This window comes from Geodermatophilus telluris (genome assembly GCF_900102745.1).
Taxonomy (GTDB): Bacteria; Actinomycetota; Actinomycetes; order Mycobacteriales; family Geodermatophilaceae; genus Geodermatophilus; species Geodermatophilus telluris.
This window is the reverse complement of record NZ_FMZF01000001.1, coordinates 1,024,559-1,082,229: the sequence shown is the minus strand read 5'-3', so window position 1 is coordinate 1,082,229 and position 57,671 is coordinate 1,024,559. Positions and strand designations below refer to the sequence as shown.

Here is a 57,671-nt window from a genome sequence, read left to right as displayed (position 1 = left end):
GACCAACATCGAGGCCATCGGCGGCACCATCGAGGTCGAGTCCGAGCCCGGCCGCGGCACCGTCTGCCGGCTGCGCATCCCGCTGACCCTGGCCATCGTCCCGGCGCTGACCGTCGAGTGCGCCGGCGACCGCTACGCCATCCCGCAGATCAGCCTGCAGGAGCTGGTCAGCCTGGACGCCGAGAAGGCCGCCAACGCCGTCGAGGAGGTCGGCGGGGCGCCGGTCTACCGGCTGCGCGGCGAGCTGCTGCCGCTGGTCCGGCTCACCGACGTCCTCGGGCTGACCTCCGACCGGCACGACGGCCACGTGGTCATCGCGGTGCTGCGCTCCGAGGGCCGGCGCTTCGGCCTGGTCGTCGACCGGGTCATCAACACCGAGGAGATCGTGGTCAAGGCCGTCGGCGGCCAGCTCAAGGCGATCGGCCTCTACTCCGGCGCCACCGTCCTCGGCGACGGCACCGTGGCCCTCATCCTCGACGTGCAGGCCCTCGCCCGCCGCGCGCTGCGGACCGAGACCGCCGAGCGGCAGGAGTCCCGCGAGGCGGCGGCCGCCCGCAGCATCGCCGCGGAGGGCGAGCGGCAGCGGATGCTGCTGGCCGCCATCGGCGAGGGCCGGCGCGTGGCCATCCCGCTGGACACCGTCACCCGCCTGGAGCAGGTGCGCACCGAGTCCGTGGAGCGGGTGGGCAACCGGGAGGTCGTGCAGTACCGCGGCGCGATCCTGCCGATCGTCCGGCTCGACCGGCACCTGGGCGCCTACGGCACCAGCGACCGCGAGGTCCTCGAGGTGATCGTCTACAGCGACCACGGCCGCAGCGTGGCGATCGTCGTGGAGGAGATCCTCGACATCGTCGACGGCGGCGCCGCCGTCCGCAGCGACATCGACGACCTCGGCCTGCTCGGCTCCGCCGTCCTCGGCGACAAGGTCACCGAGCTGCTCGACGTCCGCGCGGCGATCCTCGCGGCCGACCCGGCGTTCTACGCCACCGACCACACCCCCGCGTCCTCGCTGCTGGAGGTCTGACGTGACGACCGCGACCGACACCCCCGCCCGCGCCACCAGCGGCCAGCTGGCCACCTTCCGGCTCGACGGCGACCTCTACGGCGTCGAGGTCGAGCACGTGCAGGAGGTGCTGCGCAGCCAGGGGCTGACCCGGGTGCCGCTGGCGCCGCCGGCCGTGGCCGGCCTGATCAACCTGCGCGGCCAGGTGGTCACCGCCATCGAGCTGCGCGAGCGGCTGGGCCGACCGCCGCGGCCGGCCGGCACCGACGCCGTCGTCATCGTCGTCCGCCTGCACGGGGAGGCGGTGAGCCTGCTCGTGGACTCCATCGCCGACGTCGTCGACGTCGACGCCGACGACTTCGAGACGCCGCCGGACACCCTCGACGGGCAGGCCCGCGAGCTCATCCGCGGCGCCTACAAGCTCGACGGGAAGCTGCTGCTCGCCCTCGACGTGCAGAAGGCCGTCGGCGCGTAGCGGGACGACTCCTGCGAGCCGACCTCCGGTGACCCAGCGTCACTGGAGCACCACCTGACGGCGCCCGACACGCGGCCGTCACCCTCCGCCCCTCCGGCGATCGGGTGACGGCCGCGTGGCGTTGCGCCGGGACCGCCCCCAGCATGGACGGACCGCCCTCTTCCCGGGCGGTGCCGTCGGAGGGGGAGACGTGCCGTACTCGCTGGTCAGCGCCGCGACGCTGGGGTTCGACCTGGTCCGCCTGCCCGCCGGACGCGCCGTCGCCGACGTGCTGCTCACCGGCCTCGTCGCCGGTCCCCGGGAGGCCGGCGCACTCGCCCGCGCCGCCCGCACGCACGGCGCCGACCGCGAGCAGCGCACCGTGCTCGCCGTCCGCGCGCGGCGGGCCCGGGAGCTCGCCGCCGCCGTCCCGCAGCTGCGGTCGGTGACCCCCGGGACGGGCGAGGACCGCACCGCCGTGCTCGTCGCCCAGCTGGAGCGGGGCACCATCGGCAGCACCGCCGCGCTGGAGCGGCTGCTGCGCGAGGACGTCCTCGGTCCCGAGCACCCCGGCCTGGTGCGGGTCCCCACCGACACCCGCGAGCAGGCCGCCGACGTCCTCGCCGACGCCGCGGTGGGCGCCTGGGCCGCCGACGTGCTGCCGCCGCTGGTCCGCCGCGAGCTGGTGCTGCCCTTCACCGGTGTGGTCCGCGACGCGGCCACCCGCGGCGCGGACGCCGACCTCGGCCCGGCCACGCCCGAGCTGCGCTCCGTGCTCGCCGTCGTCGGCGCGTTCGACGCGCGGGGCCGCGAGCGCTGGCGGGCCGCCGTCGAGGACGTCCGCGCCGGGCAGCGCCCCTGGGCCGCCGCGATGCACGAGGCCTCCTGGGCCGCCCACGTCGCCGGCCGCACCCGGACGCTGGCCACCGCCCAGCTGCTCGCCGTCCGCGCGTTCGTCGACGGCGGCTTCTCCGCGCACGACGGCGCCGCGGGCTGCTGGAACGCCCTCGCCGGCGTCGTCCAGGCGATGACCATGGGCGACCTGCTCGGCGAGGACACCACCGGCGTCCTGCGCGCCCCCTGGACCCGGCTCACCGCTCCCCGCCGCTGACGCCGGGCCCGCGCCCTCCCGCGCGGGCCGGGCGGGTCGACATGTGCCCGCCGGGGCCGCGGTCACCCGAGGTTCCGTAACGGTTCCCCCGCCGGGGTCAAGGCCGCCCGCCTCCCGGCCGACAACCTCCCTGTCAGGCAGCGCCGCGCCCGGGGCACACCCGGAGCGCGGCCGACCGGATTGCGCTCAACAGGACGTCACCCGGTGCCGAGACCCGAGGTGCGACCCCGCCCCGGGGTGCAGCGCGCGGCAGCAGCAGGAGGACGTGTGGACCCGATCCGGGTGTTGGTGGTCGACGACTCCGTCGTCGTCCGCAAGATCGTGACCGACGTGCTGTCCGGTGACCCCGGCATCGAGGTCGTCGGCACGGCGGTCAACGGCAAGCTGGCCCTCGGCAAGCTCGAGGCGCTCAAGCCCGACCTGGTCACCATGGACATCGAGATGCCGGAGATGAACGGCATCGAGGCGGTCCGCGCCATCCGCGCCGGCCGCAACCGCGTCCCGATCGTCATGTTCAGCACGCTCACCGAGCGCGGTGCCTCGGCGACGCTGGACGCGCTGTCGGCCGGCGCGAACGACTACGTCACCAAGCCGGCCAACGTCGGCAGCGTCGCGCAGTCGATGGAGAGCGTGCGCGAGCAGCTCATCCCCAAGATCAAGGCCCTCACCGGCCGCCCGGTCACCGGCCTCCCCCGGCCGGTCGCCGCCCCGGTCGCCGCCCGGCCGCCGGCGCCGCGCAGCACGCCGCACAAGGCGCCCGCCGTCCTGGTGATCGGCTCCTCGACCGGCGGTCCCGAGGCGCTGGCCAAGGTGCTGCCCACCCTGCCGGCGAGCCTGCCGGTGCCGGTGCTGCTGACCCAGCACATGCCGCCGGTGTTCACCCGCCAGTTCGCCCAGCGCCTGGACCGGCTGTGCGCCCTGCGCGTGGTCGAGGCCGCCGACGGGACGCCGCTGCTGCCCGGCACCGTGCACCTCGCGCCCGGCGACTTCCACCTCACCGTCCGCGGCACCGGCCGCGGCGCGACCACGATGCTGTCGCAGGGCCCGCCGGAGAACTTCTGCCGGCCCGCCGTCGACCCGCTGTTCCGCTCGGCCGTGGCCGCCTACGACGGCGCCGTGCTGGCCGTGGTGCTCACCGGCATGGGCGCCGACGGCCGCGCCGGGGCCTCCGCGGTCCGCGACGCCGGCGGCACCGTCGTCGTCCAGGACCAGGCCACCTCGGTCGTCTGGGGCATGCCCGGCGCCGTCGCCTCGGCCGGCCTCGCCGACGAGGTGCTGCCCCTGGACCGCGTCGCCGAGGCGATCACCCGCCACCTCGCCCGCGCCACCCCGGTCACCCCGCCGCAGCCCGCCCCCCCGACCCTCGCGACGGGAGCCCGACGATGACGCTCACCGCCACCCGCTTCGACTGGGTGCGCCAGCTGGTGCACCGGGAGAGCGCGATCGTGCTCGCCCCCGGCAAGGAGTACCTGGTCGAGGCCCGGCTGCTGCCGGTGGCCCGCAAGATGGGCCTGACCGACGTCGACCAGCTCGTCGACCAGGTGCGCAGCCGGCCCCGCCCGGACGACACCCGGCAGATCGTCGAGGCGCTCACCACCAACGAGACGTCCTGGTTCCGCGACGGCGACCCGTTCACCGCGCTGACGTCGACCGTGCTGCCGGCGCTGCAGACCGGCCGCGGACCGGCCGAGCGGCTGCAGATCTGGTCGGCGGCCTGCTCCAGCGGGCAGGAGCCCTACACGATCGCGATGCTGCTCGAGGACGCGATGCCCAACGCCGCCTCGCGGGTCGCGATCACCGCCACCGACCTCTCCCGCGAGATGGTCGAGCGCACCCGGGCCGGCCGGTTCACCCAGCTCGAGGTCAACCGCGGGCTGCCGGCGCCGATGCTGGTCCGCCACTTCCAGCGGGCCGGGAGCGAGTGGGAGGTCTCCCCCACGCTGCGCCGGATGGTCAGCGCCCGGGAGTGCAACCTGGCCGCCCCGCTGCCGCGGATGGGCCCGTTCGACGTCGTCTACCTGCGCAACGTGCTCATCTACTTCGACCTGCCCACCAAGCAGGCGATCCTCCGCCGGGTGCGCGAGCTCATGCGCCCCGACGGCTGGCTGTTCCTCGGTGCTGCCGAGACCACTCTCGGCGTCGACGACTCCTGGAGCCGGGTCGTCGTCGGCCGCACCTCCGTCTACCGCCCGCTGAAGGGGGCATGACCGTGCGTGCACTGGTGATCGATGACTCACGCGCCATGAGGCGCATCGTGAGCGGGACCCTCGAGGGGTTCGGCTACGAGACGCGGCAGGCCGGCCACGGCCAGGAGGCGCTCGACGTCCTCCACGGCGGCTGGGTGCCGGAGCTGTGCACCATCGACTGGAACATGCCGGTGATGGACGGCCTGCAGTTCGTCAACGCCGTCCGGGCCAACCCGGCGTGGCGCCCGGTGACGCTGATGATGGTCACCTCCGAGAGCGAGCACGGCCAGATCGTGCGCGCCCTGGCCGCCGGCGCCCACGAGTACGTGATCAAGCCGTTCACCGCCGACGCCATCCGCGACAAGCTGGCGCTGCTCGGCCTGCTCCCGCAGGAGGTCTCGCTGTGACCGACGTCAGCGACGCCGGCCTGCGCCGGCGGGCCACCGACGCGCCGCCGGCCATCGCCGACCTGCTCCACGAGGCCACGGTGTGCGAGATCGCCGAGCAGGCCTGGCTGGCCCTCGTCGGCGAGGACGAGGTGCTCGTCCCGCTGCCGGCCCCGCTGCCGGCCGACGCGCTGAGCTCCTGGGTCGAGATCGTCGGCCCCTGGACCGGCGCGGTCGTGCTCACCTGCGGCCGCGACACCGCCCTCGACCTCACCCGGGCGCTGCTCGGCGGGCACGCGCCCGCGGTGGTCGAGCAGGAGGACGTCCACGACGCCCTCGGCGAGCTCGCCAACGTCGTCGGCGGCAACGTCAAGGCCGTCCTCCCCGGCCCGTCGGTCCTCGGCCTGCCCGAGGTCGGCACCACCCCGCCGTCCGGCCGCGAGGCCGACTCCGTCCGCGTCGCCCTCCTGTGGCGCGGCTCCCCCCTCACCGTCCGCGTGCAGTCCGTGCTCGCCGAGCGAGAGAACGAGGTGCCCCTGTGAAGATCCTGGTCGCCGACGACAGCCGCGTGATGCGGCAGATCGTCATCCGCACCCTGCGGCAGGCCGGCTACGACGACCACGACATCGTCGAGGCCGAGGACGGCCGCGACGCCTACGAGAAGGTGCGCTCGGAGGGTCCCGACCTGGTCCTGTCCGACTGGAACATGCCGAACATGACCGGCCTGGAGTGCCTGCAGGCGCTGCGCGGCTCGGGCTCGACCGTCCCGTTCGGGTTCGTCACCTCGGAGGGCTCGGCCGAGATGCGGGAGAAGGCCGCCGACGCCGGCGCGCTGTTCCTCATCGCCAAGCCGTTCACCGCCGACACCTTCACCGAGCACCTCGACGGGGTGCTGGCGTGACCGCGCCGCTGACCGTCGTCCTGCCCGACACCAAGGCCGTCAAGGACATGCTGTCCGGCCTGGTCGGCAAGCCGGTCGGGGTCACCCCCGGCGCTCCCGTGACGCCGACGGAGAAGGACCCCGTCTCGGTCGCCGTCTACGTCAGCCCGACGATGGCGGTCAACGCGCTGTGCGTCATGGACCTGCCGCTGGCGGCCTGGACCGCCGGCGCGCTGGCCCTGCTGCCGCCCGGCGGCGTGCAGGACGCCGTCGAGGAGGACGGCGAGCTGACGGCGATGCTCGTCGAGGCGCTGCACGAGGTCGTCAACGTGCTGTCGGCGCTGTTCAACGTGCCCGGTGCCCCGCACTCGAAGCTGCACGCGTCCTACGCGCCCGGCGACGACCTGCCCGGGGACGTCGCGGGCATGCTCGCCGCCTTCAACCGGCTCGACCTCGCCGTCGAGGTCCCCGGCTACGGCAAGGGCCGCCTCTCCCTCGTCGTGCCCTGAGAAAGGGCCTCCCTGCCCCCCACGCCTCGCTCCGCTCGGCGCGGGCCCCTGCAGGCAGGCCGTTCCAGCACGTCACCATCGCCCCGGGGCGGCGCCGGGACAGCTGTCCCCGCCGCCCCGGGCGCACCACCCAGCAGCCGCTCCGGCCACCGGCCGGGGCGGCTGCGGTGCGTCCGGGCCGCCCCGGTCAGGCGGGCGCCGCCGCGTGCTCGTCGAGCGCCGAGGGCAGGCAGGCCCACACGTGCTTGCACCCGTCGTCGACGTACCAGCCGTGCGCGACCGACAGCCGGGCCACCAGGTAGAGGCCGAGGCCCCCCTGGGACGGGTCCCGGTCGACGGCCGGCGCCGGCATGGTGTCGGGGTCGCGGTCGCTGACGTCGAGCAGCCAGCCGCCCGTCCCCGCGACCACGGTGGCCACGACCGGGCACAGCCCGTGCCGCAGCGCGTTGGAGGCCAGCTCGTCGAAGGCCAGGACCAGGCGGTCGGTCGCCGGGTCCTCGTGCTGGGGGAAGCCGATCGAGCCGAGGTGGTCCCGCAGGCCGGCGCGTGCGGCGGGCAGCTCGGCGATCCCGCCGAGGTCCCAGCGCCACAGCTCACCGCGGCCGTCCGGCAGCGGCCGCAGCGGCCACGTCAGTCGCCCCATGTCCTCTCTCCGTCACCGTCCTGTTTCTCGGACCCCGAGGGGGTGCCCACCCGACCCGGCGCCCAACCGTGCGCTGCCCCGCGATGCGGACGGACCCGGACCGGATGACCCGCCGGCGTGCCGTCGGCCCGCCGCGACGCGGGGCCCCGCCGGCCGTGCGGCAGCATGGGGTCCCATGACCCCGGACGGCGCCGCCCAGCCGCCCCACGAGCTGCTCGCGCAGGCCGTCGAGGGCATGGACCGGCCGCTGTTCGTGCTCGACGGGGACTGGCGGTTCCGCTACATCAACCCCGCCGGTGCGGCCGCGCTCGAGCGCACGGTCCCGGAGCTCGCCGGCCGGGTCGTCTGGGACGCGTTCCCGGAGGCCGTCGGCGGCCCCTTCGACCTGCTGTACCGCCGGGTCCGCGACACCGGGCTGTCCGGGTCGACCGAGGCCTGGTTCGCCCCGCTGGGCAGGTGGTTCCGCGCCGACGCCTTCCTCACGCCCGCCGGCCTGGTCGTCACCTACGACGACGTCACGCTCCGGCACCGGGTGGAGGAGGAGCGCGCGGCGGCCGTCGTCGCCCGGGAGGAGGCGGCCGCGCGCGCCGCCGAGGCCGCCGCCCGGGCCGAGACGGCGGCCCGGCACCTGGTGCTGCTCGGTGACATCAGCCAGGCGATGACCGCGACCACCGACGTCGACGAGGCCGTCGCCCGGCTGGCCGGGCTCGTCGTGCCGCTGCTGGCCGACTGGTGCCTGGTCAGCGTGGTCGACCCCGACGGCAGCCGCCGCGACGTCGGCCGGGCGCACCGCGACCCGGCCATGGTCGAGGTCATGCACCGCTACGCCGACCTGCGGGTGCGCACCAACCGGCCCAGCGCGCCGGTGCCGACGGCGCTGGCCAGCGGCCGCCCGGTGGTCATCCCGCACCTCACCGACGCCGACGTGCTCGCCATGACCGCCGACGAGGCCAGCCGGGCCGCCCTCGCGCCGCTGCGGCCCTCCGCGGTGGCCACCTTCCCGCTGCTCGCCCGCGGGGAGCTCTTCGGCGCGTTCACGCTCGTCAACGGCCCCGGCCGCGGCCCGCACACCGACGACGAGCTGCGCACCGCCGAGATCGCCTCCCGCCGGGCGGCGCTGGCGCTGGACAACGCCCGCCTGGCCAGCGCCGCCGCGCAGGTGGCCGAGCGGATGCAGCACAGCCTGCTCTCCCCGCCCGTGCAGCCCGACCACCTCGAGCTCGCCGTCCGCTACCGGCCGGCCACCCGCGGGGTCTCCATCGGCGGCGACTGGTACGACGCGTTCCTCCAGCCCGACGGCGACACCGTGCTGGTCATCGGCGACGTGATGGGCCACGACATCGAGGCCGCCGCGGCGATGGGCCAGGTCAAGACGCTCGTGCGCGGCATCGCCTTCGACCGTCTCGAGGAGCCCGCCGGGGTGCTGCGCCGGGTCGACCACGCCCTCGTCGGCCTGGCCGTGCCCGCGATGGCCACCGCGCTGGTGTGCCGGGTGGAGCAGGACGAGGCCGACCGGGCGTCCGGGCTGCGCCGGCTGCGGTGGGCCTCGGCCGGCCACCCCGACCCGGTGCTCCTGCTGCCCGACGGCACGGTGCGCGACCTCACCGCACCGGTCGGGCCGCCGCTGGGCATCGGCTGGCACGGTCCGCGCGCCGACGGGCAGGCCGCCGTCCCGGAGGGCGCCACGCTGCTGCTGTTCACCGACGGTCTCTTCGAGCGCCGCGGCGTCCCGCTCGACGAGGGACGGGCGCAGGTGCGCGGGCTGCTGGCGGGGGCCGCGGACCGGCCGCTGCAGCAGCTGTGCGACGAGCTGCTCGAGCAGATGACCGGCGGGGGCGTCGAGGACGACGTCGCGGTGCTCGCCGTCCGGGCGCACCCCCTGCGCGGCGAGCGGCCCCGGGAGGCCGGGCCCGAGGTGGTCCCGCCGGTACCTGGCACCGGTGGCCCCCTCCCGGGTCCCGCCCCGAGCCTGCGAGGGGTGGGGAGGAGGGGGTCCTCTCCCTAGCCCCGGGCGGCCGCCGCCCGCACCGCGTCGGCGACGGCGGCGACGCCCTGGTCGGCCCACAGCACGGAGTAGTGGTTGGTGTCGGGCACCTCGCGGGCGGTGATCCCCGACGGCTCCAGGCCCAGGCCGGCCAGCCGGACCTCGTCGTAGAGCCCCGGGACCTGGTCGAGCAGGCCGCGGCGGGCCCACAGCAGCGTCGCGGGCACCGGCAGGTCGGTGGTGGCCTCCAGCACCCGCTCGTTGAGCAGCACGTCGCCGCCGTCGACGCGGACCGCCTCGGGCACGCACGCGCTGCGCAGCGGCGGCCCCCCGGGAGCGAGGTCGCGCGCCAGGTAGGCGGCCACGGCGGGGTCGTCGACCCACGGCCCCACCGCGGGGTGCCGGGCCCAGAACGCCCGGACGGCGGCCACGTCGGGGAACGTCGTCGACAGCCGGTCCAGCGACGGGCCCAGGACGGCGGAGAGCATCGCGTCGACGTCCGCGCCGGGGGGCTGGGGCAGCGCCAGGCCGCCGTCGACGAGCACCAGCCCGTGCACGGCGTCGCGGGCGGCCCCGGCCGCGGCCATCGCGGCCACGAAGGCGCCCATGGAGTGGCCCACCAGCACGGCGGCGTCCGCGCCGGCGTCGCCGTCGGCACCGAAGCGGTCGAGCACGGCGGCGACGTCGGCCACGTGCCGTTCGAGGCCGTAGGGGCCGGGCAGGCCCGCCGAGCCGGCGCGCCCGCGCAGGTCCGGGGCGACCACCTCGAACTCGCCGGCCAGGGCATCCGCGACGCGGGCCCAGGCCATCGCGTTGGCGGTGATCCCGTGGACGAGCACGGCGATGGGGGAGCCGGGGGCGTCGGCCGCCCAGTGCAGGGCCGACAGCTCGCCGCCGTCGACCGGGACGGCGATCTGCCGGGGCTCGCGCAGCTCGGTCACGGACCCACCCTGCCCGCTCACGCGCCGAGCCGCTCGATCGCGAACGCCACGAGGAAGCCGACGGCGGTGATCAGGCCGGTCCACGTGCGGGTGCGCTCGAACGCCTCCGGGATCATCGTGTCGGCGACCATCGTGAGGATCGCGCCGGCCGCCACCGCGGTGATGACGGCGACCACCGACGGCGGCGCGCTTCCCAGGACGGCGTAGCCGAGGAGTGCCGACAGCCCGCTGGCCAGCGCGATGGCGCCCCAGACGCCGAACACGTAGCGCGCCGAGCGGCCGTTGGCCTTCATGCCCGCGGCGCTGGACAGGCCCTCGGGGACGTTGGAGATGAACACCGCGGCCAGCACCGGGGCGCTCACCGACCCGCCGCCCAGCAGGCCCAGCCCCAGCACCACGGACTCGGGGACGCCGTCCAGCAGCGCCCCCACGGCGATGGCCGCGCCGCTGCCGGCCTGCTCGTCCTCGGAGGGCTGCTGCTCGGGCCCCTCACCGCCCGAGCGCTTGCGGTGCCGGGCGCCGCGCCGGGCGAGCACCGCGTTGGCCGCCAGGTAGGCCGCCGCGCCGCCGAGGAAGCCGATCGCGGTCGGTACCAGCCCGCCGGTGTCGGCCGCCTCGGCCACCAGGTCGAACGCGACGGCGGAGAAGAGCACGCCGGCGCCGAAGGCCATGACCGAGGCGATGACGGTGCGCGGCACGCGGACGTACCAGGCGACGAGCGCGCCCAGCACGAGCGCGGCCCCGCCCAACAGCCCCCACAGCCCCGCCTGCAGCACCTCCGGCACAGCTCTCTGCGTTCCCCCGGTTGCGCGCCCCAACCACCGGCGGCCGTGCGCGATGATCAGGTGACCTGATCGTGGCGCGTCCTACCCGACGTCCCACGGTCGGGTAGGACGCCGCACGGTCGGGTGGGACGCCGCACGGTCGGGTGGGGCGCCCGGCGACCAGGCCGCCCGGTCGTCGCGGGGACGCCTCAGTCGGGGTGGTGGAGCAGGTAGCGGCCGAAGTGCGGCACGGTGAAGGCGATCTGGCCGCGCTCGGCGGAGTAGACCAGCCCCTTCTTGATCAGCGAGTCGCGCGCGGGGGACAGCGACGCCGGCTTGCGCCCCAGGGTGGCCGCGACCTCCGCCGTCGCCACCGCCGTCCCCGCCGGTCCGCCGAGCTCGGCCATGGCGTGCATGTACTCGCGCTCGGCGGGCGTGGCCCGGTCGTAGCGGGAGCCGAAGAAGCCGACGGCCAGCTCGGCCTCGGCCACCGGGGCGGCCATCGCGACGTCGGCGGCGGTGACGGGGGAGGCGGCCGCGACGTCCCAGGTGACCTTGCCGTAGGCCTGCACGAAGTAGGGGTAGCCGTCGGCGGCGTCGTAGAGGGCGTCGAGGGCGGCGGGCTCGAAGGTGACCTCCTCCCGCTCGGCCGGGGCCAGCAGTGCCCGGTCGGCGGCCGGCCGGTCGAGCCGGTCGATGCGCAGGTAGCGGAACAGCCGCTCGGAGTAGCTCTTGGACGCCGACAGCACCGCCGGCAGGTGGGGGAGGCCCGCGCCGACGACGATCAGCGGCGCCCCCTGCTGCGACAGCTCGTGGCAGGCCGCGCAGATCGCCGAGACGTCGGCCGGCTGCACGTCCTGCATCTCGTCGACGAACAGCGCGATGCCCTTCCCGACGTCGGCGGCCAGCCCCGCGGCGTCGCTGAGCAGCTCGACCAGGTCGATCTCCATGTCGCCGGAGTCCGCCCGCCCGGTGCCGGCGGGGACGTCGATGCCCGGCTGCCACCGGTCGCGCAGCTTCGCGTCGGCCGGGCTGAGCCGCTGGGCGAACGCCTTGAGCACCCCGAGCACGGCGTCCATCGACTCCTGGTCGGGGTGGCGCAGCTCGCGCAGTGCCATGTGCAGCGCCGAGGACACCGGCCGGCGCAGCGACTGGTCCGGTCGTGCCTCGATCTTCCCGGTGCCCCAGCCGCGGCCGATCGCCGCCGAGCGCAGCTGGTTGAGCAGCACGGTCTTGCCGACGCCGCGCAGCCCGGTGAGCACCAGCGAGCGCTCGGGCCGGCCGCGGGCGATCCGCTCGAGGACGACGTCGAAGGCCGACAGCTCGTCGTCGCGGCCGGCCAGCTCGGGCGGGCGCTGGCCGGCGCCCGGGGCGTAGGGGTTCCGCACGGGGTCCACGTCGAGCACCGTATGGCCCCGTCTAGGCCCGGGGGTAGAGATCGGTAGAGGTGACTAGCGCGTGTCGCGCAGAGCCTCGAGGTGCGCCGCGAGCACCTGCCGCGCGCGGTCGGCCGGCAGCGCGGCCGGCCGGGTCAGCGCGTGGACGGCGAGCCCGTCGAGGACGGCGTACAGCCGCTCGGCCTCCAGGCCGGGGTCCAGGCCGGCCCGCAGGGCGCCGGGCTCGCGCAGCACCAGCGCGCACAGGGCGAGGAGGTCCTCCGCGGAGGCGTCCCGCAGCGCCGCGAGCCGCGGGTCGACCAGCGCGCGGGCGGTCAGTGCCAGCCACACCTCGGTCTCGGCCCGGCGCTCCTCGTCGAGCGGCAGCACCTCCTCCAGCGCGCGCAGCCCGCGGTCGTCGACGGTGTCCGAGGCGGCGAGCACCGCGACCACCCGCGCCCGGGCCCGCTCGGCCACCAGCGTCATGGCGAACCGCAGCAGGTCGTCCTGGGTGGTGAACCAGTGCCGGAGCGACCCCATCGACGTGCCGGCCTCCCGCGCCACGTTGCGCACCGACGCCCCGGGGACGCCGTCGCGCCGGATCACCCGCCACACGGCCTCGCCGAGCTCCCGGCGGCGCTGCTCGGCGTCCACGGTCCTGGGCACGGCGACTTCCTAGCACGACTGTGCTAGTTTCCGCGCAGCAGCACACCTGTGCTGCCACGTGGACGGAGGACCCGTGGACCTCGCGCTCCTGCTCCCCCTGGCCGGACTGGCCCTGGTCGACAGCACCAGCATCGGCACCCTGGTGCTGCCGCTGTGGCTGATGACCGCCCCCGGACGGGTCCGCGCCGGGCGGGTGCTGCTGTTCCTCGGCACGGTCGCCGGCGGCTACCTGCTGCTCGGCGTCGTCCTCGCCCTCGGTGCCGGCGAGCTGCTCGACCCGCTCCGGTCCCTGCTGGCCACCCCCGCGGGCCGGGTCGCCCAGCTCGTCGCCGGCTCGGTCCTGCTCGTCCTCGGCCTGACCGTCGAGCCGTGGACGCGGGCGGGCAAGGAGCGGCGCCGCGCGAGCAGGGAGCGGCGGCGGGCCGCCCGCGGCCCCGGGCGGCTGGGCCGGTGGCGCGACCGCGCCCGCGGGGACGGGCCACCCGGGGCGGTGGTGACCCTCGCCGTCGCCGCGGTGGGGGTCGAGGCGGCGTCGATGGTCCCCTACCTGGCGGCGCTCGCCCTGCTCGCCACCGCGGGCGTCGGGGCCGGGCCGACCGTCGCCGTCCTGGCCGGCTACTGCCTGCTCATGGTGCTGCCCGCGCTCGTGCTGCTGGCCGTCCGCGCCGCCCTCCACGACCGGCTCACCCCCGCCCTCACCCGGTTCGAGGGGTGGCTGTCGCGGAACTCCGGCGAGGCCACGGCCTGGGTGCTGGCCCTCCTCGGCCTGTACCTGGTCGCCGAGGCCCTGCCGCACGTCGTCGACGCCCTGCCCGTCGGGTGACCGTGCGGCAGGGGGTCGCGCCCGGCCGCGGCGAGCCCCAGGCTGGCGCCGTGGAGCAGCAGGTGACCGAGGAGCTGCTGGCCCTGGAGCGGGCCGGCTGGGACGCCCTGTGCGCGGCGACCGGCGCCGACTTCTACGGCGGGGTCATGGCCGACGACGGGCTGATGGTGCTGGCCGACGGGAGCGTGCTCGACCGGCCCACCGTGGTCGCGGCCCTGGGGCAGTCCCCGCCCTGGCACCGCTACGAGCTCACCGACGTCCGCGTCGTGGCCGCCGGGGACGGCGCCGCCGCCCTGGTCTACACCGGCCGGGCCTGGCGGGACGCGGACGGCGATCCGTTCACCGGGGCGATGACCAGCCTCTACGTCCGCGTCGGCGGCCGCTGGCGGCTGGCCCTCTACACCCAGACGCCGGTCCCGTGAGGTCCGTCTGCGGCTGTCTCGCGTGGACGCGAGAGAGCCCTAGACGGCCGCAGACACAGGGTGCTCCCAGGAACCGGCACTAGCGTGACGGCGTGATCAGGTTCGCGCTCAAGGTCGTCGTCATGGCGGTGGCGTTCTACCTCCTCGCCCAGTACCTCCCGGGGATCGACGTCGTCGGCAACCAGGACGCGCCGCTCGGCGTCACCGGCACCTTCCTGTGGGTCGCGCTGCTGTTCGCGGTGGTCAACGCGGTGGTCGGGCCGATCCTGCGGTTCCTGTCCCTCCCGGCGGTGCTGCTGACGCTCGGGCTGTTCCTCCTGGTGGTCAACGCCGCGCTGCTCGGGCTGACGGCCGCGCTGTCCGACCGGCTCGACGTCGACGGCTTCGGCACCGCGGTCGTCGGCGGGCTGGTCCTCGCGGTGGTCGGCTGGCTGGCCGACACCGTCCTCGACCGGGGCTGACGCGCGACACGGGAGGCGCGGCACGCCGGGGGGAGCGGTCGCGGTGACGGGCACCACGCGGCGCACTAGCGTGGGCTGTCGTGGTCAGCACGTCCGAGGCCGGTCCGGTACCCGCACCCCAGGAGAACGGCGCCTCCGACCTGCCGCCGGAGCTGGCCGCCCTGGAGGCGGCCAACGACGAGAAGCGCGCCCTGCTCGCCCGGGCCGCGAGCGCCGCGGCCGGCGACGCGGCCGGCGCCCTGCCCGCGGGCTGCGGGACGGGTGACCTGCCCGCGCTGCTGCAGCGGTACTACTGGAGCGAGCCGGCCGCCGAGGTCCTCGGCCACGAGCCCGCCGACCTCGCGAGCCTGGCGCTGCGCCACCTGCGGGTGGCCGCCGTCCGGCCGCAGGGGTCGGCCACCGTCGCCGTCGAGCGGGTGACCGACGGCCGCGGGCTGCTGCTCGTGGTCACCGACGACATGCCCTTCCTCGTCGACTCGGTCACCGCGGAGGTCGTCCGGCAGGGCGTGGGCCTGCAGCACGTCGTGCACCCGGTGGTCGTCGTCCGCCGCGACGTCACCGGCACGCTGCGCGCCTTCTGCGACAGCGGCCTGACCGACGTGGGCTCGTGCGGCCCCGACGCGCTGGCCGAGTCGTGGATCGCCGCGGTGCTCGACGGCCCGCTGGACGACGAGGCCGCCGGTGACCTGGTGGCCGGCCTGCGGACCGTGCTCGCCGACGTCCGCGCCGTCGACGAGGACGCGCCGCGCACCGCCGCCCGGGCCCTCGAGCTGGCCACCCGCCTGGAGGAGCACGGCAGCGCCGACGTCACCGATCCCGCCGACGACCCCGCCGAGGCCGCCGCGCTGCTGCGCTGGCTGGCCGACGGCAACTTCGTCTTCCTCGGCGGCCGCGACGTCGAGGTCGGGACGGCGGTCCGCGCGGTCCCCGGCAGCGGCCTGGGCGTGCTGCGCAGCGACGCCGCCCCGGCGCTGCCCGAGGCGCCCGGCGCCCTCGGCCCCGCGCTGCTCACGGTGACCAAGGCCGACATCCGCTCCACCGTGCACCGCCGGGCCTGGCTGGACCTCGTGGCGGTCACCCTGCCCGCCGACGGCGACCGCCCGGCGCGCCAGCACCGCCTGGTCGGGCTGTTCCCCACCGCGGCGGCCGCGGCCGGGGTCCGCGACGTCCCGCTGGTGCGCCGCCGCGTCGCCGAGGTGGTCGCCCGCTCCGGCGTGCCGGCCGACAGCCACACCGGCAAGACCCTGGTCGACGTCCTGGAGACCCTCCCGCGCGACGAGCTGTTCCAGGCCTCCTCCGGCGAGCTGCTGCCGGTCGCCCTGTCGGTGCTCTACCTGCAGGAGCGCCGGCTCACCCGGCTGTTCCTGCGCCGCGACCCGTGGGGCCGGTTCTGGTCGGCGCTGGTCTACCTGCCGCGCGACCGGTACACGACCGAGGTCCGGCTGGCCATGCAGCAGCTGCTGCTGTCCCGGCTGGGCGGGCGCGACATCGAGTTCACCGCGCGCTCCACCGAGTCGGTGCTGGCCCGGCTGCACTTCGTCGTCCGGGTGCCGGTCGGCCGCGACGGCGTCCCGACGCCGGGCGGGGTGGACGTCGAGGCGCTGCAGCAGGAGCTCTCCGCCGTCGCCCGCAGCTGGACCGACGACCTCGCCGAGGCCCTCGCCGAGCGCCACGGCGCCGAGGCCGAGCAGGTGCTCGCGCGCGTGGCCGACGCCTTCCCGGCCGCCTACCAGGAGGACTTCCCGGCGGCCACGGCCGTGGAGGACCTCGCCCGCCTCGACGCGCTGGCGCCCGGCGAGCTCGGCCTGCGGCTGCGCCGCCCGCGCGGCGCGGGCGCCGCCGAGCCGCGGCTGACCGTCTACCGGGTGGGGGAGCGGCTGCTGCTGTCCGACGTGCTGCCGGTGCTGCAGCACATGGGTGTCGACGTCGTCGACGAGCGGCCCTACGAGATCGACCGGATCGGCGCCCCGCCGGCCTGGATCTACGACTTCGGGCTCACCGCGCCCGGCGGGGACCTGCCCTTCCCGGGCTCGCTGCCCGAGCGGTTCACCGAGGCGGTCGCCGCGGTGTGGCGCGGCGAGGCCGAGGACGACGGCCTCGGCGCGCTGGTGCTGCTCGCGGGGCTCAACTGGCGCCAGGTGACCGTGGTGCGCGCCTACGTGCAGTGGCTGCGCCAGGCCGGGCTGCCGTTCGGCCAGCGCTACGTCGAGGGGGTGCTGGCCGCGCACCCCGACGTGGTCGCCCGCCTGGTGGCGCTGTTCGAGACCCGCTTCTCCCCGGGCCGCGAGGCCGGCCGGGCCACCCGCCAGCAGGCGCTGGTCGACTCGCTGCGGGAGGCGATCGGGCGGGTGGACTCCCTCGACGCCGACCGGGTGCTCACCAGCCTGCTGGCCGCCGTCACCGCCACCCAGCGCACCACCTACTTCGCCCCCGCGGCCACCCGGCCCGCGCCCCTGGCGATCAAGCTCGACCCGCACGCCGTCCCCGACCTGCCCGAGCCGCGCCCGGCCCGCGAGGTGTTCGTCAGCTCGCCGCGGGTGATGGGCGTGCACCTGCGCTTCGGCGCGGTCGCCCGCGGCGGCCTGCGCTGGTCCGACCGGCGCGAGGACCTCCGCACCGAGGTGCTGGGCCTGGTCAAGGCGCAGATGGTGAAGAACACCGTCATCGTGCCCACCGGCGCCAAGGGCGGCTTCGTCGTCCGCACCCCGCTCCCGGAGGGCGCCTCCCGCGAGGAGGTGCTGGCGGAGGGGCAGGCCTGCTACACGCTCTTCATCGGGGCACTGCTGTCGCTCACCGACGACCTGGTGGGCGGGAAGGTCGTGCCGCCGGAGCGGGTGGTCCGGCACGACGGCGACGACGCCTACCTCGTCGTGGCCGCCGACAAGGGCACGGCGACCTTCTCCGACCTGGCCAACTCCGTCGCGCTCGAGCGCGGCTTCTGGCTCGGGGACGCGTTCGCCTCCGGCGGGTCGGTCGGCTACGACCACAAGGCCATGGGCATCACCGCCCGCGGCGCGTGGGAGTCGGTGACCCGGCACTTCCGCGAGCTCGACGTCGACGTGCAGAGCCAGGAGTTCACCGTCGTCGGCGTCGGCGACATGTCCGGCGACGTGTTCGGCAACGGGATGCTGCTGTCCGAGCACATCCGGCTGGTGGCCGCCTTCGACCACCGCCACGTGTTCGTCGACCCTACCCCCGACGCGGCGACCTCCTTCGCCGAGCGCCGCCGGCTGTTCGACCTGCCGCGCTCGTCGTGGGCCGACTACGACCCCGCGCTGATCAGCCCCGGCGGCGGCGTGTGGCCGCGGACGGCGAAGTCGGTCCCGGTCAGCGAGCCGATGCGCGCCGCGCTGGGCCTGGCCGAGGACGTCGACAGCCTGTCGCCGGTCGAGCTGATCCGGGCGGTGCTGCTCGCGCCGGTGGACCTGCTGTTCAACGGCGGCATCGGCACCTACGTCAAGGCCGCGACCGAGAGCCACCTCGACGTCGGGGACAAGGCCAACGACGCCGTCCGGGTCGACGGCGGGCAGCTGCGCGTGCGCGTGGTGGGGGAGGGCGGCAACCTCGGGCTGACCCAGCGCGGCCGCGTGGAGTACGCGCTGGCCGGCGGCCGGGTGAACACCGACGCGATCGACAACTCCGCCGGCGTGGACACCTCCGACCACGAGGTGAACATCAAGATCGCGCTGAACGGGGTGGTCGAGGCCGGCGAGCTCGACGCCGAGGGCCGCGCCGCGCTGCTGGCCGACATGACCGACGAGGTCGCCGCCGCGGTCCTCACCGACAACCACGCGCAGAACGCCACGCTGGCCACCGAGGTGAGCTCCGCGCGCAGCCTGCTCGACGCCCACGAGCGCTTCCTCCGGCACCTGGAGCGCTCGGGCCGGCTGGCGCGGGCCGTCGAGGCGCTGCCCGACGAGCGGGCGCTGGCCCAGCGGCGGCGCGACGGGCAGGCGCTGACCAGCCCGGAGCTGTCCGTGCTGCTGGCCTACGCCAAGCTCGAGGTCAGCGACGCCGTCCTGGCCTCCGACCTGCCCGACGACCCCGCGCTCGCCGGCCTGCTGACCGACTACTTCCCGCAGGCGCTGCGCGAGCGCTTCCCCGAGGCGGTCGCCGCCCACCCGCTGCGGCGGGAGATCGTGGCCACCGCGCTCACCAACCGGGCGGTCAACACCGCCGGGGTCACCGGGCTGTTCCGGCTGGCCGAGGAGACCGGCGTCGACCTCGTCGGCGTGGTGCGGGCGCACGCGGCGGCGCGCGCGGTGTTCGGCGTCGACCGGCTCTGGGACGCCGTCCGGCCGCTGGACAACCGGGTGCCGGCCCCCGTGCAGGTGGAGCTGCGCACCGAGGCCACCCGGCTGGCCGAGCGGGCCACCCGCTGGCTGCTGCGGCTGCCGGAGCTGGTCGGCGGCGCCGCGGTGCCCGTCGGCCGCGTGACGGACCGGTTCGCCGCACCCGTGGCGGCCGTGCGGGCGGGCCTGCCCGGGTGGCTGCTGGGCGACGAGGCGGCGGCCTACGCCGAGCGGTCGGCGCACCTGCAGCGGGCGGGCGTCCCGGCGGCCCTGGCGGGGGAGGTGGCCGCGGCGCCGCTGCTGCCGGCCGCGCTCGACCTCGCCGTCGTCGCCGAGCGAACCGGCGCGCCGATCGAGCTGGCCGGGCAGGTGGCGCAGGAGCTGGCCGAGCGGCTGGCGCTGGTGCCGCTGCGCGAGCTGGTCATCGCGCTGCCCCGCGACCGGCGCTGGCCGTCGATGGCGCGCGCCTCGCTGCGCGACGACCTCGCCACCGAGCAGGCCGAGCTCACCGCGGAGGTGCTCGCCGGCCGCCGGGGACCGGCCGATGCCGCCGCGCTGGTGGCGGCCTGGGCGGACTCCTGGGACGCCGGTCAGCGCCGCGCCGCGGCCCAGCTCGCCGACCTCGCGGCGGGGGACCGGCACGAGCTGCCCGAGCTGCTGGTCGCCGTCCGGACGCTGCGCGGCCTGCGCCGCCCCTGATCCGACGTCACCCGCGCTGCTTCCTGGGCGCGTCCTGGGCAGTGACTGTGAGGAACCGGTCCGTCGCCTGGAGTCGGTGACGCGGCGTGTCCCGGGAACCGTTCACCGGACGTCCACGCGTCGCACGCCTGCGGGTGGCGGTCTGCGCGGACGGTGACCTCGCGCCGGGAACGGCTCCCGGGCGGGAGGGACGGACATGAGCGAGTCGAGGACGGGACGCCGCTGGCGGACCGCGGGCCTGGTGGCGGTCGCGGGCGGGACGCTCGCCCTCCTGCCGCTGACCGGCGCCCTCGCCGGGGCGGAGGACCCCGGCGGCGACGGCGGTCAGGGGAGTGGCCACCCGCGCAGCGTCATCTTCGTCAACGGCGACGGCATGGGCCCCGCCCACCGGGAGGCCGCCCGGCTCGACCAGGAGGGCTTCGACGGGCAGCTGGCCATGGACGAGCTCCCCGTCGCCGGGCTGCAGACCACCGACGCCCGCGACCCGGAGGACACCGTCACCGACTCCGCCGCGGCGGCCTCGGCCTGGGCGACCGGCGTGAAGACGTACAACGGCGCCATCAGCGTCGACGTCGACGGCGAGCCGCTGCCCACCCTCGGCCAGCAGGCCGAGGAGGCGGGGCTGGCCGGCGGGATCGTCACCACCGCGCAGGTCACCGACGCCACCCCGGCGGCCTTCTTCGCCACCAGCACCGACCGCGCCGCGCAGGACGACATCGCCCGCCAGTACCTGGAGGTCAGCCGGCCCGAGGTCATCCTGGGCGGCGGCGAGGACTGGTGGCTGCCCGCCGGTGACGAGGGCACCTACCCGCCCCGCGCCGGCGACGAGGAGGACCCGGAGGTGTCCCGCAGCACCCAGGGCGACCTCGTGGCGCAGGCCCAGGCGCAGGGCTACCAGTACGTGAGCACCGCCGAGGAGTTCGCCGCGGCCGACTCCGGCCTGCTGCTCGGCCTGTTCGCCAACGAGGAGATGTTCCAGCAGCGCCCCGAGGGCGAGGGCGACGAGTTCGACCCGGTCGTCTCCCTGGCCGACATGACCACCACGGCCCTCGACGTCCTCTCCCAGGACGAGGACGGCTTCTTCCTCGTGGTCGAGGAGGAGGGCGTCGACGAGATGAGCCACGACAACAACGGCACGCGGATGCTCGAGGCGATGCGCTCGCTCGAGGCCGCCGTCGACGTCGCCCGCGCCTACGTGGCCGAGCACCCCGACACCCTGCTGATCGTCACCGGCGACCACGAGTGCGGCGGGCTCACCATCGAGGACGTCGACGCCGAGGACGAGAGCGGCCCCGGCGGCACCCTGCCGCAGGAGACCGCGGTCGAGGGCGAGACGGTGTCCGGTGAGGACGGGCCGTTCACCGTCGCGGGCACCGACGGCGCCCACGACTTCGCGCTGGACTGGACGACGACCGCGCACACCGGCGTGCCCACCGTGGTCACCGCGGACGGTCCGGGCAGCGAGGAGCTGGTCGGCTACTACCCGAACACGCACCTGCACGACGTCATGAGCGGCGTGCTGTTCGGCTGACGGGCGACCGTCCCGGGGCCCGGGACCGGCCGTCCGCCGGTCCCGGGCCCCGGAGCGTCCGGCGTTCCGGGAGCCGACCCGCGGCCGCCGCCCGGCCGTTCCCCGGGCGACACCCGCGCCGCCCAGGCTCGGGGACGACCGCGCACCCGCCGCCAGGAGGTCCCGTGGACGCCCCGACCCCCGCCCTCACGCCCGTCCTCGCCCGCACCGCCGTCCGCGCCGCGACCGCCTCCTGGGGCGGCGAGCGGCGGCGGCAGCGCCTGCGGGTGCGCACCTGCGCGGAGCTGCTCACCGCGCTCGGCCTGCGCGTGCGGGTGGTCGGCCCCGCGGCCGGCTGGCCGCGGGGCCCACGGCTCGTGGTGACGAACGCGCGCTGCTGGACCGATGTCCTCGCGCTGGCCACCGCCGTCCCCGGCACCCCGGTGGTCGACGCCACCCTCGCCGGGGCGCCGCTGGCCCGGGTGCTGGCCCGCCGCGGCGGCCTCCTGGTCGACGACGGGTCGGGGGCCACCCGGGCAGCGGTCACCGCCCTGCTCCGGCGCGGGGACACCGTGGTCACCGTGCCCGGCGGGACCACCGACGGCGGGCCGGGCCGCTTCCGCGCCGACGCCCTGGCGCCCGCCGTCGACGCGCAGGCCGCGGTCTGCCCGGTCGCCGTCCGGCCGGCCGCGGGCGACGTCGTCGAGGTGCACCTGCTGCCCGCCCTGGAGCCCGGCAGGGCACCGCGCCCGCTGGCCGCCCTCGCCGAGTACGCGGTCGCGCACGTGCTGGAGTCCGCCGTGCCGGTACCCGCGCGCTCGGCGAGTGCCCGCCCCCGGTCGGGGTACCGCCGCACCGGACCCTGACCCGTCCGGAGGGAGACCCCGTGCAGCCCGACGCGCTCGTCGACCGCGACACCGCCGACCCGGCGACAGGCGACCCGCCGCGCACCACCCGGGCTCCGCGGGAGGCGGACGTCCTCGACCTGTCGCGGTGGCGGCTCAACGCCCTGCCCGACGAGGACAGCGACGAGGACTGGGACGACGACCGCCAGCTGTTCGGCCCCGACGGCGCCCTGGTCGAGACCTGGCGCGAGGGCTACCCCTACACCGAGCGCATGCAGCGCCGGGAGTACGAGATCGAGAAGCGCCGGCTGCAGATCGAGCTGCTCAAGCTGCAGGGCTGGGTGAAGGACACCGGCCAGAAGCTGGTCATCGTCTTCGAGGGCCGCGACGCCGCCGGCAAGGGCGGCACGATCAAGCGCGTCACCGAGCACCTCAACCCCCGCGGCGCCCGCGTGGTCGCGCTCGACAAGCCCAGCGAGCGCGAGCAGACGCAGTGGTACTTCCAGCGCTACGTGCAGCACCTGCCCGCGGCCGGCGAGATCGTGTTGTTCGACCGGTCCTGGTACAACCGCGCCGGCGTCGAGCGGGTCATGGGCTACTGCACCGACGAGCAGTACCAGCAGTTCCTGCAGGACGCGCCCGAGATCGAGCGGATGTTCGTCGCCAGCGGCATCCGGCTGTTCAAGCTGTGGTTCTCGGTCTCCCGCGGGGAGCAGCGGACCCGCTTCGTCGTCCGGCAGATCGACCCGGTGCGGCAGTGGAAGCTCTCGCCCACCGACCTCGCCAGTCTCGACAAGTGGGACGCCTACACCGAGGCCAAGGAGGCGATGTTCCTGCACACCGACACGCAGCACGCGCCGTGGACGGTGATCAAGAGCAACGACAAGAAGCGCGCCCGGCTCGAGGCCATGCGGCACGTGCTGTGCCGGCTGGACTACGAGGACAAGGACTGCGACGTCGTCGGCGACCCCGACCCGCTCATCGTCGGCTCGGCCGCCGACGTGCTGGAGGAGTCCTCCGGCACCCCTGTCGCCCCGCCCCCGCCCCGCTCGGGCCGTCGATGACCTCGTCTGCGGTTCTCTAGGGCGGTGACTAGAGAGCCGTAGACGGTGTCAGAGCGGGCCGGCGTCAGAGGGGCGGACGGCGGCGGCCGTGGCCGGTGGCCTGCTCGATCGCGTGCGCGACCTCCAGCAGCCGCCGGTCCGCGCGCGGTGCGGCGACGAGCTGCAGGCCGACGGGCAGGCCGTCGGGGGTGAACCCGCCGGGCAGCGACAGCGCGGGGCACCCGGTGGCCGAGACCAGCGTGCAGGAGCGCATCCAGCCCAGGTAGTCCGCCTGCGGCACCCCGGCGACCTCGGTGGGGTACTCCAGCTCCACGGGGAAGGGCAGCACCTGCGTGGTGGGCGCCAGCAGCACGTCGTAGCGGTCGAAGAAGCGGACCACCCGCTCGTGCAGCCGGGTGTGCGCCAGCTCCGCGCGGGCGACGTCGGACCCGCTCAGGGCGGCACCGGCCGCGGCGTTCCAGCGGATGGTCTCCTTGACCGCCTCCGGCGAGCGGCGGACGAGGTCGCCGAAGGTCGCGTCGAACAGCCAGGCGCGCAGCGTGCCGAACACGTCGTCGGCCTCGCGGAGGTCGGGGCAGGCCTCCTCGACCGTGCCGCCCAGCGACTCGACCACCGGCAGCACCTCGCGGAGCACGGCGGAGACCGCCGGGTCCACCGGCACCAGGCCGCCGAGGTCGGGCGCCCAGGCCACCCGCAGGCCGGGCACCTCCTCCGGGAGCGGCGCGGCGAACCCGGCCGGGTCGTCGGACAGCGACAGCGGCGCGCGCGGGTCGGGTCCGGCGATCGCCGACAGCACCAGGGCGACGTCGGCCACCGTGCGGCCCAGCGGCCCGTCCACCGACAGCGTCGACCAGCCCATCGCCACCGGCCAGGTCGGCACCCGGCCGGGCGTGGGCCGCAGGCCGACGACGTTGCAGAACGCCGCCGGGTTGCGCAGCGAGCCGCCCATGTCGGTGCCCTCGGCGACCGGCACCAGCCCGGCGGCGAGCGCCGCGGCCGCGCCGCCGCTGGACCCGCCCGCCGACAGCCCGTGCCGCCAGGGGTTGTGGGTGGCCCCGAAGAGCTCGTTGACCGTGTGCGAGCCGGCCGCGAACTCGGGCACGTTGGTCTTGCCCACCCGGACCGCGCCCGCGCGGCGCAGCCGCTCGACGACCAGCTCGTCGTGCAGCGGCACGTTGTCCGCGTGCAGCTTCGAGCCCCAGGTGGTGCGCATGCCGCCGGTGAGGTGGTTGTCCTTGTGCGCTGCGGGCAGGCCGTGCAGCGGGCCGACCTCCTCGCCCGCGGCCAGCGCCGCGTCGGCGGCGTCCGCGGCCGCGCGGGCGCCCTCGGCGTCGAGCGTGACGATCGCGTTGACCTGCGGGTCGACCCGCTCGATGCGGGCGAGGTGCGCCTCGAGCAGCTCGCGCGCCGACACCTCGCGCTTCCGTACGAGGGCGGCCAGCTCGGTGGCCGGGCGCAGGCAGAGGTCGTCGTCGGCAGCGGTGGTGGCGGTCACCCGGGGAGGGTGCCACGGTCCGCCGTCCCCCGGTGACCGCGGGACCGGCGCGCGGGCGGCGCCACGACCCGGCGGATTGGACCGGCGGCGCGGCGGGGACGATCTCCCCATGAGCGGTGCGGCGGAGACGGCGGCGGGAGCCGAGGAGACGGCGACCTTCGCCGACCTGGGGCTGCGGCCCGAGCTGCTGGCGGCGCTGGGCCGCCTGGGCTACGAGGAGCCCACGCCGATCCAGCGCGAGGCCGTGCCGCCGATGGTCGAGGGCCGCGACCTGCTCGGCCAGGCCGCCACCGGCACCGGCAAGACGGCGGCCTACGCGCTGCCGGTGCTGCAGCGGCTGCCCGACGACCGGCCCGGCGGCGACCCGCTGGCGCTGGTCCTCGTGCCCACCCGGGAGCTGTGCATCCAGGTGTCGGAGGCGCTGCACCGCTACGGCCGCGACCTCGGCGCCCGGGTGGTGCCGGTCTACGGCGGGCAGCCGATCCCGCGGCAGCTGCGGGCGCTGGAGGCCGGTGTCGACGTCGTCGTGGCCACCCCCGGGCGGGCGCTGGACCTGCTGCAGCGCGGCAGCCTGCACCTGGGCGGCATCGCCACCGTGGTGCTCGACGAGGCCGACGAGATGCTCGACATGGGGTTCGCCGAGGACCTCGAGGCGCTGCTCGACGAGGTGCCCGAGCAGCGGCAGACGGTGCTGTTCAGCGCCACCATGCCGCGCCGGCTCGACAGCATGGCCCGCCGCCACCTGCGCGACCCGCTGCGCATCCAGGTGGCCCGCGAGGTGCCGGTCGAGGGCGAGGCCCCGCGGGTGCGCCAGACGGCGTTCGTCGTCGCCCGGGCGGCCAAGCCGGCGGCGCTGGGCCGGGTGCTCGACGTCGAGAGCCCGACGGCGGCGATCGTCTTCTGCCGCACCCGCGACGAGGTCGACGACCTCACCGAGACGCTCAACGGCCGCGGCTACCGCGCCGAGGCGCTGCACGGGGGGATGAGCCAGGAGCAGCGCGACCGGGTGATGAACCGGCTGCGCAGCGGCACCGCCGAGCTGCTGGTCGCCACCGACGTCGCCGCGCGCGGCCTCGACGTCGAGCAGCTCACCCACGTCGTCAACTACGACGTGCCGGCCGCGGCGGAGACCTACGTGCACCGCATCGGCCGGGTGGGCCGCGCCGGGCGCGAGGGCGTGGCGATCACGCTGGTCGAGCCGCGGGCGCACCGGATGCTCAAGACCATCGAGCGGGTCACCGGCGCGCCGATCCACGTCGAGCGGGTGCCCACGGTCGCCGACCTGCGCGCCCGCCGGCTCGAGCTCACCCGCGCGGCGCTCCGGGAGAGCCTGCTCGGCGACGACCTCGAGCGCTTCCGCACCGTCGTCGACTCGCTCACCGACGAGTTCGACGTCGTCGAGGTGGCGCTGGCCGCGGTCAAGCTCGCCCACGAGGCCACCACCGGCCCGGACGACGACGAGGAGATCCCCGAGGTCACCCTGCGGCCGGAGCGCCCCCGGCGGGACGGCGACCGCGGCGACCGCGGCCAGGGGCGGTCGCCGCGCGGGCGGTCGGGTCCGGGCGGGGACACGGAGCGGCTGTTCATCGGCGCCGGCCGCAGCGCCGGGGTGCGCCCGGGCGACCTGGTCGGCGCGATCGCGGGGGAGACGGAGCTGCGCGGCCGCGACGTCGGCGCCATCGAGATCGCCGAGCGGTTCAGCCTGGTCGAGGTGCCCGCGGCCGCCGCCGAGGACGTGATCACGGCGCTCCGGGGGAGCACGGTCAAGGGCCGGAAGGTGACCGTCCGCCGCGAGCGCCCGCGCTGAGCAGCGGGGCGGCGGGGCGGCGGCGCGGGCCTCCGGTACGGCGCGGTCCGCTCCGCGTTGACACGGCCGTTACCGGTTTGTGACGCTGGCCACCTTTCCCGCCCCGGAGGACGTGCTGGTCCGGGGCCCGACAGCAGGGAGACACCGTGGCCGACGTGCCCGCCATGACCGAGGTCCTCGCCGACGCACCGAAGAACTGGGGCAAGTGGGGGGACGACGACGAGGTCGGGGCGCTGAACTACCTCACCGCCGACGAGGTCCTGCGCGGCGTGCGGCACGTGCGGCAGGGGAAGGTCTTCACCCTCCAGCGGCTGATCGGCGACCCGAAGGGCGACCCGGTCTGGCCGGGGCGCTCGCCGGCGGAGCGGACGATGATCCTCGACGAGGCCTCCTGGGACTCCCCGGACGCCCCGCAGTTCCCCGGCGGCCTGCACTACGCCGACGACAAGATCAACGCCTTCCTCCAGGGCTCCACGCAGTACGACGCCCTCGGCCACGTCTGGTACGACGGACAGATCTGGAACGGCTACGACGCGCGCTCCACCGTCGGCGGCCTGGACCGGGCCAGTGTCGAGCCGATCGCGCGCAAGGGCGTCGTCGGCCGCGGGATCCTGCTCGACGTGGCCCGCTTCCGCGGCAAGCCCCACCTCGACAAGGGCGAGACCTTCACCCACGAGGACCTCGTGGCCTGTGCCGAGGCCCAGGGCACCCCGATCGAGAAGCGCGACGTGCTGCTGATCCGGACCAACTTCCTGCAGCTGTTCTTCGACCAGGGCGAGGCGTTCTACGAGGGCTTCAACGAGCCCGGCCTGGTCTACAGCCCCGAGCTGGTGCGGTGGTTCCAGGACATGGAGATCCCCAACCTGACCACGGACACCATCGCCAACGAGGTCACCTACGACCCGAACAACGGGACGGCGCTGCCGCTGCACTGCGCGCTGATGCGCAACCTCGGGGTGACCCTCAGCGAGATCGCCGACCTGGAGGAGCTGGCCGAGGACTGCGCCGCGGACGGCCAGTACACCTTCCTCTACGCCGCCGCCCCGCTGAAGATCCACCAGGCCACGGGCGCCCCGGTCAACCCGCTCGCCGTCAAGTGACCGGCCCGAGGGGACGACGATGAGCGTCTACGCCGACCGGCCGTGGCTGTCCCTCTACGGCGAGGGCCAGCCGGCCGACATCACCCCCGAGCACGACACGCTGCTCGACGTCTTCCGCGCCTCCCTCGCGGCGGCGCCCGACACCGTGGCGATCCGCTACTTCGACGGCGAGCTCACCCTCGCCGACCTCGACGCCGCCTCCGACGCCCTCGCCGTCGCGCTCACCGACAACGGGTTCGCGCCCGGCGACCGGATGGGCGTCTACGTGCAGAACGACCCGGCGTTCGTCATCGCGCTGCTCGGCGCGTGGAAGGCCGGCGGCGCGGCGGTGGCGATCAACCCGATGAACAAGGCCGGCGAGCTCACCTACCTGCTCAGCGACTCCGGGGCGACGGCGCTGCTGTGCCTCGAGCAGCTCTACGAGTCGGTGGCGCGCGACGTCGTCGCCAGCGGGGAGACCAAGGTGCAGACCGTGGTCACCTGCTCGCCGCTGGACCACCAGTCCCGCGACGACGCCCGCGTGCTCGGCGACGTCGTCCGGTCGCGGCAGGAGGGCACCCTCGACCTGGCCGAGCTGCTGCGGACCCACGCCGGGCGCACCCCGGCGCCGGTGCCGCTCGCCGGGGACGACGTGGCGATCCTGACCTACACGTCGGGCACCACCGGACGCCCCAAGGGCGCGATGAACACCCACGCGACCATGGTGTTCAACGCCTGCACCTACCGGGAGTGGATGCGGCTCACGCCCGACGACGTCGTCCTCGGCGTCGCGCCGCTGTTCCACATCACCGGGCTCGTCGGGCACGTCGCGCTCGCGCTGCTGCTGCCCTGCCCGCTGGTGCTGGCCCACCGGTTCCACCCCGAGGTGGTGCTCGACGCCATCCGCGAGCACCGGCCGACGTTCACCGTCGGGGCGATCACGGTGTTCATCGCGCTGTCGGGCGTGGAGGGGGTGGGCCGGGAGGACTTCGCGTCGCTGCGCACCCTCTACTCCGGCGGCGCCCCGATCGCGCCCGCGGTCACCGACGCCTTCGAGGAGAGGACGGGCCGCTACATCCACAACATCTACGGCCTGACCGAGACCAACTCGCCCTCGCACGCGGTCCCCATGGGCGTGCGGGCGCCGGTGGACCCGAACTCCGGGGCGTTGTCGGTGGGCGTCCCGGTCTACAACACGGTCGTCCGCATCCTGGGCGAGGACGGCAGCGAGCTGCCGCCCGGCGAGGTGGGGGAGATCGCCACGTCCGGGCCGCAGGTCGTGCCGGGCTACTGGAACCGGCCGGAGGCGACGGCGGAGTCGCTGCCGGGCGGGGAGCTGCGCACCGGCGACGTCGGCTTCATGGACGAGCAGGGCTGGTTCTACCTGGTCGACCGCAAGAAGGACATGATCAACGCGGCCGGCTACAAGGTGTGGCCCCGCGAGGTCGAGGACGTCCTCTACGGCCACCCGGCGGTGCGCGAGGTCGCGGTGGTCGGGGTGCCCGACGCCTACCGCGGCGAGACGGTGAAGGCCTTCGTCTCGCTCAAGCCCGGCGCCTCGGTGACGCCCGAGGAGGTCGTCGCCTGGGCGAAGGAGCGGATGGCGGCCTACAAGTACCCGCGGTCGGTGGAGTTCGTCGAGGAGCTGCCCAAGACCACCACCGGCAAGATCCTCCGCCGGGAGCTGCGCGACCGGTAGCCGGCACCGGCGAGCCCCCTCCTCCCGCTAGGGGAGGGGGCTCGCCGGGTCGTCCGGGACGAGGTCGGGGACGCGGTTGGGACCAGCGTCCAGCGGCCGCGGCCGGTCCTGGCGGTGCAGGCGCACCGCGACCAGGGCGACGTCGTCCTCCGGCCGGCCGTCGACGAGCCGCTCGAGCACCTCGTCGAGCAGCTCCTGCAGCGGCCGGCCGGCCAGCTCCCGCAGCGCCTCCCGCAGCCGGGTCATCCCCGCGTCGAGGTCGGCGTCGCGCCGCTCGATGAGCCCGTCGGTGAACAGCAGCACGGTCGCGCCCCGGTCGAGGGTCACCACCGACTCCTCGCGGGTCGCCCGGGGGTCGACGCCGAGGAGCAGGTCGCCGCGCCAGGAGGCCAGCTCGGCCACGCTGCCGTCGGGGTTGACCACCAGCGGCGGCAGGTGCCCCGCGTTGGCCCAGCGCATCCGGGTGACCCCCCGCCGCAGCTCGTCGGCGGTCTGCTCGAAGCGGGCCGCCGTCGCGGTGGCCAGCACCCGGGTCTGCAGCAGCGCCATGGAGGCGTCCAGGCCGCGCAGCACCTCGCCGGGGCCGGCGTCGCTGTAGGTGGCGATGCCGCGCAGCAGCCCGCGCAGCTGCCCCATGGCGGCGGCGGCCTCGGTGTCGTGCCCGACGACGTCGCCGATGACCACCATCGTCGCCCCGCCCGGCTGCAGGAAGGCGTCGTACCAGTCGCCGCCGACCCGGGCGGCCTCGGCGGCCGGCAGGTACCGGACGGCGATCTCGGCGTGGTCGGGCTCGGGCGGCTCGGTGAGCAGGCTGCGCTGCAGGCCCTCGGCCAGGGCCCGCTGCTGCCCGTAGAGGCGGGCGTTGTCCAGCGCCAGGCCGGCCCGGGCGGCGACGTCCTGGGCCGTGGCCAGGTCCTCCTCGCGCGGGGCCCAGCCGCGCCGGAAGTACAGCGTCATGACGCCGAGCGTGCGGTCGCGGCCCCGCAGCGGGAGGCAGACCCCCGACTCGGGGGCCAGCGTGGTGAGCAGGTCGCGGGCCTCGCCCTCGGGCAGCAGGCCGCGGACGGCGTCGGCGGTCTCCATGACCGGCTCGCCGGTGAGCAGCGCCCGCATGAGCGGCGCCGTGGCCGGCATGGTGTCGAGCCGGACGGCGGCGTAGCGCTCGACCAGCGCGCGGGCGGCGGGGTCGACGTGCCAGTGGCCCACGTCGCGCGGCCGGCCGTCGGCGTCGACCACGGTGACGATGCACCAGTCGGCCAGCGCGGGGACCACCAGCCGCGGCAGGTGGGCGGTCGCCGACTCCGCGTCCAGCGCGCCGGCCAGCTCCGCGCTGACCTGGGCGAGCAGTGCCAGCCGCTGGGCGCTGCGCTCGGCGCGGTCCTGCACCCGGCGGCGCTCGGTGACCTCGAGGAAGTAGACCGAGAGCCCCTCCGGGCTCGGCCACGCCCGCAGCTCGTACCAGCCGTTGAGCGGCGCGGGGTAGTGCGCGTCGAACTGCACGGGGGTCCCGGTGCGCACGGCGGCGCGGTAGTTCTCCTCGAAGACGCTGCCGGGCGCGGCGGGGAACGCGGTCCACAGCTCCTGGCCGAGCAGCTCGTCGCGGGTGCGCCCGAGCAGCCGCTCGGCCTCGGCGTTGACGTGGGTGAAGCGCCACTCCCGGTCGAGGGAGTAGAAGCCGGCCGGCATGGCCTCGAGCACCCGCGTCACCCGCACGCCGGCCGCGCGCTCGGCGGTGGTGTCGTAGGCGGCGCCCAGCACGCGGGTGGCCCGGCCGGCCTCGTCGCTGAGCGTGCGCCCGCGGGCCTGCACCCAGCGGGTCTCGCCGTCGGGCCACACGACGCGGTACTCGGCCTCGTAGTCACCGCAGGCGGCGATGCTGACCTGCAGGGCGTCGGTGACCCGCGCCAGGTCGTCGGGGTGCACCCGCCGGTTGAACGCCTCGATGTCGCCACCGAAGGTCTCGGCGGTGTAGCCGAACATCTCGATGAGCCGGGCGTCCCAGGTCAGCTCGCCGGTGCGCAGGTCCCAGTCGAAGGTGCCGATGCCCGCGGCGTCGATGGCCAGCCCCCAGCGCAGCCGGTCGCTCTCGTACGCGGTGGTGAGCGCGGCGAGCTCCAGCTCGGTGACGGCGGCGTCGGCCAGCTGCCGCAGCGTGCTGACGTCGGTGTCCGACCACGGGCGCGGCGCGGGGGCCACCACGCACAGCACCCCGACGGTGTGGCCCTCGGAGTCGACCAGGGGCGCTCCCAGGTAGGCGCCGACGGCGCCGGCGGTCACCGGCGGCAGGTCGCCCACCCGGGGGTCGGCGTGCGCGTCCGGGACGGCGTAGGGGGTGCGCTCCGCGGCGGCGACCGCGCAGGCGGAGGCCTCCAGGGGCGTCTCGCTGCCCACCGTGCCCGCGGGCAGGCCGACGGCCGACACGACGACCTGGACGTCGTCGAGCAGCGAGACCTGCGCGATCGGGGCGCCGAGGAGCCGGGCGGCGAGCTCCGCGATCCGGTCGAGCGCGGCGCTGGCGTCGCGCAGCCGGAGCCGGCGGGCGGCGTCGGCGCGGGGCCGGTCGGCCTGGAGGACCTCCGCGGCCGCGCGCGGGTCAGCTACCGGACCCCCCGGGTGGGGCCGCGACGTGTCGTCCACCGAACCTCTCATGTCCGGCTCGGAGCCGACTCGATGCGGCAGTCGGTCCGTCCGCTGTTCGAACGGGCTGCCGCAGAGCATCGTAGGGGACCCGGGTTGCGGCCAACAGGTCTGACGGCTCACACACCGCCCCTCACCATCCGTGACCGGCAGCCCGTCAGACCGGCGGGAGCACCAGGGTGAGCGCCGTCCCGCCGTCGTGTTCCACGTGCAACCCGGCGCGCCGCAGCAGCGCCCGCACCCGCACCGCGCCGTCCGGCTCGGCCGTGGTGGTGGCCAGCAGGCGGGCCACCCGCCCCTTGTGCGCCTTGTTGGCGTGGCTGACCACCGCGCGCGTGCCGTCGGGCCGCGCGCTCAGGACCTCGACGGTGACCGCGCCGGGCACCGGGGCCAGTGCCCGGTACCCGCCGCTGCGCAGGTCGACGACGAGCTCGCCGGTACCGGCCAGCAGCGGGCCGAGGGCCGGCCGCCACAGCGTCCGCAGGGTCGGCAGCCCGGGCAGCGAGGCGCCCGCTGACAGGCGGTAGGCGGGGATCGGGTCGGTGGCCCGCAGCAGCCCGAACAGCGCCGAGCCGACGGCGAGCCGCCGGTCGGCCCGCGCCCGCTGCGCGCGGGTCATCGAGCGCACGTCGAGGGCGTCGTAGAGCACGCCGGTGTAGCGCCGGGCGGCCGGCGTCGTGGGGCTGCTGCGCAGCGCGGCGTTGCGGGCGATCTCGGCGTCCTGGCCGGGGGAGAGGCCCAGCGCGGCGCGGGCCGCGGGCGGGTCGGCGGCCAGGGTGACCAGCGCGTCGACCAGCGTCGCGCGGACCGGCGTCAGCTCGGGCGAGCCGAGCGCGGCGAGGTCGAGCGGGGTGCCGTCGCCGTCGGGGGACTTGGTCTCCGAGGGCGGCAGCAGCACGAGCACGGGGACCCAGGGTAGGCACGGGCCTCCCCGGGCCGTCCGGGGCGCACTCCTCTTGCCGCGTGTCACCCGGTGGTGTGACATAGGCCACCCGCCCGGGGACCGCGACGGGCGGGGGGACGCCCGCACCGACCGGCGCGGACGCGACACGGGGGCGGGCGGTGACCCGTCCCCGGACGAGAAGAGTCAGGGGACGCGTGTGGCTGGCAACAAGGCTGTCATGTACATGGGGCCGGGCAAGGTCGAGGTGGCCGACCTGGACTACCCCGGGCTGGAGCTCAAGGAGGGGCCGGGGGTCAACCCGGCCAACGTCGGCCGCAAGACCCCCCACGGGGTCATCCTGCGGACGGTGGCCACGAACATCTGCGGCAGCGACCAGCACATGGTCCGCGGGCGCACGACGGCGCCCGAACGTCTGGTGCTCGGCCACGAGATCACCGGCGAGATCGTCGAGAAGGGCTCCGACGTGGAGTTCCTCCAGGTCGGCGACATCGTCAGCGTGCCGTTCAACATCGCCTGCGGGCGCTGTCGCAACTGCAAGGAGGGCAAGACCGGCATCTGCCTGAACGTCAACCCCGACCGGCCGGGCTCGGCGTACGGCTACGTCGACATGGGCGGCTGGACCGGCGGCCAGGCCGAGTACGTGATGGTCCCGTACGCCGACTGGAACTGCCTGAAGTTCCCCGACCGCGACCAGGCGCTCGCCAAGATCCGCGACCTCACGATGCTGTCGGACATCTTCCCGACCGGCTACCACGGCTGCGTGACCGCCGGCGTCGGCACCGGCTCGACGGTCTACATCGCCGGAGCCGGCCCGGTCGGGCTCGCGGCCGCGGCCTCCGCCCAGCTGCTCGGCGCCGCGGTGGTCATCGTGGGCGACCTCAACGCCGACAGACTCGCTCAGGCACGCAGCTTCGGGTGCGAGACCGTCGACGTCTCGAAGGGCGACCCGAAGGACCAGATCGCGGAGATCCTGGGTGAGCCCGAGGTGGACTGCGGCGTCGACGCCGTCGGCTTCGAGGCCCGCGGGCACGGCCCCGGCTCCCAGCAGGAGGCCCCGGCGACCGTGCTGAACTCGCTGATGGACATCACCCGGGCCGGCGGTGCCCTCGGCATCCCGGGCCTCTACGTCACCGGTGACCCGGGTGCGGTGGACGAGGCGGCCAAGGTCGGCTCGCTGTCCATCCGGCTGGGCCTGGGCTGGGCGAAGTCGCACGCGTTCACCACCGGCCAGTGCCCGGTCATGCGCTACAACCGCCAGCTGATGATGGCGATCCTGCACGACCGGGTGCAGATCGCGAAGGCGGTCAACGCCGAGGTGATCCCGCTGGAGGACGCCCCGCGCGGCTACCAGGAGTTCGACCAGGGGGCGGCGAAGAAGTACGTGCTGAACCCGAACGGCCTGATCCCCGCCTGAGGACGTCCCGGCCTCCCGTCACCCTCGGGTGACGGGAGGCCGGGAGCCGCCTCACGTCCAGTACAGGAGGCGGGCCTCGGGCAGCCGCTCGGCGACCTCGGGCTCGAACCAGCCACGCAGCTCGGCCATCGTCTCCTTGCGGTAGACGTGCTTGACCGAGCCGAACTTCCCCCGCTTGGTGGTGCGGCGGGACTCGTCCATCTCGAGCCTGGTCCGCGGGTACCAGTCGAGCAGCGTCTCCTTGCTGCCCGGCGTGAAGCGGTGGGTGATGCACTCGACGGTCAGGTCGTGCCCGGCCGGGACGGCGGCAGCGATGCCGTCGAGCAGCTCGGCGTACTGCTCCTGCCAGCCCTCCACCGGCATGATCGGCGCGATGGTGACGCCGACCGGGTACCCGGCCGCCGCCACCGCCGACAGCGCCCGCAGCCGGGCCGGCACCTTGGCCGTCGCACCCTCGAACCGGCGGTCGACCGAGGACGCGTTGACCGAGAACCGCAGGCGGGTGCGCCCGCCGTGGGGGAGGGCCAGCAGGCCGGCGACGTCGTCGAACTTGGTGGTGGCGCGCAGCTGCACCGGGCCGGCCCACTCGTGGGTGCCGAAGTGCTCGACCATCCGCGCCAGGCCGCCGGTCAGGTGCTCGATGGCCAGCGGGTCGGTGTAGCAGGACGCCTCGAACGTCGTCCCCTCACCGCCGCGCTCGAGCGTGCCGGAGGTGATCGTCCCGCGGCCGACGTAGCCGTCGAGGCCGTCGAGGACCTCGTCGAGGTCGGCCCACACGCGGGTGATCGGCGGGCCACCGAGCGAGCCGGCGAGGTAGCAGTACTGGCAGTGCGCCGGGCAGCCCTCGGCGAGGTCGAGCCGGAAGTCCGCCGACGGCGGGATGGGCTGCAGCCTCCGCTTGGACGGCGGCGGCACGACGAGCGCCATCGTGTCCTTGGCGGCCATGAACGCGGCGCGGTCGTCGTCGCCGCGCAGGGAGGGCAGCCGGTCACCGCGCAGCAGCTCGATCCCGTCGACGCCGGCGGCCTCGAGCCGCGCGAGGACGCGCTGACCGTGCGGGCGCTCGGCGGCCGAGCGGGTGACCAGGACCCGCTTCGGCGTCCACAGCCGGGACGGGGCCGGGAGGACGGTGAGGTCGGCGGGGGAGGGGGCGACGGGCGGGGTGAGCAGCGCGGTCATCGCCTGGTGCAACACCCGCCGGGTGCCGCCCATGCCCCGGCCGGCGGCCGGCCGGGTGTGCTCCGGGTCGCCCTGCACGCCGCCGTCGGCGAGGGTCGGGAGGTGTCCGGCGCCTGGCTGCCCACCCTGGGCCTCGCGGCCGCCGTCGCCGCCGGGGCGGTGACGCAGCGGGTCACCGGCCTGGGCTTCAGCCTCGTCGCGGCGCCCTTCCTCGTGCTCCTCACCGGGCCGGTCACCGGCGTCCTCGTCGCCAACGCGCTCGGCGTCGCGGTGGCGCTGCTGGTGCTGGGACAGGTGTACCGCGACGTCGACCTGCGCCGCGGCGTGCTGCTGCTGGTGCCCGCCCTGGCTGCCGTCGTCCCGGGCGCCCTCCTCGCCCGGGCGGTCCCGGTCGCCGTGCTCCAGGTGCTGGTCGGCGGCACCGTCGTCCTGTCGCTGCTGGCCGTCCTGGCCCTGGGCCGCTGGGGCGTCGGCGGGCCGCCGGGGCCGGCGCACCCCGGGACGACCCTGGTCGCCGGCGCGGCCACCGGCTTCCTCACCGCGACCGCGGGCGTCGGCGGTCCGGCGCTCACGGCGTACGCGGTGGCCACCCGGTGGGCGCAGTCCGCCTTCGCGGCGACCGCACAGCTGTGCTTCGCCGCCGTCGGCGCCACGGCGGTGGCGGTCCGGGGGATGCCCGTGCTGCCGGGGACGACGTGGGCTTCCGCGGCCGCCGCGCTCGCCGCCGGCGTGGTGGGCGGGACGGCGCTGGCCACCCGGGTGCCGCCCGCCGTCGCCCGCACCGGCGCGCTGACGATCGCCCTGGCCGGCGGCCTGGCCACCGTGGTCGACGGCCTGCTGGGCGGCTGAGCGGGCGGCCGGGCCCGCTGCGCCGGGAGCGGACGGCCCCTGCCGGCCGGCGCCCCGGTGGCAGGGTGGGGACGTGGACGTGCTGGTGCTCGGCGGGACGGCCTGGCTGGGCCGTGAGGTGTCGCGGCAGGCGCTGGCCCGGGGGCACGCGGTCACCTGCCTGGCGCGCGGGCGGTCCGGCGGGGTGGCCGACGGCGCCCGGCTGGTCGCCGCCGACCGCGAGCGCCCCGGCGCCTACGACGCGGTCGCCGGCCGGGAGTGGGACGCCGTGGTGGAGGTGTCCTGGCAGCCGGCGTCCGTCCGCGAGGCGCTGGCGGCGCTGGGCGACCGGGCCCGGCACTGGACCTACGTCTCCTCGGTCAGCGCCTACGCCTCCCGGACGACGCCGGGCGGGGACGAGACCGACCCGGTGGGCCGGGCCACCGACGAGCCGCGGGTCGGGCGGGAGCTGTACGGGCCGGCCAAGGTCGCCTGCGAGGAGCTGTCCCGGGCCGCGGTGGGGGAGCGCCTGCTCGTGGCCCGCGCCGGGCTCGTCGGCGGCCCCGGCGACCACACCGGCCGCTCCGGCGCCTGGGTCGCCCGCGCCGCGCGCGACCCGCACGGGCCGCTGCTCGTGCCCGACACCCCCGACCTGCCCACCCAGGTGGTCGACGTCCGCGACCTCGCGGGCTGGCTGGTCGGGTGCGCGGACCGGTCCGTCACCGGCGTGTTCGACGCCGTCGGCCCGGTCGTGCCGTTCGGCGAGTGGGTGGCCGCCTCCCGCACGGTGGCCGGGCACACCGGGCCGGTGGTGCCCGCGTCCTCCGACTGGCTGCTCGAGCGGGGCGTCGAGCCCTGGATGGGGGAGGAGTCGATGGCGCTGTGGCTGCCGGCGCCGGAGGACCGGGGCTGGTCGGCCCGCTCCGGGGCGCGCGCGGCGGCCGCGGGGCTGCGCCACCGCCCCCGGGAGGAGCTGCTCGCCGACCTGCTGGCGTGGGAGCGCGCGCAGGGGCTCGACCGGCCGCGGGGAGCCGGGCTGAGCGCCGCCCGGGAGGCCGGGCTGCTGGCGGAGCTCGGCCGCCGGCCGGGGTGACCGGGGAGGCCGCTCAGCCCCGCGGCGCGACGCCGGGGACGTCGCCGCCGAGCTCGACGACGTGGGCGAAGACGTGCGAGGGCCGCTGCGAGCGGTCCACGACGACGGCGGCGTGCACGCGGGCGAGGAAGGCCGTGCCGTCGGCGCGCAGGTAGCGCTTGGTCACCAGGTGCCCGTCGACGGCGCCGGTGCGGACCTCCGTGAGGTTGGCGTCGTCCTGGGCGAGGTCCTCGGGGTGGGTGACGTCGGCGACGGTCATCGGCGCCAGCTCCTCCGGCGCCCGCCCCACCAGGGCCGCGAAGGCCTTGTTCACGCGGATGAAGCGGCCGTCGAGGTCGGTGAGGGCCATGCCGATCGGCGCGTCGTCGAAGGCGTGCCGGAACATCGACTCGCTCTCGGCCAGCGCCTCCTGGGCCGCCACCGCCGCCGTCACGTCGCGGGACACGGTGACGACCTCGCGGAGCGTGCCCGACGCGTCGGTCAGCCGCTGCACCGAGGTGCGCAGCCACCGCACGGTGCCGTCGCGGTGCAGGGCGCGGTGCACGGTGCCCTCCGCGCCGCCGTCGCGCGCCACCGGCTGCCCGGTGAGCACGCGGTCGACGTCCTCGGGGTGCAGCAGGGTGAGCACCGACGCGCCCAACAGTTCCTGCGGCAGCCACCCGAGCACCGGGCCCGCGGTGGCCGACGCGTAGGTGATGACGCGGCCGGGGGTGGAGACGACGACCACCTCGTCGCTGCCGGCCAGGGGCAGCGGTGCCGGGCCGGACACCTCGTCCGTCCCCACCGTGCCGGGCCGGGCGGCGAGAGCGGGGACGTCGGCCGGGCGGCCGAACAGCCAGCCCTGCGCGGAGTCGCAGCCCAGCGCGACCAGCTGCCGCGCCTGCTCCGGCGTCTCCACGCCCTCCGCGCACACCTTGCGGCCGAGCCCGTGCGCCGCCTCGACGACCAGGCGCACCAGGACGGCGTCGGCGGTGTCGGTGGTGACCCGCTCGACGAACGACCGGTCGATCTTCACCAGGTCCACCGGCAGGTGCCGCAGCAGGGACAGCGCCGAGTGGCCGGCGCCGAAGTCGTCGAGGGCCAGCCGCACGCCCAGCCCGCGGAGCTCCTCGAGCCGCGCCGCGGTGGCCGCCAGGTCGGTGATGGCCGCGGTCTCGGTGATCTCCAGGCACAGCCGGTCGGGCGCCAGCCCGGACTCGGCCAGGGCCGCCACGACCTCGTCGACGAAGCCGCGCTGCACCAGCTGCACCGGGGACACGTTGACCGCCACGGTCGGGGCCGGCCCGGACGGCGGGACCGGCCAGCCCGCCGCCTCCCGGCAGGCGGTGCGCAGCACCCACCGGCCGAGGTCGACGATCAGGCCGGTGTCCTCGGCGAGCGGGACGAACCGGTCGGGGGCGACCCAGCCCAGCTCCTCGTCGTGCCAGCGGGCCAGCGCCTCGACGCCGGTGGTCCGGCCGGAGGGCAGCGCGACCACGGGCTGGTACTGCACGCTGAGCCCGCCGCGGTCCACCGCCGCCCGCAGCCGGCGCTCCAGCAGGTGCCGCGCCCGCACCACGTCGCCGTGCTCGCGGTCCTCGAGCAGCTCGGGCGCGAAGTGCGCCCAGCGGCCGCGGCCGAGGGTCTTGGCCCGGTACATCGCCGTGTCGGCCTCGGTGACGAGCCGGTCGAGCGCGTCCGGTCCCGCGGGGCCCTCCCCGGCCGGGGCCTGCGCGATTCCCACGCTGGCACCGATGGCGACCAGCTCCTCGCTGCCGTTCGCGCCGCGCACGACCACCGGTGCGTCGGCGGCGAGCAGGATGCGCTGCGCCAGCGCGTCGGCCTCGTCCCGGCCGAGCCGGTCGGCGGTGACCAGGACGAACTCGTCGCCGCTGAGCCGGGCCACCAGGTCGCCCGACCGCGCCAGCGAGCGCAGCCGCCGGGCGAACTGGGCCAGCACCTCGTCGCCGGCGGCGTGGCCGAAGTGGTCGTTGACGTCCTTGAAGCGGTCGAGGTCGACGAAGAACAGCGCCCCGGGCCGGAAGCCGCCGGGGGGCTGCACCTGGTCCTCGAGGAAGAGCCGGTTGGGCAGGCCGGTGAGCGGGTCGTGCACGGCGCGGTACGCGTAGTGGTGCGCGAGCTGCTCGAACAGCGTGGCGACCGGGACGACGCCGACGTCCTCGGCGCAGACCACGACGATCGCCTCGGGCACGTCCTCCCCGCTGCGCCGCCGCTCCGCCAGCAGGGCCGCGGCCTCGCCGACGGTGGAGCCGGCGGGGACGACGAGCGTGCCCCGCGGCGCCACCTCCGCGACGGGGCGGGAGCCGGCCGGCGGGACGCCGTCACTGCCGGTCCCGGCCCGCATCGCCTCCAGCCAGCCGCGGCCCAGGAGCACCGGGCCGTCCGTGCCCTGCACGACCAGCCACGGCGTGCCCGCCGGACGGCGCAGCAGCAGCGCCTCCACGGTGGCGACGGGGGTGTCCGGCCCGACCACCCGGACCGAGCGCGCCAGGTCGCCCAGCGTCTGGTCCCCGGCCGGGCGCGACATGGGTTCAGACGGTGCCACAGGCCCGCGCCGCCGCGACAGGGTCGCGACCCGCACGCCCGACTGCGCCACCACGCACCCCTCCCGTCCGGACCGACCCCTCCTGTCTCGGCAGGTCGGGCCGCCGACCGGTCCCCGGGCGCCGCGCGCGTCACCCGCAGGGAGGACGGCGGGCGGCCGGGACCCCCTGTCCCGGGAGGCGGAGCACCCGCTACGGTAATCCGCATGCACTTGGTCGGGTTTGTGTGCTTTGCGCTCGTCGAGCGCCGGCACGTCGACCTGCTGCGGTGCGCGAGCGCGCTCTGTCGGGCCTGACCCCCCGCCCCGTCCCGCCTGCCCGCACCCACCTCCGGAGACCTCGCATGACCCTGCTCGCCGCTGCCCCGACCACGCCCGCCGACGACGACGCCGGGGCCCTCGACCTCGAGCGCCTCGAGCCGACCATCGGTGCCCGCGTCCACGGCGTCGACCTCAGCCGCGCCACCGACGACCAGGTCCGCGCCGTCCGCGCCGCCCTCGCCGAGTACAAGGTGCTGTTCTTCTCCGAGCAGCACGACCTGCACCCGGACAGCCAGATCGCGCTCGGCCGCCGCCTCGGCGAGGTCACCGAGTCGCACCCCGTCGTCCCCGGCGTCGACGACCAGCACCCGGAGATCTACGCCCTCGACAGCGCCACCGGCGGCTTCGCCGACGTCTGGCACACCGACGTCACCTTCGTGCGCCGGCCCCCGCTCGGGTCGGTGCTGCGGGCCGTCGTCCTCCCGCCCACCGGCGGGGACACCCAGTGGGCCGACCTGGAGCTGGCCTACCGCTCGCTGAGCGAGCCCGTGCAGCGCCTGGCCGACCAGCTCGTCGCGGTGCACGACGGCACCCGGGAGTTCGGCTACTACCTCGCCCAGCGCGAGGAGCGGACGAAGTGGGAGGGCGAGGAGTTCCGCGCCCTGGTCCCGGTGGCGCACCCCGTCGTGCGCGTGCACCCGGAGACCGGCCGCAAGGGCCTGTTCGTCAACCCCGGCTTCGTCTCCCACATCGAGGGCGTGTCCGACGCCGAGAGCCGGTACCTGCTGGACCTGTTCTACGCGCACATCACCAAGCCGGAGCACATCGTGCGGCACCGCTGGTCGGTCGGTGACGTCGTCATGTGGGACAACCGCTCGACGGTGCACTACGCCAACCGGGACTATGGCGACCAGCGCCGCGTCATGCACCGCATCACCCTCCGCGGGGATGCACCGGTCGGGCCGGCGGCCCGCTGACCCGCGGGCCGCCGGCCCGACCGCAGTCCTCCCCAGCGCGCGACGAGGCGCAGGCCCCACCCGGGGTCTGCGCCTCGTGGCACGCTCCACCCCCGTCGCACCCGTCCGGGTCCGGCGCCCCCACGGAAGAAGAGCCCCATGCAGCGCACCCCCCTCCGGCCCCGCGCGTCCGCGGTGGCCCTGACCGCCCTGCTCACCGCCACCGTCGCCGGGTGCACCAGCGAGGAGGCCGGGTCGGGCGGCGGCAGCGGCGGCAGCGGTGACGGCATCACCGTGCAGGCGGCGCAGTTCAGCTGGACCGCGGCGGGGCTGACCAACGGCATCCTCGGCGAGATCGCCGCCGACCACCCCGACCTGGGCGTGTCCTCCCTGGCCACCACGCAGCTGGACCCGGCCGCGGCCTGGGCCGGGGCGCAGCGCGGGGACGTCGACCTGCTCACCGAGGTCGCCCTGCCCAACCAGCAGGAGCTGGCGGACTCGGCGAGCGACCGGGTGCAGATCGTGTCGGAGACGTACGGCGACGCCGCGCAGGGCTGGTTCGTGCCGGCCTACGCCGTCGAGCCCGGCGGGCCGCTGGAGGGGCTGACCAGCGTCACCCAGCTCAACGACTACGCCGACGAGCTGGGGAACAAGTTCTACGACGCCGACCCCGGCTACATCACCACCGAGCAGAACGCCAAGCGGCTGCAGGGGTACGGCATCGGCCTCGAGCACGTGGTGTCCAGCGAGGCGGCCGAGCTGGCGCAGCTGGAGAACAGCTACAGCCGCGAGGAGCCGATCGTGCTGTACCTCTACCACCCGCACGCGGTGTTCGCGCAGTACGACATGGTCCAGCTCGAGGAGCCCACGCCCTACACCGACGGCTGCCTGACCGAGGGGGACGGCGCCTGCGCGATGCCCTCCTACAGCGCCAACATCGCCGCCAGCGACGAGCTCGCCGAGCAGGCCCCGGGCTTCGTCGACCTGCTGACGGACTTCCGCATCTCCGTCGAGGAGATGGAGGAGATGCAGAAGGCGGTCGACGTCGACGGCGAGGACGTCGCCACCGTGGCGCGCGAGTGGGTCGACGCCCACGGCGACCAGATCGACGAGTGGATCGGCTGACGGTGGCGCCGCCGGTGCTGCGCGTCACGGGCCTGACGAAGGTCTTCGGCGCGCGGGAGCAGGAGGCGCTGCGGCTGGCCGCCGACGGCCACGGGCGCGACGAGATCCTGCGCCGGACCGGGGCCACGCTCGCGGTCCACGACGTCGACTTCGCCGTCGAGCGCGGGGAGCTGTTCGTCGTCATGGGCCTGTCGGGATCGGGCAAGTCCACGCTGGTCCGGCTGCTCAACCGGCTCATCGAGCCGAGCGCCGGCACCGTCGAGGTCGACGGCCGCGACCTGCGGGCGCTCGACGACGCCGCGCTGCGGACGGTGCGCAACCAGAAGATCAGCATGGTCTTCCAGCACTTCGCGCTGCTCCCGCACCGCACGGTGCGCGAGAACGCCGCGTACGCGCTCAAGGTCCGCGGCGCCCCCGCCGCCGAGCAGCGGCAGCGGGCGGACTGGGCACTGGAGACGGTGGGGCTCATCGACCGGGCCGGCGCCCGGCCCGACGAGCTCTCCGGGGGCATGCGCCAGCGCGTGGGCCTGGCCCGCGCGCTGGCCGCGGACTCCGAGGTGCTGCTGATGGACGAGCCGTTCTCCGCGCTCGACCCGCTCATCCGCCGCGACATGCAGGACCTGCTGGAGCGGCTGCAGTCGGACCTGGCCAAGACGATCGTGTTCATCACCCACGACCTCAACGAGGCCATGCGGCTGGGCGACCGGATCCTCATGCTCAAGGACGGCCGCACCGTGCAGCTGGGCACCGGCCCGGAGATCATCTCCGCGCCCGCCGACGACTACGTCGCCGACTTCACCTCCGACGTCGACCGGACCCGGGTGCTCACCGCCGGTGACCTGCTGCGCGAGCCCCGGCTGACCGCCCGGGTCGGTGACCGGCCCGGGGACGTGCTCCGGGCGCTGGGCGGGGCGGAGGCCAACGGCGTCTACGTGCTCGACGGCGAGCGGCGCGTCGCCGGCGTGGCCCGCGACGACCTGCTCGCCCGGGCGGTGCAGGAGGGCCGGACGGCGATCGGCCCGTACGAGCTGGTCGCCGACTTCGCCACGACCGGGGCCGACCGGCCGGTCGTGGAGTTCGTGCACCTCGTCGGCCGGCACCCGGTGCCGCTCGGCGTCCTCGACGGCGACGGGCGGCTGCTCGGCGTCGTCCCGCGGGCGGCGGTGCTCGACGCGCTGTCGGCCGTCCCGGTCCGGGGGAGGCGCCCGTGATCCCGCACCTCCCGCTCGGCCAGTGGGTCGCCGACCTCATCGACTGGCTGCTCGCCGCGGTGCCCTGGCTGTTCGACGCGATCTCCGCGGTCATGCAGGTCCTCGTCGACGGGCTGACCGACGCGCTGGTCTCCCCGCCGCCGGTGGTCTGGATCGTGGTCTTCACCGTGCTGGCGCTGCTGCTGCGCGGCCCGTGGCTGGCGCTCTACGCGCTGCTGGCGTTCCTGCTGGTGGTGTCGCTCGAGCTCTGGGTCGAGACGATGCAGACGCTGGCGCTGGTGCTCGTGGCCGCGGTGATCGCCGCGGCGATCGCCGTCCCGCTCGGCATCCTGGCGGCGCGGCACCGGGCGGTCAGCGTCGCGGTCCGGCCGGTGCTGGACTCGATGCAGACCACGCCGGTGTTCGTCTACCTGATCCCCGCCGTCTTCTTCTTCGGCGTGGGCGTCGTGCCCGGCGTCGTGGCGACGATCCTGTTCGCCATCCCGCCCGGGGTCCGGCTCACCGAGCTGGGCATCCGCCAGGTGGACCGCGAGGTGGTCGAGGCCGCGCAGGCCTTCGGCGCCCGGCCCGGTCAGGTGCTGCGCGAGGTGCAGCTGCCGCTGGCGCTGCCGGCGATCATGGCCGGCGTCAACCAGGTGATCATGCTGGCGCTGTCGATGGTGGTCACGGCCGGCCTGCTCGGCGCCGCGGGGCTCGGCGCGGTCGTCGTCCGCGCCGTCACCCAGCTCGACGTCGCCAGCGGCTTCGAGGGCGGGCTGGCCGTCGTCCTGCTCGCGGTCTTCCTCGACCGCCTGACCGGCGCCTTCGGGCAGCGGTCGGTGCTGTCCCGGTTCCGTCAGGCGCGGGCCGGCCGGCAGCGCAGCGCACCGGCCGCGGACACCGCGGTCCGCCCGTCGGCGGTCGGCGCGCAGCAGCCCGGCTGAGCGCGGCCCGGTCCGGGAACGGGTCCCGGGAGTAGCGTGCCGCGCCATGCGGCGCCGGCCGGACACGCTGTTCACGCCGGCGTTCGTCGCGCTGACCGTGTCCGACCTGGCCTACTGCACCGCCACGGGCGCGCTGCTCGGGGTGACCCCCTTCTTCGTGACGGGGCCGCTGGACGGGGGGCCGGCCGCGGTCGGCGTCGCCGTCGGCGCGTCCGGCGTGACGACCCTGGTCCTGCGTCCGCTGGCCGGCCGGTGGGCCGACCGCCACGGCCGCCGACCGCTGCTGGTCGGCGGCGCCTCGCTGCTCGCCGTGCTGGTGCTCGGTCACCTGCTGGTGACCGACCTGGCCTGGCTGGTGGTGCTGCGCCTGCTGCTGGGGGCGGCGGAGGCGCTGTACGTCGTCGCCGGCTTCGCGGCCCTGGCCGACCTGGCGCCGGCCGGCCGGGCCGGTGAGGCGCTCAGCTACAACTCGCTGGCCCTCTACGTCGGGATCGCCGTCGGGCCTGTCGTCGGTCAGGCGCTGCTCGGCTCGGGTGGCTTCGCGGCCGTCTGGGCGGGCGGCGCGGTGCTGCTGGCCGTCGCCGCGCTGCTCGCCGCCCGGGTGCCGGAGACCCTGGAGCCGGTGTCCGGGCCGTCCGCCGCACCGCCGCTGCTCCACCCCGCCGTGCTGCTCCCCGGGATCGGCCTGCTCGCCGGGGTGGCCGTTGTCGGCGGCTTCACGGCGTTCGCCCCCCTGCACGCCGCCCGGATCGGCCTGGACGCGTGGAGCACGGTGCTGGGGCTGTTCGGGCTCGTCGTGGTCGTCTGCCGCACGGTGTTCGCCACCCTGCCCGACCGCGTGCCACCGCTGCGCCTGGCCGCCGCGGCCCTCGGCGCCTCGGCCGCCGGCCTGACCCTCGTCGCCGCGGTGCCGTCGGCGGAGGGCCTCCTCGCGGGGACGGCCTCGCTGGCGGTGGGCACCGCCTTCCTGACCCCGGCGGTGTTCGCGGCCGTGTTCAGCCGGGTGCCGCCCTCCCAGCGGGGCAGCGCCGCGGGGACGGCCAGCGTGTTCATCGACCTGGGGCTCGGCGGCGGTCCGCTCCTCCTGGGTCTCGTCGCGTCGGCGGGCGGGATCCCGGCGGCGTTCCTGACCGCCGCCGGGCTGGCGGCCGGCGGAGCCGTGCTGCTGGCGTCGCGGCCGGTCGCCGGGGCCCGGCCGGACCCGCGGGAGCTCCGCTAGGACCCCGCCCCGGTCCCCTGCCGGAGAGCTCCCCCGTCCGCTCACCCCCGGGAGGCGCACCGACACCCCCACGACACGCAGCAGCGCAGGCCGGCGACGAGCGCGGGGGCCGGGTCGGCGTCTTCACTGAGTGGTGGCGCCGAGGGCGGTGGTCACTGCGACGAGCGGGTCGCGCCGAGCCCGGGCGGACCGTGTCCGCACCCGGCGCCGTCGTCCGGGGCGCCGAGACGTGGGGGACTGGAACGCGGAGGACGCAGTGGCCGACACGGTCCGCGCGGTGGGACCGGTCCCGGGACGTCGTCCCGGGACCGCGGTGGACCGTGCCCACCTGGACCGTGCGCACGCGGACCAGGCCCGGCGAGCCGCGCGCGAGCTGGCCGACGAGCTGGAGGTCTTCCGGGCACGGGCGCAGGCCCTCCGCCGGCAGTTGGAGGTCCGTCGGACGTGGCTGGCCGCCGACCTCGCGTCCAGCGCGCAGTGTCTGGCCGGGCAGCGCGCCGTGAGCGGCGCGGTGACGCCCGGTGCAGCGGCGGCCGGTGCAGCGGCGAGGGGTGCGACCCCCGCGGGCCGCGACGGCGGTGACGGTGCTGCCGTCGCCGGTCCTGGCACCGCGTAGCTGTTCGGGGGCACGGTGCGGCCGGGCCGGCCGGAGGTCGCGATGGGAGGCGCCGCTACCCGTCCGATGAGGTGGCCGGCCCGCTCACGTGCGCAGCGTGTGGCTCGGCGGGACCCCGTAGGCCGAGCGGTAGGCGGCGGCGAAACGGTCGGGTTTGGCGAACCCCCAGCGCCGGGCGACGGCGGCGACGGTGTCCCCGCGCGCCGGGTCGGCGTCGCGCAGTTCCCGGCGCGCGCCCTCGAGCCGCACGCGACGCAGGTACCCGAGGGGTGTCGTGTCGAGGTGCCGCCGGAACCCGTACTGCAGGGCGCGGGCGCTGGTCCCCGCTGCCGCCGCGATCTCGTCGAGGCGCAGGGGCAGGTGGGCGTGGGCCTCGATGTGGGCGACGGCCCGGCGGACCGCTGCCGGTGCGACGACGCCGGGGCCGGGCACGTGCTGACGGCTCAGCGTCGTGTTCGGGAAGACGTGCAGCGCAGCGGTGGCGACGGCGCGCGCCATCTCCTCGGCGAGCAGGGGTGAGTCGAGCGGGGACACGGGGTCCATCAGGGCTCCGCTGACCAGGCCGAGCAGCGACCGCCAGTAGCGGTGCATCGACGGCGAGACGGGCGTGGTGCCGGAGAACCGCAGCCCCGTGCCCGGCAGACCCGTGGCGTCCTCGGCGACCCGCGCGATCCGCTCGGCCGGCAGTCGCACGGTGGTCACGTCGAAACCGTGCATGGCGAAGTCGACCGACACGCCGATCGGGTAGAAGGCGACGTCCCCGGCGGACGCGACCGTCTCGGAGACGCGACTGCCCACCTGCACGCTGCCGGCGTGCACGACGAAGAAGACGTAGTCGGAGAAGCCCTCGCCAGAGGTGCCGGTGTAGTCGATGGACGTGCGCACGCGGTCCGCGCCGATCACGGGCGTGTCGTGGGTGAGTGCCGAGAACCGTGCGCCGTTCCTGATCGGCGCGAAGCGTGACGTGTTGTCGGCGTACATCCGGCGGATGAACTCGGTGACCGCCGCCTCGTCGCTGGAGGAGAACGAGGACCGCTGGACGAGACCGGGCCGCGCCTGCGGGACGGACATGCGGCCTCCTGGGGTGCGGAGCCGACGGGCCGACTGCCGGTCCTGGGCGACAGGCTACGCAGCCGGACCCGTCGGGAGCAGCCCGCGGAGCACGTCCTCGTCCTGCCGGTCCCGGCAGGCGGCGTGCACGATCCACGGTGGTGCGGGGGAGGCCCCGCAGGTCGCCAGCCTCGAACAGCCGGGACGGTGGCCGACACGAGGAGATCCGGCGTGCCCGGAGAACGTGACTTCGACGAGCGCCTGGCCGCCGTCGCGCGCGAGCTGCTCAACGAGCCCGACGAGCAGCACACCCTGCAACGGGTGGTCGACGCCGCCGCGGCCACCCTGGGCCCGCAGGTGTGGGCCAGCGTGTCCCTCGTCCGGCAGCGCCGCGAGGTGGACACCCCGGCGACCAGCGACGACCGGGCGGCCCGGGCCGACGAGCTGCAGTACGAGCTCACCGAGGGGCCGTGCCTGGACGCCATCTGGGAGCAGGAGACCTTCCAGATCGACGACATGACCGCCGACGAGCGCTATCCCCGGTGGTCGCGGGCCGTCGCCGAGCAGACCGGCATCCGCAGCAGCCTGTCGCTGCAGCTGTTCACCGACGCCGACCAGGAGAGCCTGGGCGGGCTGAACCTGTACTCCCCCCGCCGGGGTGCCTTCGACGCGCAGACCCGCGGCGAGGCGCTGGCCTTCGCCGCCCAGGCCGCGGTCGCGGTCACCAGCGCGCGCACCGAGGAGCACCTGCGCTCGGTGATGGCCACCCGGACCCTCATCGGGCAGGCGCAGGGCATCCTCATGGAGCGGCTGAGGATCACCGCCGACCAGGCCTTCGGCGTGCTCAGCCGGCTGTCCCAGCAGAGCAACGTCAAGCTGCGGGAGATCGCCCGTCGGCTGGTGGAGACCGGCGAGGTCCCCCGGCCGCCCCGGACGGGGCACGGGGGCGACCCGGCGGCCACGAGGTAGGACCGCCGGGTCTGGGCCGCCCGGGAGCCCGGGCACCCGGAGGCCGTGCCGCTGCTGCTACCCGCGCCGCGCACGGGGGACACGACGCCCCGGCGCACCGCTAGTCGGACAGCTCGACCACCACGGGGGCGTGGTCGCTGGCGCCCTTGCCCTTGCGCTCCTCGCGGTCTATCAGGGCGTTCGTCACCCGGCCGGCCAGCGCGGGGGAGCAGAGCTGGAAGTCGATCCGCATGCCCTCGCGGCGCGGGAAGCGCAGCTGGGTGTAGTCCCAGTACGTGTAGACGCCCGGGCCGGGTGCCAGCGGCCGGACGACGTCGGTGTACCCGGTCTCGACCACGGCCCGGAACGCCGCCCGCTCGGGCTCGGAGACGTGCGTGGAGGTCGCGAACACCCGCACGTCCCACACGTCGTCGTCCTGCGGGGCGATGTTCCAGTCACCGACCAGGGCCACCTGCGCGGTGGGGTCGGCGGCCAGCCAGCCGCCGGCCGCGGTGCGCAGCGCGGCCAGCCACTCGAGCTTGTAGTCGTAGTGCGGGTCGCCCAGCGCCCGGCCGTTGGGCACGTACAGGCTCCACACCCGCACCCCGCCGCAGGTGGCGCCCAGCGCCCGGGCCTCCACAGTGGGGTCGGCGCCCTCCTTCGCCGCCCAGGTCGGCATGCCGGGGAAGCCCACCTCGACGTCGGTCAGGCCGACCCGGGACAGCACGGCGACGCCGTTCCACTGCGAGTGGCCCACGTGCGCCACCTCGTAGCCCAGCTCGCGGAAGCGCTGCTCCGGGAACTGGTCGTCGCGGCACTTGGTCTCCTGCAGCGCCAGGACGTCGACGTCGCGGCGCTGCAGCCAGGCGGCCACCCGGTCGGCGCGGGTGCGGATGGAGTTGACGTTCCACGTCGCGAGGCGCACGAGCACCGACCCTATGCGGGTGCCGTCCCGGCCGTCGGCGGTGGACCGAGACCGAGGTCACGTCCCATCGGGTGACCTGCGCGTTCACGGGGTACGGAGCCGCCGTGACTGCCAGGGACCAGTGGGACGATGGCCGGATGACCGCCGTCCGGACGACGCGATGACCGGGGCCGCCCGACGGGTGCGCCGGTGAGCCGCGACGACCTCACCCGCCCGATCGGCGACGCCCCGGCCCTCCCGCCGGTACCCGCGGCGGAGGACGGCCGGCGCGGTCGGCGGCGGCCCGAGCGGCGGTCGCTGGCCGCCGTCCTGGGGCTGACCGTCGCCAACGCCGTCGTCCCCGGCACCGCGTTCCTGGCGTCCGGGCGGCGCCGGCTGGGTGCCGCCGTCCTGCTCGTCTTCCTGCTGCTCCTGGGCGGCGGCGTCTGGCTGGCCACCGCTGGGCAGCGCACCGCCGCCCGGCTGGCCGTCGACCCGACCCGGCTGACCTGGGTGCTCGTCGGCCTCGTGGTGCTGCTGCTGGCGTGGGCCGCCGTCGTGGTCACCGGCTACCGCTCGCTGCTGCCTCGTCGCAGCAGCCGGCCCCGCCTCGCCGTGGGCGCCCTGCTCGTGGCCGCCCTCGTCGCCGGCGCCGCCTACCCCGCCTTCCGCGTCGGCGAGGCCGCGGTGGCCCAGCAGGGGCTGCTCGACGGCGTGTTCGGCGACGACCGCCGGTCGGCCACCGTCGACGACGAGAGTGACCCGTTCGGCACGCAGGAGCGGGTCAACGTGCTGCTGCTCGGTGGCGACGGCGGCGAGGGCCGCGAGGGCGTGCGCACCGACACGGTGATCGTGGCCAGCATCGACACCGACACCGGCGCGACGGCGCTGTTCAGCCTGCCGCGCAACCTCGAGGACCTGCCCTTCCCCGCCGACAGCCCGCTCGCCGAGCTCTACCCGGACGGCTTCGACGCCGGCAGCGAGAGCGAGAGCCTGCTCAACTCCGTCTACCGCAACGGGCCCGCGGCGCACCCCGACGTCCTCGGCCCCACCGACGACCCCGGCGCGGACTTCCTCAAGCTCGGCGTCGGTGAGGCGCTGGGCCTCGACATCGACTACTTCGTGCTGGTCAACCTCGACGGGTTCAGCCGGCTGGTCGACGCCCTCGGCGGGATCACGGTGAACGTCAACTACTACGTGCCGATCAACGGCATCACCGGCCAGGAGCTCCCCGACGACTACATCGCGCCGGGCCCGGACCAGCGGATGGACGGGTACACCGCCCTGCAGTTCGCGCGGGGCCGCTACGGGCTGACCGACTACGACCGCATGGACCGCCAGCGGTGCACCATCAAGGCGATCATCGACGAGGCCGACCCGATCACCCTGCTCGAGCAGTACCAGGAGCTGGCCGCGACCACGCAGGACATCGTCAGCACCGACATCCCGCGGTCCGTGCTCGACGACTTCGTCGACGTGGCGTTCATGGTCAAGGACGCCGAGATCCGCAGCGTCGTGTTCGACGACAGCGTGATCGACCCGGCCTACCCCGACTACGACCGCATGCGGCAGATCGTGCAGGAGTCCATCGCCCCGGCCGCGCCGGCGTCGTCCGCGCCGCCCGCCGCCCCGGGCGACCAGGCCGCCGGCTCGGAGGCCGACGCGGCGGGGCAGACGCCGGAGCCGCCGCCGGCCGTCCCCGCGACCGACGTCGGCGACGCCTGCGCGTTCGACCCGGTGCGTGCCCAGGAGGCCCTGGACGCGGGGGAGCCGCCGTCGAAGAACGGCTGACCTGCGCCCGGGTGCCGGTGAGGGGTGCGGCGCCGCCGGACCGCCGTCTGGTTGGCTCGTCGGCAGCCGGGACCGGTCCCGGCAGGAGCGGAGGCGGCATGGGCACCCCACGGGACGCGCGGCGCGAGCGGCTGGTGGCGCTGCTGGTGCTGGGCATCGGCGCGGTGCTGCTGGTCAGCTCACCGACCTGGTTCGGCAGCGGCCGGGCGGGCGTGGGCGCCGGGCAGCTCGTCCTGGCGGCCGCGCTGCTCGGGACCGGGGCGCTGCTGCTGCGCCGGTCCCGCGCCCGCTGAGCGGTCCTAGAAGGGCGCCTCGGCGAACCAGGCGCCGTCGATGTCGTCCTGCGTGTGGCCCTCCCAGGCCACGTAGACGCCGACGAGCGAGAGGTCCTGGGCGTAGAAGGTGAGGTACTTCCAGGCCAGCCCGCCGTCGGGGCTCTCCAGCAGGTCACCCTGGGCCGGCCCGTCGCCGTAGGACCAGGTGCCGGGCCCGGTGCTCCCGGCCAGCGCGGCGTCGAGCCGGGCCTGCCACTGCGCCCGGTCGGCGAACTGGCTGATCTCGACGTGGACGCCGGTGGGGTAGTCGCAGACGACGAGGGCCTGCGCCCCCTCGGGCGGTGCCCGGTCGCACGTGCCGTCGGACCAGCCGAGGCCGCCGGGCTCGGCCGGCAGCAGCTCGGGGAAGGCCGTCGCCAGCTCCCACGCCTCCTGCCACGGGCCCCGGGTGAACAGCGACGCGCTCTGCGCCTCGGCCGTGCTGCCGGCGCCGTCCCGGTCGACGGCGGTGACCTGCCAGGTGTGGTCGCCCAGCGGGACGCCGGCGTCGCGGTAGGTCGCGTCGGTGAGGTCGGTGGCCAGGACGGTGCCGTCGCGGCTCACCTCGTAGGCGTCGGCTCCGGTGACGGTGTCCCACTCGACGACGACGTCGGCGCCGTCGGTGGTCAGGGCGATGCGCGCGGTCGGGGCGACCGGCGTGACCACGGGGTCGGTGGCGGGCACCGTCTCGGACCGGTCGCCGTCCTCCAGCGCGGTCACCGAGTAGCGGTACTCGGTGCCGCTCTCGGTCCCGTCGTCCACGTAGCTGGTGGTGGCGGTGGTGCCCAGCACGTCGCCGTCGCGGCGGACCTCGTAACCGGTGGCGCCCTCGACGGCGTCCCAGCGCACGGCGACGCCGTCGTCCGCGAGCTCGGCGGTCACGCCGGTGGGCGGGTCGACCGGGCGGGTGAGCAGGAAGACCACCACGCCCGCCGCGACGACGAGCACGAGCAGCGCGGCGCCGACGGCGATCCACAGCCCGCGGCGCGACCGGCGCGGCGGGGCGGCGGGGGGTGCAGCCGGTGACCACGGCGGCGGCCCGCCGGGCTGCTGACCCCAGGCGGGGGGCGGGCTCCACGGGGGTGGGGGCTGCTGGCCCCCGCCGGGCTGCTGACCCCCGCCGGACTGCTGACCCCAGGCGGGCGGCTGGCCCCAGGGGAGGGCTCCGGGCGGCTGGCTCATGGCGTCCCCCGTCGGACGGGTCGGGCCGGCCCCGCGTGTGGCCGGGGGGCCACGGTAGGGCCGGGAGGGCCCCGGTGGGGGCCTCCTCGACGTCGCGGGATGCGCGGGGGGACGGCTGCGGACGGCCCGCGTGGACGGCGTCGGCCCAGGTGGGTCCGGCGTGTCCGGCGCGGACCGGCCGCCCGTTTGCCGCCCGGGGTGGGCCGCACCACACTCCGGGGGACGGTGGGTCCCCAGGACGGAGGAAGCACGTGAAGCTGGACAAGCAGGAACTGCTGCGGGTGCTGCGCACCGAAGGTGACAACGACACGGCGGAGAAGGTCGAGGCGCGCCTGCCCGACGAGATCGACACCGACCGGGACGGCGACGCGCTGTCCGAGGTCGGCCTCGACCGCACCCAGCTGATGGCCAAGCTGGCGGGCGGGGGCTTCGGTTCGTCCCTGACCCCCTGACCCCCTGACCCCCGGACACGGGCGGGGGCGGCACCCGGCCGGGTGCCGCCCCCGCGACGTCGGTGGGTCCCCGCTGCAGGGGGTCCTCCGTCAGCCGACCCAGGGGCGTTCGCGGGCGAGCTCCTCCTTGGCCACGCCGCGGACGTGCACGGCGTCGGGGCCGTCGACGATCCGCAGCGTCCGTGCGCTGGCGTAGAAGCGGGCCAGCACGGTGTCGTTGCTGACGCCGGCGCCGCCGTGCACCTGGATGGCCCGGTCGATGACGTCGAGCGCGACCCGCGGCGCGGCCACCTTGATGGCCGAGATCTCGGTGCGGGCGCCCTTGGCGCCGTACTTGTCGATCAGGTCGGCGGTCTTGAGCACGTAGAGCCGAGCCTGGTCGATCTCCATGCGCGACAGCGCGATCGCCTCGCGCACCGTGCCCTGCTCGGCCAGGGGCCGGCCGAAGGCGACCCGCTGCTTGGCCCGCTCGACCAGGAGCATGAGCGCGCGCTCGGCCATGCCGATGGCGCGCATGCAGTGGTGGATGCGGCCGGGGCCGAGCCGGGCCTGGGCGATCATGAAGCCGTCGCCCTCGCCGGCGAGGATGTTCGACACCGGCACGCGGACGTCGGTGAAGCGCAGCTCGGAGTGGCCGTGCTGGTCCTGGTACCCGAAGACCGGCAGGTGCCGGACGATCTCCAGGCCCGGGGTGTCGCGCGGGACCAGCACCATCGACTGCTGCCGGTGCGGGGCGCCCTCGGGGTCGGTCTTGCCCATGACGATGAAGATCTGGCACCGCTCGTCGGCGGCCCCCGACGTCCACCACTTGCGGCCGTTGATCACGTACTCGTCGCCGTCGCGCACGATCGAGGTCTGGATGTTGCGCGCGTCGGAGGAGGCGACGTCGGGCTCGGTCATCGCGAAGCCCGAGCGGATCTCGCCCTCCAGCAGCGGGTCGAGCCAGCGCTGCTTCTGCTCGGGCGTGCCGAACAGCATGAGCGTCTCCATGTTGCCCGTGTCGGGCGCACCGCAGTTGGTGGCCTCGGGGGCGATGACCGGCGACCAGCCCATGACCTCGGCGACCGAGGCGTACTCGAGGTTGCTCAGACCACCGAGCTCGTGGTGGAACAGGTTCCAGAGGCCGCGGGCACGGGCCTCCTTCTTGAGGTCCTCGAGGACCGGGGGGTGTCCGTGGTCGTCGTGGCCGCGTTCGGCGCGCCAGGCGTCGTAGACCGGCTCGGCGGGGAAGACCTGCTCACGCATGAAGTCCCACATCCGGCCGCAGACGTCCTCGGCTCGGGCGGAGAGGGCGAAGTCCATGGTCGGAAGGTAGACCGCTGCGTGACCGCCGTCGCACCGGGGTCCGGTCCCGTTCCGCCGCCTCCCCCGGGCCCGGGACGACGAGGAGCCGGGCACCTCCAGAGGTGCCCGGCTCCGCGGTCCCGTCCTGGGACGGGGTCGCGTCAGGCGTGCGTGGGACGGGCGATCCGGTCGTTCACCGGGCCCAGTGCGATGACCAGCCCGACGATCGCGGTGGCCACGTGCAGCACGTTGTCGGCAGCGTTGACGTTGAGGAAGTCCCAGCTCTGGCCGATGGCGATGAGGCCGTAGACGAAGGCGGCGGCGTAGCCGACGGCGAGCAGCCAGCCGTAGGTGCGGGCGCCGGCCAGTGTGCGGGACAGCGCGATGCCGGCCAGGCCGATGACGATGTGCACGATGTTGTGCAGCGGGTTGATCATGAAGATGAGCAGCATCTCGTCCTGCGCGTTGTCGGCGAAGGAGTCGAAGCCGGTGACGAAGAAGCCGACGATGCCGACGAGCAGGTAGACCACGCCGAAGACGAGTGAGAGGGTCTGCGGCCAGGCCTTGGCCGGGCGGGCGCCGGCGGAACCGGTCGATGCCATGGGGTCCTCCGAGTGTGTGGTGCGCGGCCGAGTGGCGCGCGTCGTTCCAGCGGTACCCCGGCGGGTCGGGGGGAACCGGAACTCATCCATACGGAGGAGCGTCGTGTCCGGACCGTGACCGGCGGGGCGGTGGTGCACGCGGTCTTCGCGCGCTGCCGCCGTCCCGGTTCGGCGTCCTCACCCCGTGGGGGGACGCCGGCTGCCGGGCCCGCCCGCGGGCGGGCCCGGCCACTGCTCAGGGGCGCGGCGTCGGTCGCGGTCGGCGGACGACGAACGGGCCGATGGCCAGCAGGTCGACCGGCGCCGAGCCGAAGCACTCCAGGGCGTCGCGGGGGTCGTCGACCATCGGCCGGCCGGCGGTGTTGAGGCTGGTGTTGACGACGACGGGCAGCCCGGTGCGCCGCTCGAAGGCGGAGATCATCCGGTGCACCAGCGGCTCGGTGTCGGGGTCGATCGTCTGGATGCGCGCGGTGCCGTCGACGTGGGTGACCGTGGGGATGCGGTCGCGCCACTCCTCGGCGACGTCGTGCACGAACAGCATGTACGGCGAGGGGATCGGGCCGCGGCTGAAGATGTCCGGCGCCCGCTCCAGCAGCACCATGGGCGCCACCGGGCGGAACTGCTCGCGGCCCTTGACGTCGTTCATCCGCTCGAGGTTGGCCTGGAAGCCGGGGTGGGCCAGCAGGGACCGGTGGCCCAGCGCCCGCGGACCGTACTCGCTGCGGCCCTGGAACCAGGCGACGATGCCGTTGTCGGCGAGCACCTCGGCCACGGCCTCGGCGACGTCGTCCGGGCGCTCGTAGTCGATCGCCGCGGTCTCGAGCCACCGCTCGATCTCGTCGTCGGTCCAGCCGCGGCCCAGCGCCGCGCCGGGCATCGGCTCGGTGCGCTCGCCGAGCTCGGCGGCCACGTGCAGGGCCGCGCCGAGCGCCGTGCCGGCGTCGCCGGCGGCCGGCTGCACCCAGACCTGCTCGAACGGGCTCTCGGCGAGGATGCGGGTGTTGGCCACGCAGTTGAGCGCGGTGCCGCCGGCCATCGTGAGGGTCTTCTCGCCGGTCTGCTCGTGCACCCAGCGGGCCAGGTCGACCAGCACCTCCTCCAGCCGGGTCTGCACGCTGGCGGCGAGGTCGGCGTGGGCCTCGGTCCACGGCTCGTCCTTGCCCAGGCGGGGGGCGAACTCGGTGAAGTCGATGCGCTCGGTGACGAAGCCGCCGTCGCCGGTGGCCCGGATGAGCTCGGACAGCTCGCCGAGGAAGCGCGGCTTGCCGTAGGAGGCCATCGCCATGACCTTGAACTCGTCGGAGCTGCGCAGGAAGCCCAGGTGGTCGGTGAGCTCCTCGTACATCAGGCCCAGGGAGTGGGGGAGCGACTGCCCGGCCAGGACCTCCAGCTGCCCGTCGACGTAACGCCCGGCCAGGTGGCTGTGCGCCTCGCCGCGGCCGTCGAGCACGAGGACGGCGTTGTCGCGCTGCGGCGCCGCCTTGCCGGCCGACGCCGCGTGCGCGACGTGGTGCTTGACGAAGTGCACCTTCGCGGGGTCGAGGCCCGGCAGCGCGTGGGCGAGGAAGTCCGGCGCCATCTGCGCGTACTTCTGGCGCATGACGTCGCCGTCGTCGAACAGGCCGGTCTCCTCGGGGGTGACCATCAGCGCCGGGTCGAAGGAGTAGGCGACCGCGTCGAGCTCCTCGGGGCGGATGCCGGCGTGCCTCAGGCACCAGGCCGCCGACAGCTCGGGCAGTTCCCAGGCGCTCCACGGCAGCGGGCGCTTGCCGTGCTTGCGCCGGCTGAAGCGCTCCTCCTCCGCCGCGGCCACGACCTCCCCGTCGACGACGAGCGCCGCCGCCGGGTCGTGGTAGATGGCGTTGATCCCCAGGACCTTCACCCGTGCACTCCTCCCAGCCGGGCGCCGCGCCCGGACATCCGCTTGATCATCGACGGCCCCGCGCGGTCGCGCAGGGCGAGCGCCCGATGGGGTGGGCCGCCACCGGCGCTCAGGCCCCGCGGACCTGCAGCAGGTCGTTGCGCTCGACCGCCGCGAGCGCGAGCGTCTTGTAGCCGACCTCCTCGAACAGGACGACGACGCGGTCGTCCTCCACCCGCATGACCACGCCGGGGCCCCACTCGGTGTGCACCACCGGCGTCTCGGGCGCGAAGGGCGTGTCGGCGTCGTCGCCGGCGGGCTGCTCGTGGGAGGTGCCCGCCGAGCAGTTGTCGCAGTTGCCGCACGGCTCCTCGAGCTGCTCGCCGAAGTAGCCGAGCAGGTACTGGCGGCGGCACTCGGTGGTCTCGGCGTAGCCGCGCATCATCTCCACGCGGCTCTGGTCGACGCGCTCGTGGTGCTCGGCCAGCTCGCGGGCCGCCCGGGCGGCCTCGCCGGGCGCCGGGGCGCCCTCGGCGGGGTGGGCGGCGCCCTCGTCGTCGAGGACGACGGCGGACACCTGCTCGAGCAGGTTGAGGTCGCGGGCCAGCGGGGTGGCGCCGCGGCCGGTCTCCTCGCGCAGCTGCTTGACGTCGACGCCGTCGTCCACTCCCGCGGCCGGCGCGGCGGCGACCAGCCCCGCCACCTGCTGCAGCTCCTCCTCGGCCGGGGCGCCGGCGGCGAAGAAGCGGCGCAGGCCGAGGTCCTCCTGCCGGTACACCAGGACGGCGAGCGCGGGGTCGCCGTCGCGGCCGGCCCGGCCGATCTCCTGGTAGTAGCTGTCGACGGAGTCGGCCGGCTCGGCGTGCACGACGAAGCGGGTGCCGGGCTTGTCGATGCCCATCCCGAACGCGGTGGTGGCGACGACGACGTCGAGCTCGTCGTCCATCCACGCGCGCTGGGTGTCCTCGCGCTCGGTCTTCTTCAGGCCGGCGTGGTACGGCCGGGCGCGCAGGCCGCGCTCGGTGAGCGCCTCGGCGAGGTCGAGGGTGCCCTTGCGGGTGGCGCTGTAGACGATGCCGGGGCCGCGGCCGGCCTCGACCTCGCCGGCCGTCCGGTCGACGACCGCCTGCCGCTTGGCGTGCGCGTCGGCGTGGTGGTCGACCTCCAGCCGGATCTCGGGGCGGTCGAACCCGGCGACGACGACCTCGGGGTCGCGCATCGACAGCCGCTCGACGATCTCGGCGCGCACCGGCGGGGCGGCGGTGGCGGTCAGCGC

At 75.9% G+C, this 57,671-nt stretch carries 49 protein-coding genes (2 of these 49 running past the window's edge); 32 read left to right on the top strand and 17 right to left on the bottom strand.

The features are described from left to right. The 9 genes from BLQ97_RS05220 to BLQ97_RS05180 all read left to right on the top strand — a co-directional run. On the top strand, window positions 1–1,024 hold the 3' end of the coding sequence (locus BLQ97_RS05220) for a chemotaxis protein CheA (RefSeq protein ID WP_091363716.1). Its footprint begins 1,358 nt before the window's first position; the window shows 1,024 of its 2,382 coding nt (coding positions 1,359–2,382); its start codon lies off the left edge, out of view; it ends in the stop codon at window positions 1,022–1,024. Window position 1,025: 1 nt separating this feature from the next. Then, window positions 1,026–1,478 (top strand): chemotaxis protein CheW, encoded by a 453-nt coding sequence (locus tag BLQ97_RS05215; RefSeq protein ID WP_175471586.1) that lies wholly within the window; start codon window positions 1,026–1,028, stop codon window positions 1,476–1,478. A gap of 190 nt (window positions 1,479–1,668) precedes the next feature. Further along, complete coding sequence (locus BLQ97_RS05210) at window positions 1,669–2,568, top strand: hypothetical protein (RefSeq protein WP_091363714.1); 900 nt, start codon at window positions 1,669–1,671, stop codon at window positions 2,566–2,568. 267 nt (window positions 2,569–2,835) lie between these two features. Beyond that, window positions 2,836–3,954 carry a protein-glutamate methylesterase/protein-glutamine glutaminase gene (locus BLQ97_RS05205; protein WP_091363711.1) on the top strand — a complete coding sequence of 373 codons (1,119 nt, stop codon included), beginning with the start codon at window positions 2,836–2,838 and terminating at the stop codon, window positions 3,952–3,954. Continuing rightward, entirely contained in the window at window positions 3,951–4,775 is an 825-nt protein-coding gene (locus BLQ97_RS05200) for a CheR family methyltransferase (RefSeq protein WP_091363708.1), read from the top strand. The genes BLQ97_RS05205 and BLQ97_RS05200 overlap by 4 nt, the downstream gene beginning before the upstream one ends. Further along, window positions 4,772–5,161, top strand: a complete 390-nt coding sequence (locus BLQ97_RS05195; RefSeq protein WP_280139248.1) for a response regulator — start codon at window positions 4,772–4,774, stop codon at window positions 5,159–5,161. Before BLQ97_RS05200 ends, BLQ97_RS05195 begins: the two co-directional genes overlap by 4 nt. Next, a complete protein-coding gene (locus BLQ97_RS05190; RefSeq protein WP_245691830.1) occupies window positions 5,158–5,682 on the top strand; it encodes a chemotaxis protein CheX in 525 nt (174 codons plus the stop codon). Before BLQ97_RS05195 ends, BLQ97_RS05190 begins: the two co-directional genes overlap by 4 nt. After that, window positions 5,679–6,041 carry a response regulator gene (locus BLQ97_RS05185; protein ID WP_091363706.1) on the top strand — a complete coding sequence of 121 codons (363 nt, stop codon included), beginning with the start codon at window positions 5,679–5,681 and terminating at the stop codon, window positions 6,039–6,041. The genes BLQ97_RS05190 and BLQ97_RS05185 overlap by 4 nt, the downstream gene beginning before the upstream one ends. Then, window positions 6,038–6,529, top strand: a complete 492-nt coding sequence (locus BLQ97_RS05180) for a hypothetical protein (RefSeq protein WP_091363703.1) — start codon at window positions 6,038–6,040, stop codon at window positions 6,527–6,529. The genes BLQ97_RS05185 and BLQ97_RS05180 overlap by 4 nt, the downstream gene beginning before the upstream one ends. A gap of 187 nt (window positions 6,530–6,716) precedes the next feature. Here the strand turns inward: BLQ97_RS05180 and BLQ97_RS05175 are convergent, their stop codons facing one another. Further along, window positions 6,717–7,172 (bottom strand): ATP-binding protein, encoded by a 456-nt coding sequence (locus BLQ97_RS05175; RefSeq protein ID WP_091363701.1) that lies wholly within the window; start codon window positions 7,170–7,172, stop codon window positions 6,717–6,719. Between the two features lie 175 nt (window positions 7,173–7,347). On the opposite strand from BLQ97_RS05175, the gene BLQ97_RS05170 reads away from it, so the two are divergent. Beyond that, window positions 7,348–9,177 (top strand): SpoIIE family protein phosphatase, encoded by a 1,830-nt coding sequence (locus tag BLQ97_RS05170; protein ID WP_175471585.1) that lies wholly within the window; start codon window positions 7,348–7,350, stop codon window positions 9,175–9,177. On the opposite strand, the gene BLQ97_RS05165 is transcribed toward BLQ97_RS05170, so the two are convergent. The 4 genes from BLQ97_RS05165 to BLQ97_RS05150 form a co-directional block, all read right to left on the bottom strand. Beyond that, window positions 9,174–10,097 carry an alpha/beta fold hydrolase gene (locus BLQ97_RS05165; protein WP_091363696.1) on the bottom strand — a complete coding sequence of 308 codons (924 nt, stop codon included), beginning with the start codon at window positions 10,095–10,097 and terminating at the stop codon, window positions 9,174–9,176. The genes BLQ97_RS05170 and BLQ97_RS05165 overlap by 4 nt on opposite strands. A 17-nt stretch (window positions 10,098–10,114) precedes the next feature. Continuing rightward, a complete protein-coding gene (locus BLQ97_RS05160; RefSeq protein WP_091363694.1) occupies window positions 10,115–10,882 on the bottom strand; it encodes a ZIP family metal transporter in 768 nt (255 codons plus the stop codon). Window positions 10,883–11,070: 188 nt separating this feature from the next. Next, the gene (locus BLQ97_RS05155) at window positions 11,071–12,258 is read right to left on the bottom strand and encodes an ATP-binding protein (protein ID WP_091363692.1); all 1,188 of its coding nucleotides are present in this window, start codon (window positions 12,256–12,258) and stop codon (window positions 11,071–11,073) included. A 54-nt stretch (window positions 12,259–12,312) separates the two neighbouring features. Further along, the gene (locus BLQ97_RS05150; RefSeq protein ID WP_091363688.1) at window positions 12,313–12,903 is read right to left on the bottom strand and encodes a TetR/AcrR family transcriptional regulator; all 591 of its coding nucleotides are present in this window, start codon (window positions 12,901–12,903) and stop codon (window positions 12,313–12,315) included. A 73-nt stretch (window positions 12,904–12,976) separates the two neighbouring features. Here BLQ97_RS05150 and BLQ97_RS05145 point away from each other — a divergent pair, with 73 nt between their 5' ends. From BLQ97_RS05145 to ppk2, 7 genes are all read left to right on the top strand, one after another. Next, window positions 12,977–13,726: a GAP family protein gene (locus tag BLQ97_RS05145; RefSeq protein WP_091363686.1), complete on the top strand. Its 750-nt coding sequence runs from the start codon at window positions 12,977–12,979 to the stop codon at window positions 13,724–13,726. 50 nt (window positions 13,727–13,776) lie between these two features. Further along, window positions 13,777–14,148 (top strand): nuclear transport factor 2 family protein, encoded by a 372-nt coding sequence (locus BLQ97_RS05140; RefSeq protein WP_217637040.1) that lies wholly within the window; start codon window positions 13,777–13,779, stop codon window positions 14,146–14,148. Window positions 14,149–14,240: 92 nt separating this feature from the next. Further along, the gene (locus tag BLQ97_RS05135) at window positions 14,241–14,609 is read left to right on the top strand and encodes a phage holin family protein (RefSeq protein WP_091363684.1); all 369 of its coding nucleotides are present in this window, start codon (window positions 14,241–14,243) and stop codon (window positions 14,607–14,609) included. Window positions 14,610–14,689: 80 nt separating this feature from the next. Beyond that, entirely contained in the window at window positions 14,690–19,600 is a 4,911-nt protein-coding gene (locus BLQ97_RS05130; protein WP_091363682.1) for an NAD-glutamate dehydrogenase, read from the top strand. Window positions 19,601–19,796: 196 nt separating this feature from the next. After that, on the top strand, window positions 19,797–21,131 hold the full coding sequence (locus tag BLQ97_RS05125; protein ID WP_091363680.1) for an alkaline phosphatase: 1,335 nt from the start codon (window positions 19,797–19,799) through the stop codon (window positions 21,129–21,131). 164 nt (window positions 21,132–21,295) lie between these two features. After that, complete coding sequence (locus BLQ97_RS05120) at window positions 21,296–21,976, top strand: lysophospholipid acyltransferase family protein (RefSeq protein ID WP_091363679.1); 681 nt, start codon at window positions 21,296–21,298, stop codon at window positions 21,974–21,976. A 20-nt stretch (window positions 21,977–21,996) separates the two neighbouring features. Then, a complete protein-coding gene (gene ppk2 / locus BLQ97_RS05115) occupies window positions 21,997–23,019 on the top strand; it encodes a polyphosphate kinase 2 (RefSeq protein ID WP_245691829.1) in 1,023 nt (340 codons plus the stop codon). Window positions 23,020–23,083: 64 nt separating this feature from the next. Here the strand turns inward: ppk2 and BLQ97_RS05110 are convergent, their stop codons facing one another. After that, the gene (locus tag BLQ97_RS05110) at window positions 23,084–24,514 is read right to left on the bottom strand and encodes an amidase (protein WP_245691827.1); all 1,431 of its coding nucleotides are present in this window, start codon (window positions 24,512–24,514) and stop codon (window positions 23,084–23,086) included. A gap of 109 nt (window positions 24,515–24,623) precedes the next feature. Here BLQ97_RS05110 and BLQ97_RS05105 point away from each other — a divergent pair, with 109 nt between their 5' ends. From BLQ97_RS05105 to BLQ97_RS05095, 3 genes are all read left to right on the top strand, one after another. After that, window positions 24,624–26,321, top strand: a complete 1,698-nt coding sequence (locus tag BLQ97_RS05105; protein WP_091363676.1) for a DEAD/DEAH box helicase — start codon at window positions 24,624–24,626, stop codon at window positions 26,319–26,321. 146 nt (window positions 26,322–26,467) lie between these two features. Beyond that, on the top strand, window positions 26,468–27,421 hold the full coding sequence (locus BLQ97_RS05100; RefSeq protein ID WP_091363674.1) for a cyclase family protein: 954 nt from the start codon (window positions 26,468–26,470) through the stop codon (window positions 27,419–27,421). A gap of 19 nt (window positions 27,422–27,440) precedes the next feature. After that, on the top strand, window positions 27,441–29,099 hold the full coding sequence (locus tag BLQ97_RS05095) for an AMP-binding protein (RefSeq protein WP_091363673.1): 1,659 nt from the start codon (window positions 27,441–27,443) through the stop codon (window positions 29,097–29,099). Window positions 29,100–29,126: 27 nt separating this feature from the next. On the opposite strand, the gene BLQ97_RS05090 is transcribed toward BLQ97_RS05095, so the two are convergent. Both BLQ97_RS05090 and yaaA read right to left on the bottom strand, forming a co-directional pair. Then, on the bottom strand, window positions 29,127–31,736 hold the full coding sequence (locus BLQ97_RS05090; RefSeq protein WP_245691825.1) for a SpoIIE family protein phosphatase: 2,610 nt from the start codon (window positions 31,734–31,736) through the stop codon (window positions 29,127–29,129). Window positions 31,737–31,893: 157 nt separating this feature from the next. Next, window positions 31,894–32,640 carry a peroxide stress protein YaaA gene (yaaA, locus tag BLQ97_RS05085; RefSeq protein WP_091363669.1) on the bottom strand — a complete coding sequence of 249 codons (747 nt, stop codon included), beginning with the start codon at window positions 32,638–32,640 and terminating at the stop codon, window positions 31,894–31,896. 196 nt (window positions 32,641–32,836) lie between these two features. Between yaaA and fdhA the strand changes: the two genes are divergently transcribed. After that, complete coding sequence (gene fdhA, locus BLQ97_RS05080) at window positions 32,837–34,054, top strand: formaldehyde dehydrogenase, glutathione-independent (protein ID WP_091363667.1); 1,218 nt, start codon at window positions 32,837–32,839, stop codon at window positions 34,052–34,054. Between the two features lie 51 nt (window positions 34,055–34,105). Here the strand turns inward: fdhA and BLQ97_RS05075 are convergent, their stop codons facing one another. Further along, window positions 34,106–35,311 carry an SPL family radical SAM protein gene (locus tag BLQ97_RS05075; RefSeq protein ID WP_245691823.1) on the bottom strand — a complete coding sequence of 402 codons (1,206 nt, stop codon included), beginning with the start codon at window positions 35,309–35,311 and terminating at the stop codon, window positions 34,106–34,108. Between BLQ97_RS05075 and BLQ97_RS05070 the strand changes: the two genes are divergently transcribed. Next, the gene (locus BLQ97_RS05070; protein ID WP_175471584.1) at window positions 35,291–36,082 is read left to right on the top strand and encodes a TSUP family transporter; all 792 of its coding nucleotides are present in this window, start codon (window positions 35,291–35,293) and stop codon (window positions 36,080–36,082) included. The genes BLQ97_RS05075 and BLQ97_RS05070 overlap by 21 nt on opposite strands. A gap of 73 nt (window positions 36,083–36,155) precedes the next feature. Continuing rightward, window positions 36,156–37,154: an NAD-dependent epimerase/dehydratase family protein gene (locus BLQ97_RS05065; protein WP_091363666.1), complete on the top strand. Its 999-nt coding sequence runs from the start codon at window positions 36,156–36,158 to the stop codon at window positions 37,152–37,154. A 13-nt stretch (window positions 37,155–37,167) separates the two neighbouring features. Here the strand turns inward: BLQ97_RS05065 and BLQ97_RS05060 are convergent, their stop codons facing one another. Next, window positions 37,168–39,681: an EAL domain-containing protein gene (locus BLQ97_RS05060; RefSeq protein ID WP_091363664.1), complete on the bottom strand. Its 2,514-nt coding sequence runs from the start codon at window positions 39,679–39,681 to the stop codon at window positions 37,168–37,170. A gap of 359 nt (window positions 39,682–40,040) precedes the next feature. Here BLQ97_RS05060 and BLQ97_RS05055 point away from each other — a divergent pair, with 359 nt between their 5' ends. From BLQ97_RS05055 to BLQ97_RS05035, 5 genes are all read left to right on the top strand, one after another. Further along, complete coding sequence (locus tag BLQ97_RS05055) at window positions 40,041–40,934, top strand: TauD/TfdA dioxygenase family protein (RefSeq protein ID WP_091363662.1); 894 nt, start codon at window positions 40,041–40,043, stop codon at window positions 40,932–40,934. 138 nt (window positions 40,935–41,072) lie between these two features. Continuing rightward, window positions 41,073–42,038, top strand: coding sequence for a glycine betaine ABC transporter substrate-binding protein (locus BLQ97_RS05050; protein ID WP_091363661.1), 966 nt, complete (start codon window positions 41,073–41,075; stop codon window positions 42,036–42,038). A gap of 14 nt (window positions 42,039–42,052) precedes the next feature. Beyond that, window positions 42,053–43,249, top strand: coding sequence for a quaternary amine ABC transporter ATP-binding protein (locus BLQ97_RS05045; protein ID WP_245691821.1), 1,197 nt, complete (start codon window positions 42,053–42,055; stop codon window positions 43,247–43,249). Further along, the gene (locus BLQ97_RS05040; protein ID WP_091363658.1) at window positions 43,246–44,172 is read left to right on the top strand and encodes an ABC transporter permease; all 927 of its coding nucleotides are present in this window, start codon (window positions 43,246–43,248) and stop codon (window positions 44,170–44,172) included. Before BLQ97_RS05045 ends, BLQ97_RS05040 begins: the two co-directional genes overlap by 4 nt. Before the next feature lie 46 nt (window positions 44,173–44,218). Next, window positions 44,219–45,391: an MFS transporter gene (locus tag BLQ97_RS05035; protein WP_091363656.1), complete on the top strand. Its 1,173-nt coding sequence runs from the start codon at window positions 44,219–44,221 to the stop codon at window positions 45,389–45,391. Window positions 45,392–46,091: 700 nt separating this feature from the next. Here the strand turns inward: BLQ97_RS05035 and BLQ97_RS23580 are convergent. Next, a complete protein-coding gene (locus BLQ97_RS23580) occupies window positions 46,092–47,078 on the bottom strand; it encodes an AraC family transcriptional regulator (protein ID WP_217637038.1) in 987 nt (328 codons plus the stop codon). A 210-nt stretch (window positions 47,079–47,288) separates the two neighbouring features. Between BLQ97_RS23580 and BLQ97_RS05020 the strand changes: the two genes are divergently transcribed. After that, a complete protein-coding gene (locus BLQ97_RS05020) occupies window positions 47,289–48,026 on the top strand; it encodes a GAF and ANTAR domain-containing protein (RefSeq protein WP_139173441.1) in 738 nt (245 codons plus the stop codon). 100 nt (window positions 48,027–48,126) lie between these two features. Here BLQ97_RS05020 and BLQ97_RS05015 read toward each other — a convergent pair whose 3' ends face one another. After that, window positions 48,127–48,930, bottom strand: a complete 804-nt coding sequence (locus tag BLQ97_RS05015) for an exodeoxyribonuclease III (protein WP_091364002.1) — start codon at window positions 48,928–48,930, stop codon at window positions 48,127–48,129. 189 nt (window positions 48,931–49,119) lie between these two features. Between BLQ97_RS05015 and BLQ97_RS05010 the strand changes: the two genes are divergently transcribed. Both BLQ97_RS05010 and BLQ97_RS05005 read left to right on the top strand, forming a co-directional pair. Next, entirely contained in the window at window positions 49,120–50,700 is a 1,581-nt protein-coding gene (locus tag BLQ97_RS05010) for an LCP family protein (protein WP_245691819.1), read from the top strand. A 98-nt stretch (window positions 50,701–50,798) separates the two neighbouring features. Further along, complete coding sequence (locus tag BLQ97_RS05005; RefSeq protein ID WP_091363652.1) at window positions 50,799–50,993, top strand: hypothetical protein; 195 nt, start codon at window positions 50,799–50,801, stop codon at window positions 50,991–50,993. Window positions 50,994–50,999: 6 nt separating this feature from the next. Here BLQ97_RS05005 and BLQ97_RS05000 read toward each other — a convergent pair whose 3' ends face one another. Continuing rightward, complete coding sequence (locus BLQ97_RS05000) at window positions 51,000–52,196, bottom strand: fibronectin type III domain-containing protein (protein WP_139173439.1); 1,197 nt, start codon at window positions 52,194–52,196, stop codon at window positions 51,000–51,002. A gap of 251 nt (window positions 52,197–52,447) precedes the next feature. Here BLQ97_RS05000 and BLQ97_RS04995 point away from each other — a divergent pair, with 251 nt between their 5' ends. Continuing rightward, window positions 52,448–52,648, top strand: a complete 201-nt coding sequence (locus BLQ97_RS04995) for a hypothetical protein (protein ID WP_091363649.1) — start codon at window positions 52,448–52,450, stop codon at window positions 52,646–52,648. 90 nt (window positions 52,649–52,738) lie between these two features. Here BLQ97_RS04995 and BLQ97_RS04990 read toward each other — a convergent pair whose 3' ends face one another. The 4 genes from BLQ97_RS04990 to BLQ97_RS04975 form a co-directional block, all read right to left on the bottom strand. Further along, window positions 52,739–53,950: an acyl-CoA dehydrogenase family protein gene (locus BLQ97_RS04990; RefSeq protein WP_091363647.1), complete on the bottom strand. Its 1,212-nt coding sequence runs from the start codon at window positions 53,948–53,950 to the stop codon at window positions 52,739–52,741. 143 nt (window positions 53,951–54,093) lie between these two features. Then, window positions 54,094–54,534: a DUF4383 domain-containing protein gene (locus BLQ97_RS04985; RefSeq protein WP_091363645.1), complete on the bottom strand. Its 441-nt coding sequence runs from the start codon at window positions 54,532–54,534 to the stop codon at window positions 54,094–54,096. A 235-nt stretch (window positions 54,535–54,769) separates the two neighbouring features. Then, window positions 54,770–56,416, bottom strand: coding sequence for a carbamoyltransferase family protein (locus BLQ97_RS04980; RefSeq protein ID WP_091363643.1), 1,647 nt, complete (start codon window positions 56,414–56,416; stop codon window positions 54,770–54,772). A 109-nt stretch (window positions 56,417–56,525) separates the two neighbouring features. Continuing rightward, window positions 56,526–57,671: the 3' portion of a RecQ family ATP-dependent DNA helicase gene (locus BLQ97_RS04975; RefSeq protein ID WP_245691817.1), read on the bottom strand. 567 nt of this gene lie beyond the right edge of the window; the window shows 1,146 of its 1,713 coding nt (coding positions 568–1,713); the start codon falls outside the window, past its right edge; the stop codon is at window positions 56,526–56,528.

Excerpts from the sequence above, each read along its gene's own strand:
- BLQ97_RS05200 (WP_091363708.1), top strand. The coding sequence starts at position 3,951 with ATGACGCTCACCGCCACCCGCTTCGACTGGGTGCGCCAGCTGGTGCAC.
- BLQ97_RS05195 (WP_280139248.1), top strand. The coding sequence starts at position 4,772 with ATGACCGTGCGTGCACTGGTGATCGATGACTCACGCGCCATGAGGCGC.
- BLQ97_RS05175 (WP_091363701.1), bottom strand. The coding sequence starts at position 7,172 with ATGGGGCGACTGACGTGGCCGCTGCGGCCGCTGCCGGACGGCCGCGGT.
- BLQ97_RS05170 (WP_175471585.1), top strand. The coding sequence starts at position 7,348 with ATGACCCCGGACGGCGCCGCCCAGCCGCCCCACGAGCTGCTCGCGCAG.
- BLQ97_RS05125 (WP_091363680.1), top strand. The coding sequence starts at position 19,797 with ATGAGCGAGTCGAGGACGGGACGCCGCTGGCGGACCGCGGGCCTGGTG.
- BLQ97_RS05105 (WP_091363676.1), top strand. The coding sequence starts at position 24,624 with ATGAGCGGTGCGGCGGAGACGGCGGCGGGAGCCGAGGAGACGGCGACC.
- BLQ97_RS05095 (WP_091363673.1), top strand. The coding sequence starts at position 27,441 with ATGAGCGTCTACGCCGACCGGCCGTGGCTGTCCCTCTACGGCGAGGGC.
- BLQ97_RS05060 (WP_091363664.1), bottom strand. The coding sequence starts at position 39,681 with ATGTCGCGCCCGGCCGGGGACCAGACGCTGGGCGACCTGGCGCGCTCG.
- BLQ97_RS05055 (WP_091363662.1), top strand. The coding sequence starts at position 40,041 with ATGACCCTGCTCGCCGCTGCCCCGACCACGCCCGCCGACGACGACGCC.
- BLQ97_RS05050 (WP_091363661.1), top strand. The coding sequence starts at position 41,073 with ATGCAGCGCACCCCCCTCCGGCCCCGCGCGTCCGCGGTGGCCCTGACC.
- BLQ97_RS05035 (WP_091363656.1), top strand. The coding sequence starts at position 44,219 with ATGCGGCGCCGGCCGGACACGCTGTTCACGCCGGCGTTCGTCGCGCTG.
- BLQ97_RS23580 (WP_217637038.1), bottom strand. The coding sequence starts at position 47,078 with ATGTCCGTCCCGCAGGCGCGGCCCGGTCTCGTCCAGCGGTCCTCGTTC.
- BLQ97_RS05005 (WP_091363652.1), top strand. The coding sequence starts at position 50,799 with ATGGGCACCCCACGGGACGCGCGGCGCGAGCGGCTGGTGGCGCTGCTG.
- BLQ97_RS05000 (WP_139173439.1), bottom strand. The coding sequence starts at position 52,196 with ATGAGCCAGCCGCCCGGAGCCCTCCCCTGGGGCCAGCCGCCCGCCTGG.
- BLQ97_RS04990 (WP_091363647.1), bottom strand. The coding sequence starts at position 53,950 with ATGGACTTCGCCCTCTCCGCCCGAGCCGAGGACGTCTGCGGCCGGATG.
- BLQ97_RS04985 (WP_091363645.1), bottom strand. The coding sequence starts at position 54,534 with ATGGCATCGACCGGTTCCGCCGGCGCCCGCCCGGCCAAGGCCTGGCCG.